48 protein-coding genes (2 of these 48 cut by a window edge) are annotated in these 57,671 nt (G+C 67.7%); 23 read left to right on the top strand and 25 right to left on the bottom strand.

What is annotated here, in order from left to right:
* The 3 genes from murJ to ACKY0X_RS22465 form a co-directional block, all read right to left on the bottom strand.
* Window positions 1-184, bottom strand: the beginning of a protein-coding gene (gene murJ / locus ACKY0X_RS22475) for a murein biosynthesis integral membrane protein MurJ (protein ID WP_409427791.1). 3,197 nt of this gene lie to the left of the window's left edge; only the first 184 of its 3,381 coding nucleotides appear in the window; it begins with the start codon at window positions 182-184; its stop codon lies beyond the left edge, outside the window.
* Complete coding sequence (locus tag ACKY0X_RS22470) at window positions 181-2,457, bottom strand: hypothetical protein (protein WP_409427790.1); 2,277 nt, start codon at window positions 2,455-2,457, stop codon at window positions 181-183. The genes murJ and ACKY0X_RS22470 overlap by 4 nt, the downstream gene beginning before the upstream one ends.
* A 77-nt stretch (window positions 2,458-2,534) precedes the next feature.
* Complete coding sequence (locus ACKY0X_RS22465) at window positions 2,535-3,299, bottom strand: NUDIX hydrolase (RefSeq protein WP_409427789.1); 765 nt, start codon at window positions 3,297-3,299, stop codon at window positions 2,535-2,537.
* A gap of 322 nt (window positions 3,300-3,621) precedes the next feature.
* Between ACKY0X_RS22465 and ACKY0X_RS22460 the strand changes: the two genes are divergently transcribed.
* From ACKY0X_RS22460 to ACKY0X_RS22450, 3 genes are all read left to right on the top strand, one after another.
* Window positions 3,622-5,064, top strand: coding sequence for a CCA tRNA nucleotidyltransferase (locus tag ACKY0X_RS22460; RefSeq protein ID WP_409427788.1), 1,443 nt, complete (start codon window positions 3,622-3,624; stop codon window positions 5,062-5,064).
* Window positions 5,065-5,089: 25 nt separating this feature from the next.
* Window positions 5,090-5,620: a pullulanase gene (locus ACKY0X_RS22455; RefSeq protein ID WP_409427787.1), complete on the top strand. Its 531-nt coding sequence runs from the start codon at window positions 5,090-5,092 to the stop codon at window positions 5,618-5,620.
* Between the two features lie 98 nt (window positions 5,621-5,718).
* Complete coding sequence (locus tag ACKY0X_RS22450) at window positions 5,719-6,591, top strand: PE-PPE domain-containing protein (protein ID WP_409427786.1); 873 nt, start codon at window positions 5,719-5,721, stop codon at window positions 6,589-6,591.
* Between the two features lie 115 nt (window positions 6,592-6,706).
* Here the strand turns inward: ACKY0X_RS22450 and ACKY0X_RS22445 are convergent, their stop codons facing one another.
* Window positions 6,707-7,480 (bottom strand): TIGR03084 family metal-binding protein, encoded by a 774-nt coding sequence (locus ACKY0X_RS22445; protein ID WP_409427785.1) that lies wholly within the window; start codon window positions 7,478-7,480, stop codon window positions 6,707-6,709.
* Window positions 7,467-8,774, bottom strand: coding sequence for an MFS transporter (locus ACKY0X_RS22440; protein WP_409427784.1), 1,308 nt, complete (start codon window positions 8,772-8,774; stop codon window positions 7,467-7,469). Before ACKY0X_RS22440 ends, ACKY0X_RS22445 begins: the two co-directional genes overlap by 14 nt.
* A gap of 125 nt (window positions 8,775-8,899) precedes the next feature.
* Between ACKY0X_RS22440 and ACKY0X_RS22435 the strand changes: the two genes are divergently transcribed.
* Window positions 8,900-9,505 carry a YqgE/AlgH family protein gene (locus tag ACKY0X_RS22435; protein WP_406759500.1) on the top strand — a complete coding sequence of 202 codons (606 nt, stop codon included), beginning with the start codon at window positions 8,900-8,902 and terminating at the stop codon, window positions 9,503-9,505.
* A 27-nt stretch (window positions 9,506-9,532) separates the two neighbouring features.
* Here the strand turns inward: ACKY0X_RS22435 and ACKY0X_RS22430 are convergent, their stop codons facing one another.
* Entirely contained in the window at window positions 9,533-9,982 is a 450-nt protein-coding gene (locus tag ACKY0X_RS22430; RefSeq protein ID WP_409427783.1) for a hypothetical protein, read from the bottom strand.
* A gap of 24 nt (window positions 9,983-10,006) precedes the next feature.
* The gene (locus tag ACKY0X_RS22425; RefSeq protein ID WP_409427782.1) at window positions 10,007-10,945 is read right to left on the bottom strand and encodes an LpqN/LpqT family lipoprotein; all 939 of its coding nucleotides are present in this window, start codon (window positions 10,943-10,945) and stop codon (window positions 10,007-10,009) included.
* 243 nt (window positions 10,946-11,188) lie between these two features.
* On the opposite strand from ACKY0X_RS22425, the gene leuS reads away from it, so the two are divergent.
* Both leuS and ACKY0X_RS22415 read left to right on the top strand, forming a co-directional pair.
* Window positions 11,189-14,071 (top strand): leucine--tRNA ligase, encoded by a 2,883-nt coding sequence (gene leuS / locus ACKY0X_RS22420; protein WP_409429747.1) that lies wholly within the window; start codon window positions 11,189-11,191, stop codon window positions 14,069-14,071.
* Window positions 14,072-14,076: 5 nt separating this feature from the next.
* Complete coding sequence (locus tag ACKY0X_RS22415) at window positions 14,077-15,585, top strand: hypothetical protein (protein ID WP_409429746.1); 1,509 nt, start codon at window positions 14,077-14,079, stop codon at window positions 15,583-15,585.
* A gap of 251 nt (window positions 15,586-15,836) precedes the next feature.
* Here ACKY0X_RS22415 and ACKY0X_RS22410 read toward each other — a convergent pair whose 3' ends face one another.
* The 5 genes from ACKY0X_RS22410 to ACKY0X_RS22390 are packed head-to-tail and all read right to left on the bottom strand — an operon-like array spanning window position 15,837 to window position 19,318.
* Complete coding sequence (locus tag ACKY0X_RS22410) at window positions 15,837-16,430, bottom strand: hypothetical protein (protein ID WP_409427781.1); 594 nt, start codon at window positions 16,428-16,430, stop codon at window positions 15,837-15,839.
* Window positions 16,427-17,044, bottom strand: coding sequence for a hypothetical protein (locus ACKY0X_RS22405; RefSeq protein ID WP_409427780.1), 618 nt, complete (start codon window positions 17,042-17,044; stop codon window positions 16,427-16,429). Before ACKY0X_RS22405 ends, ACKY0X_RS22410 begins: the two co-directional genes overlap by 4 nt.
* 23 nt (window positions 17,045-17,067) lie before the next feature.
* Complete coding sequence (locus ACKY0X_RS22400; protein ID WP_409427779.1) at window positions 17,068-17,757, bottom strand: sensor domain-containing protein; 690 nt, start codon at window positions 17,755-17,757, stop codon at window positions 17,068-17,070.
* Window positions 17,758-17,783: 26 nt separating this feature from the next.
* Window positions 17,784-18,599, bottom strand: a complete 816-nt coding sequence (locus ACKY0X_RS22395) for a sensor domain-containing protein (RefSeq protein WP_409427778.1) — start codon at window positions 18,597-18,599, stop codon at window positions 17,784-17,786.
* Entirely contained in the window at window positions 18,596-19,318 is a 723-nt protein-coding gene (locus ACKY0X_RS22390; RefSeq protein WP_409427777.1) for a sensor domain-containing protein, read from the bottom strand. The genes ACKY0X_RS22395 and ACKY0X_RS22390 overlap by 4 nt, the downstream gene beginning before the upstream one ends.
* 176 nt (window positions 19,319-19,494) lie before the next feature.
* Between ACKY0X_RS22390 and ACKY0X_RS22385 the strand changes: the two genes are divergently transcribed.
* From ACKY0X_RS22385 to ACKY0X_RS22375, 3 genes are all read left to right on the top strand, one after another.
* Window positions 19,495-20,136 carry a sensor domain-containing protein gene (locus ACKY0X_RS22385; RefSeq protein ID WP_409427776.1) on the top strand — a complete coding sequence of 214 codons (642 nt, stop codon included), beginning with the start codon at window positions 19,495-19,497 and terminating at the stop codon, window positions 20,134-20,136.
* Window positions 20,137-20,178: 42 nt separating this feature from the next.
* Entirely contained in the window at window positions 20,179-20,850 is a 672-nt protein-coding gene (locus ACKY0X_RS22380) for a sensor domain-containing protein (RefSeq protein WP_409427775.1), read from the top strand.
* Window positions 20,851-20,962: 112 nt separating this feature from the next.
* Complete coding sequence (locus ACKY0X_RS22375) at window positions 20,963-22,099, top strand: adenylate cyclase regulatory domain-containing protein (RefSeq protein WP_409427774.1); 1,137 nt, start codon at window positions 20,963-20,965, stop codon at window positions 22,097-22,099.
* Between the two features lies 1 nt (window position 22,100).
* On the opposite strand, the gene ACKY0X_RS22370 is transcribed toward ACKY0X_RS22375, so the two are convergent.
* The 9 genes from ACKY0X_RS22370 to ACKY0X_RS22330 form a co-directional block, all read right to left on the bottom strand.
* Window positions 22,101-22,766 carry an SDR family oxidoreductase gene (locus ACKY0X_RS22370; protein ID WP_409427773.1) on the bottom strand — a complete coding sequence of 222 codons (666 nt, stop codon included), beginning with the start codon at window positions 22,764-22,766 and terminating at the stop codon, window positions 22,101-22,103.
* On the bottom strand, window positions 22,766-23,278 hold the full coding sequence (locus ACKY0X_RS22365) for a MarR family winged helix-turn-helix transcriptional regulator (protein ID WP_024442740.1): 513 nt from the start codon (window positions 23,276-23,278) through the stop codon (window positions 22,766-22,768). Before ACKY0X_RS22365 ends, ACKY0X_RS22370 begins: the two co-directional genes overlap by 1 nt.
* A 57-nt stretch (window positions 23,279-23,335) precedes the next feature.
* Window positions 23,336-24,082, bottom strand: a complete 747-nt coding sequence (locus ACKY0X_RS22360) for an amino acid ABC transporter ATP-binding protein (RefSeq protein ID WP_409427772.1) — start codon at window positions 24,080-24,082, stop codon at window positions 23,336-23,338.
* Window positions 24,079-25,860 (bottom strand): ABC transporter substrate-binding protein/permease, encoded by a 1,782-nt coding sequence (locus ACKY0X_RS22355; RefSeq protein WP_409427771.1) that lies wholly within the window; start codon window positions 25,858-25,860, stop codon window positions 24,079-24,081. Before ACKY0X_RS22355 ends, ACKY0X_RS22360 begins: the two co-directional genes overlap by 4 nt.
* Entirely contained in the window at window positions 25,842-26,639 is a 798-nt protein-coding gene (locus ACKY0X_RS22350; protein ID WP_409427770.1) for an LLM class F420-dependent oxidoreductase, read from the bottom strand. Before ACKY0X_RS22350 ends, ACKY0X_RS22355 begins: the two co-directional genes overlap by 19 nt.
* A 64-nt stretch (window positions 26,640-26,703) precedes the next feature.
* Entirely contained in the window at window positions 26,704-27,588 is an 885-nt protein-coding gene (locus ACKY0X_RS22345; RefSeq protein WP_409427769.1) for an alpha/beta fold hydrolase, read from the bottom strand.
* Window positions 27,589-27,608: 20 nt separating this feature from the next.
* Entirely contained in the window at window positions 27,609-28,700 is a 1,092-nt protein-coding gene (locus ACKY0X_RS22340) for an inositol-3-phosphate synthase (RefSeq protein ID WP_064888380.1), read from the bottom strand.
* A gap of 79 nt (window positions 28,701-28,779) precedes the next feature.
* Window positions 28,780-29,319 (bottom strand): PadR family transcriptional regulator, encoded by a 540-nt coding sequence (locus tag ACKY0X_RS22335; protein WP_046286214.1) that lies wholly within the window; start codon window positions 29,317-29,319, stop codon window positions 28,780-28,782.
* A 137-nt stretch (window positions 29,320-29,456) separates the two neighbouring features.
* Window positions 29,457-30,308 carry a DUF1707 domain-containing protein gene (locus ACKY0X_RS22330; RefSeq protein ID WP_409427768.1) on the bottom strand — a complete coding sequence of 284 codons (852 nt, stop codon included), beginning with the start codon at window positions 30,306-30,308 and terminating at the stop codon, window positions 29,457-29,459.
* A 112-nt stretch (window positions 30,309-30,420) separates the two neighbouring features.
* Between ACKY0X_RS22330 and ACKY0X_RS22325 the strand changes: the two genes are divergently transcribed.
* The 8 genes from ACKY0X_RS22325 to ACKY0X_RS22290 all read left to right on the top strand — a co-directional run bounded on the left by ACKY0X_RS22325 (window position 30,421) and on the right by ACKY0X_RS22290 (window position 49,881).
* Complete coding sequence (locus ACKY0X_RS22325) at window positions 30,421-30,846, top strand: DUF5318 family protein (RefSeq protein ID WP_046286212.1); 426 nt, start codon at window positions 30,421-30,423, stop codon at window positions 30,844-30,846.
* Window positions 30,764-33,319: a transglycosylase domain-containing protein gene (locus tag ACKY0X_RS22320; protein ID WP_409427767.1), complete on the top strand. Its 2,556-nt coding sequence runs from the start codon at window positions 30,764-30,766 to the stop codon at window positions 33,317-33,319. Before ACKY0X_RS22325 ends, ACKY0X_RS22320 begins: the two co-directional genes overlap by 83 nt.
* A 191-nt stretch (window positions 33,320-33,510) precedes the next feature.
* Window positions 33,511-35,919, top strand: coding sequence for a transglycosylase domain-containing protein (locus ACKY0X_RS22315; protein WP_409427766.1), 2,409 nt, complete (start codon window positions 33,511-33,513; stop codon window positions 35,917-35,919).
* 23 nt (window positions 35,920-35,942) lie between these two features.
* Window positions 35,943-37,559: a glycosyltransferase family 87 protein gene (locus ACKY0X_RS22310; RefSeq protein ID WP_409429745.1), complete on the top strand. Its 1,617-nt coding sequence runs from the start codon at window positions 35,943-35,945 to the stop codon at window positions 37,557-37,559.
* A 5-nt stretch (window positions 37,560-37,564) separates the two neighbouring features.
* Window positions 37,565-38,869 carry an MFS transporter gene (locus tag ACKY0X_RS22305; RefSeq protein WP_409427765.1) on the top strand — a complete coding sequence of 435 codons (1,305 nt, stop codon included), beginning with the start codon at window positions 37,565-37,567 and terminating at the stop codon, window positions 38,867-38,869.
* Between the two features lie 92 nt (window positions 38,870-38,961).
* Window positions 38,962-45,294 (top strand): sulfolipid-1 biosynthesis phthioceranic/hydroxyphthioceranic acid synthase, encoded by a 6,333-nt coding sequence (gene pks2 / locus ACKY0X_RS22300; protein WP_409427764.1) that lies wholly within the window; start codon window positions 38,962-38,964, stop codon window positions 45,292-45,294.
* A gap of 69 nt (window positions 45,295-45,363) precedes the next feature.
* A complete protein-coding gene (locus tag ACKY0X_RS22295) occupies window positions 45,364-46,779 on the top strand; it encodes a condensation domain-containing protein (RefSeq protein ID WP_409427763.1) in 1,416 nt (471 codons plus the stop codon).
* A gap of 84 nt (window positions 46,780-46,863) precedes the next feature.
* Window positions 46,864-49,881, top strand: coding sequence for an RND family transporter (locus ACKY0X_RS22290; protein ID WP_409427762.1), 3,018 nt, complete (start codon window positions 46,864-46,866; stop codon window positions 49,879-49,881).
* 9 nt (window positions 49,882-49,890) lie between these two features.
* Here the strand turns inward: ACKY0X_RS22290 and ACKY0X_RS22285 are convergent, their stop codons facing one another.
* The 3 genes from ACKY0X_RS22285 to ACKY0X_RS22275 are packed head-to-tail and all read right to left on the bottom strand — an operon-like array spanning window position 49,891 to window position 53,485.
* Window positions 49,891-50,982, bottom strand: coding sequence for a PE-PPE domain-containing protein (locus ACKY0X_RS22285; protein WP_409427761.1), 1,092 nt, complete (start codon window positions 50,980-50,982; stop codon window positions 49,891-49,893).
* 52 nt (window positions 50,983-51,034) lie between these two features.
* Window positions 51,035-51,712 (bottom strand): GAP family protein, encoded by a 678-nt coding sequence (locus ACKY0X_RS22280; protein WP_409427760.1) that lies wholly within the window; start codon window positions 51,710-51,712, stop codon window positions 51,035-51,037.
* A 33-nt stretch (window positions 51,713-51,745) separates the two neighbouring features.
* Window positions 51,746-53,485 (bottom strand): AMP-binding protein, encoded by a 1,740-nt coding sequence (locus tag ACKY0X_RS22275; RefSeq protein ID WP_409427759.1) that lies wholly within the window; start codon window positions 53,483-53,485, stop codon window positions 51,746-51,748.
* A 258-nt stretch (window positions 53,486-53,743) separates the two neighbouring features.
* Between ACKY0X_RS22275 and ACKY0X_RS22270 the strand changes: the two genes are divergently transcribed.
* Window positions 53,744-54,433: a sensor domain-containing protein gene (locus ACKY0X_RS22270; RefSeq protein ID WP_409427758.1), complete on the top strand. Its 690-nt coding sequence runs from the start codon at window positions 53,744-53,746 to the stop codon at window positions 54,431-54,433.
* Window positions 54,434-54,466: 33 nt separating this feature from the next.
* Complete coding sequence (locus ACKY0X_RS22265; RefSeq protein WP_409427757.1) at window positions 54,467-55,264, top strand: sensor domain-containing protein; 798 nt, start codon at window positions 54,467-54,469, stop codon at window positions 55,262-55,264.
* Between the two features lie 14 nt (window positions 55,265-55,278).
* On the opposite strand, the gene ACKY0X_RS22260 is transcribed toward ACKY0X_RS22265, so the two are convergent.
* Window positions 55,279-55,932: a sensor domain-containing protein gene (locus ACKY0X_RS22260; RefSeq protein ID WP_409427756.1), complete on the bottom strand. Its 654-nt coding sequence runs from the start codon at window positions 55,930-55,932 to the stop codon at window positions 55,279-55,281.
* Window positions 55,933-56,112: 180 nt separating this feature from the next.
* Here ACKY0X_RS22260 and rpsF point away from each other — a divergent pair, with 180 nt between their 5' ends.
* The 4 genes from rpsF to rplI all read left to right on the top strand — a co-directional run.
* Entirely contained in the window at window positions 56,113-56,403 is a 291-nt protein-coding gene (gene rpsF / locus ACKY0X_RS22255; protein WP_024442721.1) for a 30S ribosomal protein S6, read from the top strand.
* Between the two features lie 77 nt (window positions 56,404-56,480).
* Complete coding sequence (locus ACKY0X_RS22250; RefSeq protein ID WP_409427755.1) at window positions 56,481-56,990, top strand: single-stranded DNA-binding protein; 510 nt, start codon at window positions 56,481-56,483, stop codon at window positions 56,988-56,990.
* Between the two features lie 32 nt (window positions 56,991-57,022).
* Window positions 57,023-57,277: a 30S ribosomal protein S18 gene (gene rpsR / locus ACKY0X_RS22245; protein WP_046285275.1), complete on the top strand. Its 255-nt coding sequence runs from the start codon at window positions 57,023-57,025 to the stop codon at window positions 57,275-57,277.
* 32 nt (window positions 57,278-57,309) lie between these two features.
* On the top strand, window positions 57,310-57,671 hold the 5' portion of the coding sequence (gene rplI, locus ACKY0X_RS22240) for a 50S ribosomal protein L9 (protein ID WP_064888812.1). Its footprint extends 97 nt past the window's final position; 362 of the gene's 459 nt are visible here — the first part of the coding sequence; its start codon is at window positions 57,310-57,312; the stop codon falls past the right edge of the window.

Below are 57,671 nucleotides of genomic sequence, written 5' to 3'. Positions count from 1 at the left end.
GCAGCTGGTTGGCCACCGAGAAGGCGCTCGACAGCGCGGCCCCCAGGATCGCCGCCAACAGCACCACCCGGACGAACCCGGTGATGCGGCTAACCAGGGTCGCCAAAGCCATCCCCCAGGAGCGCGACACCACGGCAGCGTCGGTCAACTCGGGGCGTGCGGGTTGCTGGGCCGGCGTGCTCACCGGTCTGCACCCGGGTTCGGTGGGGGCGCGGGCAGGTCGGCCCGGTCGGGCTGGCCGCGGAAGCGGTGCCAGAGCCGGCGCCCGGTCAGCACCGTCAGGGCCGCCGCTGCCGTCATGGTGATCAAGAACAGCACCATGCCGTAGGCGTTGGAATGCACCGACAATCGGACGGATTCACCCAGTGGCAGACCGTCGGGGGTTTGTAGCGCGGCGTCGACGACGAAGTGCTGGTTGACGCGTACCTCGACCGGAACCCGCAGCGGCAGATAGCCCGGCGGCAACTCCAACTCCCCGACATCGGTCACCGTCATTCCGGGTGGGGCGTCGACGTGCAGCCGCACCCGGATCGGTACCGCCAGGTCGTTGCGCAGCGCCAGTGGCAGCGGGCTGTGCTCGGTGGCCAGCGTGTAGGAGTCGGCGGGGTTGACGATGGTGACCGCGCCGATCAGGTCGTTGACGGTGTCGCCGATGATCGCCAGGCGCTGCGCAGCCAGGCCGTTGCGGACATCGACCGGCTCGGACTGGGTCAGCGCGCGCAGCATCCCTTCGGCGAGCGGCGCGGTGTACTGGTCACCGGTCAGGCCGGTGCGGGCGTCGGTGGTCAACGCGGAGGTCAAGCCCGACAGCCGGCTGATGTCGTTGGCTACCGCGCCAATGACGTCCGGGCTGAAACCGCCCGCCGGCTGTTGGGTCGGCAGCGGATGCTCGGGGAGGGCTGTCACGTTGCGCGCATCGGCGATCACCGTGGTCAGTGGCCGTGCCACGGCCAGCCCGGAGCGCAGCGCGGTGGCCAAGGTGGTCAGCACGGCCTGGGCGTCGTCGGCGCGGGGTTTCCAGTACGCCGGCGGCATCAGAATCTCGTCGCGTAGCGCGCCGGGGCTCTCCGGGGATTCCAGTCCACGCCACAACATGGAGCCCAGGGCGTCCTGGCGACGGGCCAGCGCCGAGTCGTGACGAAGCCGGACGGCCAACGAGGAGTCCTGGTAGCTGGGCGCGACCGGATCGGTTCCCATCGCCGCCAGCGCGGCGCCGACGGCGGGGTCATAGGGCACGGCCACCAGCTGTGGGGACACCCGCCGCGGGGTGACGTCGGCGGTGGCCGAGGCGCCGGACGCGGAGTCCTGCGCCGCACAGTCGCCGGCGGTGATCACCACCGCGCCGCTCTGGGCACTGATCAGGTCCGCGGCGCCGGCCGTGAGCCGGCCATCGCCGAGCAGGATCACACCGCGGGTGGAGCTCACCTCGAGGATGCGGTCGACGATGTCGGCGGGTTTGTGCAGCGCGATCTCGTCGAGCCGCCCGTCGCCGACCCGCGCGAGTGCGTCCAGGTCGGTCTGCGCGTAGGGGGTCGCCGTGACGCAGGTGTGGTGTGCCAACCGCCGCAGCCGTTCCAGCCAGGTCCGGGCCGCTTCGCGGCCGGTGCCCGGATGCGAGGTAGCACTCTCGGGGGAGTCGGCGACGACGTAGCCGTTGGTCATCGCGTTGACGGTGACCACTAGGTCGGGGTCGACGGCCAGGCACAGAGCTTGGTTGACCACGCCGTTGGCGTCGACAGCGGGGCTGGTGGCGAATTCGGCGGCGGACAGCAGCGCATCGAGGCGCCCGCCGGGGGCCAGCGAGGTCGCCAGGTCGTCGTCGGTGAGCCGAACCGGCAGGGTGCCGCCGGGCGCGCCGGGGGTCAGCCGGGGCCGATCGGCCAGCGGCCAGAACATGGTGAGGCGCACCGGCTGGGAGATGTCGGGGGCGACGGCGCCGGCCGAAAGTTCGGAGTCCGCGTCGGGCTTGGGCAGGCCGGTCACCGGGAGCAGGAAGCGGGCGTCGTCGAGCCGGGTCGGCTCGCCGTAGTCGGGTGTGCCGTTGACGTTGACCAGCACCGGATAGATGCCGGGGTGGTCAACGTTCAAGGCCGGCTGGCTCGCCGAGCGCAGCGGCGCCGACAGCGTGAAGCGGGCTTCCTGACCGCGCTGCAGCTCGGCGGCCACCGTGCTGAACGTGCCTACCGCGCGGTACTGGTCGTTGGCTCCGCTGAGGTTGGTGCGCAGCCCGGCAGAGGAGGCGACCGCGCCGGCCTGTTCGAGGCGCACCATCACATCGCGAACCGGGCGGTCGCCCACATTGCTCACCGTGCCGGCGACCGTGACGACCGGGACGCTGGAGGTGGTGACGACTTCCGGGGTGACGCGGTCGATGCGGACCTGGACGAACGGAGCCACATCGGGTTCACCGGCGGGAACGTGCGGGGCGGCGCCGCCGAGCGCCGTGCCGAGGGTCATCAGGAGGGCGGCTACCACCGCCGGGAGGGCCGCCAACCGCCTCGGCGAGGGACCCCCACCGCTTCGTCGCGTGCGGGTCACGGGTCCAGCCTGCGACCGTTCTTCGGGTCCGGCGAGTTCTCGCCTGCGCGAGTACGGCGGGCGCGCGAATGCGTCTGCTGGCGTCGCCAGGGTGCGGTCACCGGCAGGGGCGGCAGGGCGGCCGGGCCGTCGGCCTGCAACCGGTCGATCAACTCGTCGGCGACCAGTGCCAACCGTCGCTCGTCGGCGTACGCCAAGCGCGACGGCAGCTCCCGGATCGGCACCCACGCCACTTCGGCGACCTCAACATCGTCGTCGCATAGCTCTCCACTGGAGAACCGCATCAGATAGTGGTGCACGGTCTTGTGCACTCGGCGACCGTCGGTGACGAACCAGTAGTCGATGCTGCCCAGCGCAGCCAGCACGCTGCCCTGCACGCCGGTTTCTTCGGCGACCTCGCGGATCGCGGTCTGCTCGGCGGTCTCACCGACTTCGATATGTCCTTTGGGCAGTGACCACAGCATCCTGCCCCGCCGGTCGACCCGGCCGATCAGCGCCGCGACCTGCTCTTCGCGCGGGCCGTCGATGCCGTCGACGACCAGCCCACCCGCGGAGGTCTCGTGCACGGTGCGCAACCGATCCGGCCCGTGCCGCGCGGTGCGGGGCCGCCGCTGGGCCGCCCGAGAAGGAGTCGCGCTCGGGCTGGGGCTGGCCTCGGTGGCCGGGGATTCGGCGTGGTTGATTTTCGGACCAGACGTGCGTCGACCACGACGCCGCCTGCGGCGCCGTCCCGAATTGGCTTCTCCGCCGTCGGCCGACACCCATGCGATAGTAGCTGGCACGCTCGGCCCGACCTGCCTCCCTCGCCGGTGACCCGCGGGGCCCGGTTTCGCCGTGTTGCGTCCGCCGAGAGTGCGGAATAGTCGGCGCGGCCCGCGAAAAACCTACGAAACCGCACACTCGGCCGCGAGACAGCCCGCTTCGCCCGGCTTCGCCGTCCTCGCGACCACCGCGGTGCCGGTGGCGGTGGCGGTGGCCCGCTTCGCCCGGCTTCGCCGTCCTCGCGACCACCGCGGTGCCGGTGGCGGTGGCCCGCTTCGCCCGGCTTCGCCGTCCTCGCGACCACCGCTAAGCTCATCGAACGTGCCTGAAGCCCATCAAGACGCTGACCTGCTGACCACGGCGGCCGTCGCGCTGAATCGGCACGCCGAGTTGCTGCGCAGCCTCGGCGCGATGTTCTCCGAAGCCGGCCAGGAGATCTACCTGGTCGGCGGATCGGTCCGCGACGCGCTGTTGGGCCGGCCGAGCCCGGATCTGGATTTCACCACCGACGCGCGCCCCGAGCAGGTGCAGCGCATTCTGCGGGGCCGCACCGAAGCGATGTGGGACACCGGCATCGAGTTCGGCACGGTGGGTGCAACGCTGGTCGGGCAACGCGTGGAGATCACCACCTTCCGGGCCGACAAGTATGACCAGGTGTCCCGCAATCCCGAAGTGCGCTTCGGGGATTCGCTCGATGAGGATCTGGTGCGCCGCGACTTCACCGCCAACGCGATGGCGGTCCGCATCACCGCGGCCGGGCCGGGGGAGTTCCTCGACCCGCTCGGCGGGCTGGCGGCATTGCGGGCCGGCGTGCTCGACACCCCCACCGCACCGCAGGTTTCCTTCGGCGACGACCCGCTTCGGATGTTGCGCGCCGCCCGGTTCGTTTCGCAGCTCGGCTTCACGGTGGCGCCGCGGGTGCGTGCCGCGATCGAGGACATGGCGCCAGAGCTCGCTCGCATCACCGCGGAGCGCGTGGCCGCCGAATTGGACAAGTTGCTGGTGGGCGCCGACCCGGTAGCCGGCCTGGATCTGATGGTGGCCACCGGGATGGGCGATGTGGTGCTGCCCGAGGTGGGTGGCATGCGGATGGCGATCGACGAGCATCACCAGCACAAGGACGTCTACCAGCATTCGCTGACCGTGCTGCGTCAGGCGATCGACCTGGAGGATGACGGCCCCGATTTGGTCCTGCGCTGGGCGGCGTTGCTGCACGACATCGGCAAGCCCGCCACCCGCCGGCACGAAACCGACGGAGGCGTGAGCTTCCACCACCACGAGGTGGTGGGCGCGAAGATGGCCCGGAAACGGATGCGCGCGCTGCGCTACTCCAAGCAGATGGTCGACGACGTGTCCCAGCTGGTCTACCTGCACCTGCGGTTCCACGGCTACGGCGACGGCAAGTGGACCGACTCGGCGGTGCGGCGCTACGTCACCGACGCGGGACCGCTGCTGGCACGGCTGCACAAGCTGGTGCGGGCCGACTGCACCACCCGCAACAAGCGGCGCGCGGCGCGCCTGCAGGCCAGCTACGACCAGCTCGAAGAGCGGATCGCAGTTCTGGCCGAGCAGGAAGACCTGCAGCGGGTGCGCCCGGACCTCGACGGCAACGAGATCATGGCGCTGCTCGATATCCCGGCGGGTCCGCAGGTGGGCCGCGCATGGAGCCATCTCAAGGAGCTGCGCCTGGAGCGCGGGCCGCTGACGCGCGAGGAGGCGACGGCCGAGCTGCTGTCGTGGTGGCAGAACCAGGGGAACCGCTAGCGGGATCTGCGCGTCTGAGCAGAGTATGGACTACTGCCTGGGCGACGGTGAGGGCGCGGCCACGATGTGGACCGGCGTTGCGGACTTGGATCTTGACGGGGACGGGGTGGCCGACGCCATCAGCCTCGATTTCGACGGCGACGGACTGCGCGACGACGCGCTGGTGGATCTCGACGGGGACGGTGTGGCCGATCACCTCCTGCTGGACCTCGACGACGACGGCACCCCGGAGGCCTCCTTCATCGACGACGGCTCCGGCACCTGGGGACACGGCGCCATGGCGGGCTCGGCAGATCGATCGGGCGGGCTGCGCTGGCTGGGTCTCGACGACATCGAGCACACCGGCGGTCCGCTGGTGGATTTCGACGGCGACGGGCGGGTCAACGACCGGCTGCTGGACTCCGACGGTGACGGGCGGGCTGATCGGGTGCTGATCGGCAGTGCGGCGGGCCGCTATGGCGCGGCCTACGTCGACACCGACGCCGATGGGCGGTGGAACGTCAAGCTCACCGACGCCGATGGTGACGGTGCCGCCGATGGCGCCACCGTGTTGTGAACTGCCGGACAGCTAGGGGTATCGACGAACGGCGAAGCCGGAGATACTGAACCCGGCGACATCTTTGCCTCGGGCAGGACACCCCACGGGGGGCACCAATGATGAAGATGTGGGTGGGCGCCCTCCTGGGGGCACCGCTGGTGGCCGCCCCGACGGTGATCGGAGCGGCCAGTGGCGCGGGCCTCGCCGCGGCTGGTGATCACCGGATCCTCGATTACGGCCTGGCCGCAGAAGCCCTGGTCATGATCCCGGCGATGAACCAGTATTGGCTCGACCTGAGCAAAGACCTGTACCTGGTGCCGAACGGGTTCGACCCCGACGGAACGGCGACGTTTCTACAGGTGCCCGAAACCAACGATCTGAACGCCAGCATCAGCGGGGCCACCCAGATCCTGACTGACGCGATCGCCCAGCGATGGAGCGACGGCGCGTTCAGTTCCGAAGACCCGCTGTACATCTTCGGTTACTCGCAATCCAATGTGGCGGCGGGGCTGGCTGCAGAACAACTCCATCAGCAGTATCCCGATATGCCTTTGGACGCACTGCATTTCGTGATGGTGGGTGACAGTGCCGCGGACGGCGGATTCCTGAGCGGATTCATGGCGACGTTGCTGCAAGGGATACCGGAGTCGTGGCATGGCGACGTGATCAACATGGTCTATCAGTTCGCCGAGATGATGCACATTGACTCGGTCATCGGCCTGGTGACCCCGAGTGATCTGTACACGACAGACGTCTACTCTCTCTCCAGCGACGGCTTCGCGAACTGGGATAACGGCCAGCAGATGGTCGGCATGTTCAGCGACCACCTCGCATACCTGGGCTTGACTCCGGCGGAGATCGCCAGCGCGACCGATGAGGTGATCGGAAACGCGACGTACCACATGATCGACTCCGCCAACGTGAACATGTTCCAGGCCTTGCTGAATTCGCTCGACATGATCATCGGCGGAGTCCTGGCCTGGTTCTGAGGCGCGAGATCTCAGCGCCCCCGGCCGGGCTGATGCGGCCGGGTCTCGCTTCGCGCTGACGCGCTCAGCGCCCCCGGCCGGGCTGATGCGGCTCCGACTCTCTTCGCGCAAGCGCTCATCGACCGGAGCCGGGAGGCCCCGCGAAGGCTTGGGCGATCTCTAACCAACGCTGCGCGTCGTCGCCGTGGGCGGTGACGTCCAGGTCGGCCAGCGCACGCCGCTGCGTCACCAAAAAGCAGAAGTCCTCGGCGGTTCCGGTCACCCGCTGGGCGGCGTTCACCGGGCCCCATGCCCACACCCCGCCCTCGGGAGCGTGAAGTTCCACGTGAAACGGTTCGGCCGGCGGGGTCAGGTTGTGCACGGTGAAGGCGAAGTCCCGGGTCCGCACCCCCAGGTGGGCAATCGACCGCAACCGCGCCGTGGGGCGCCGGCGCACCCCGAGTGCGTCGGCCACGTCCAGGCCGTGCGCCCAGGTCTCCATTAGTCGAGCAGTGGCCATCGAGGCCGCGCTCATCGGCGGACCGAACCAGGGCAACTTGCGACCGTCGGCCACACCGAGCAGCTCCTGGTGCAGCTTCGCGCGGGTGGAGCGCCAGTCGGCCAATAGCTCGGCCGGCGGCAGCTGGGCCAGTTCGTCGGCGGCGGCGTCGACGAATCCGGCCGGATCCTTCATCGCGTCGGCGAGTGCGGCAGCAAAACCCGCCTCGTCGGTAATGGCGGTCAGCGACACCCGATCGGTCCACAGCAGATGCGCGATCTGATGGGCGATCGTCCAGCCCGCCGCCGGCGTGGGCGTGCCCCATTGACTGTCGGCAAGCGGGGCCACCAGGGCGTCGAGCTCGTCGCTTTCGGCGCTCAGATCGGCGACGATCGATTCAGTTTCGGCCATGCTCGTACTTTAGGCTCACCGGTTCGCGCCGCCGCCCGATGAACGCGTGACCGGCCAAACCGACCAGATACAGCAGGGTGCCGGCCACAATCAGCGACGGCGCCTGCCCGTCGGGGGGAATCAGCGCCGCGGCGCCGGCCACAGCGACGATGAATGACACCCAGAACAGCGAATCCTGTACCGCGAAGACGTGTCCGCGCAAGGCGTCGTCGACGTCGATCTGCATGGCTGTGTCGGCGCAGAGCTTGACCATCTGCCCGGCGACTCCGAGCAGGAATCCGCACAACACCAGCACCGGTAGGTACAGCCCGACGGCGGCCAGTTGGATGACCGCAGCCGCGGCCAGGGCGCCATTGGTGGTGGCGTAGCGGCCCCAGCGGTGCACCGCCGGTGGGGTCAGCACCGTGGCCAGAAATGACCCGGCGCCGGCCGAGGCGACGAACAGCGCCGTGGTGCCCAGGCCGGACACCGTGTGCTCGCCGACGTGCCGCACCAGCACCAGCACCACCAGCGTGTTGATGCCGAAGGCCATGCGGTGCGCGGCCAGTCCGGACAGGGTGGCGGCCACGGTAGGCCGGTCGCGCACCGTCCGGATGCCGTGCATCCAGCCCGTCGTCACCGCATAAAGCACCGAGCCGTGGATCGCCCGCTTGGTGTCGTCCGGACCGAGCACGTGGGCTTCGAAGCGCAGCGAGAGCACCAGGGCGATCGCGACCGGGATAGCGACGGCCGCGATGATCGACGCCGCACCGCGGTCGTCGGCGCCGATCAGCCAGCGCGGCAGCAGCATGAAATTGGCGCCCAAGAAGGCGGCCACCGCACCGGTGGCGATCGCCACGGCGTTCATCGTCACGACCTGCTCGCGCGGTACCACGTGCGGCAGCGCCGCCGACAGTCCCGAGGCGATGAACCGGGTGAACCCGTTGGCGATCAGTGCCGCGCACAGCACCGGCAGATCACCGGCACCGACAGCCAGTAGCGCCGCGATCCCGAGCACCAGCACCAGCCGGGCGAGGTTGGCCACCACCATCACCTGGCGACGATCCCAGCGGTCCAGCAGCGCGCCGGCGAACGGCCCCAGCACCGAATACGGCAAGAACAGCACGGCGAAGGCACCCGCGATCGCCCACGGGGAGGCGGCCCGGTCCGGGTTGAACAGCAGCGCTCCGGCCAGCCCGGCTTGGAACAGGCCGTCGCCGAATTGGCTGGCGGCCCGCAGTTCCAGCAGTCTGCGGAACTCCGGCAGGCCGCGCGCCGACCGCCACAGTGTCGCGGGTGCGCGGTTGTCCACCACAGAACCTCTTCCAGACTCGGGCGGCGGCGCGGCACCGGCCCCAAACCAGCCTACAAATATTGCGGGTCGGTCGATGTTCGGCACAGCTCAACACGGATGACGGCGGCGGGTGTCATGATGGAAAAATGGCCCAACCCGAAGATCCCGAGGACTATGTCGCGCCCGCTGCGCATCGGGTACGGGCCGGCACGCTGCTGTTGGCCAACACCGATCTGCTCGAACCCACGTTTCGCCGCACGGTGATCTATGTGGTCGAGCACAACGACGGTGGAACCTTGGGCGTGGTGCTCAACCGCCCCAGTGAAACCGCTGTCTACAACGTGCTGCCGCAGTGGTCCGAGCTGGCCGCCAAACCCAAAACGATGTTCATCGGCGGCCCGGTCAAACGCGACGCCGCCCTGTGCGTCGGGCTGTTGCGGGTCGGCGCCGAGCCCCACGGTGTGCCCGGTCTGCGGCACATCGACGGTCGGCTGGTGATGGTCGATCTCGATGCGGATCCCGAGACCGTCGCGCCGCATGTGGAGGGTGTGCGGATCTTCGCCGGCTACGCCGGTTGGACCATCGGCCAGCTCGAGGGTGAGATCGAGCGTGATGACTGGATCGTGCTCTCGGCGCTGCCGTCGGATGTGATGGTGCCGCCACGAGTCGACCTATGGGGGCGAGCGCTGCGCCGGCAGCCGTGGCCCACCGCGCTGTTGGCCACCCACCCGATCGACATCAGCCGCAACTGAGGCGGCGGCCAGCGCCGCCCGAGCGTCTTACCCGCAGCCGCAGCCGCTGCCGCACCCGGAGGCCGGCTCCGGCGGCGCGGGTTCTCCGCAGCCGCAGCCCGCACCGCAACCCGCCTCCTCGACGGGCGCACTGTCGCCGCAACCGCAGCCCGAGGCGCAACAGCCGGCGGGGGCTGCCGCGCTGGCCTGAGCCGACAGCCGTGCCGCGTAGCGGGCCCCCTGCCAGGCTCCGGCGGCCAGCGTGGCGAGTGCCCCGGTGATCGAGATGATCAGCGCCAGCAGTGCCATCGACGGCGGGCCGGCCAGCACCAGCACGCCACCCGCGCCCAGGATCACCCCGACGGCGATCTGGGCGGGCGCGACAGCCCGCAGCACCAACTGTTCGGGGTCACCGGTGAGCGGGCGCACCAACGTCCGCACACCGAACACCAGCGACACCAACGCCGCAACCAGGCACAAGGCACCCATGATCAGCATGGGTCCACCATACGAGCCGGGCGGTTAGCCCGTGGTGCCCACCTGGTGGCGGATGACGCCGGACTCCACCGGAGGGTGGGGGGCGTCGAGCGGCGGCGGAGCGGTGCCCACCTGGTGGCGCACCGTGCCCGATTGCACCGGACCGCTGGGGGCAGGTGGCGGCGGGTTGGTCCCGGGCCGCTCGACACGGAATCCGTTGATGATCCCGTCGGTCGCCGGAGCCGTGCCGATCGCGCGACCGGCACCGGTGGTAACGGTCAGCGACACCAGATAGGCCGTGTCATCTGTCGGCACGATCACGTGGCGCCGCGACGTGTTCAGCGTCATGTCGGCGTCGCGGTAGGTCCCCTCGATGATCGACGAGGGAAACCCGTTGAAGTCGTTCAGCGAGGCGTTGGTGGTCTGCCAGGCCATCAGTGTCTGGCTGTCGACGAACCCGTGCGTGATCGCTTCCTTCGGGTCGAACTGCCCGTCCAGCCGGTAGACCACGACCTGGGCGTTGGGGGTGTAAAGCGACCCGCTGCGCCGGTCGGCGATCACGGCGAACGCGTCGGGGACGTTGGGGTCGGGCACGTGGGACCAGCCCGCCGGCATCGGCAAGGTGATGTTGAACGCGTTGAACCCGGCGGGCTGTTGCGGTTGCAACTGCACCTTCTTGGCCGCGAAGTAGTCGCGCAGGGTGCCCGAGGTCGCCGGCACGAGACCGCTTGGCGGCGCTACCGCCGCCGGGGCCCCAGGCACGCCCGCCGGCGGCGGGATCGCGGGCACCGGAGCCGCCGGGCGCGGCGCCGACGCGAGCGGCCCGGTTACCGGCGCCGCTGCCGGCTGGGCGGCGGGGCCGTAGGGGTTCGGCTGTGCCGGGACCAGCGGCTCGGCCGCCACGGCGGGGATACCGGCCAAGCCCGCCGCCATGACAGCGGCGCAGCCGAAAAGGAGTCGCCAACGGTGCGCGGTGTTCGTCATCTCCAGGGTCCTTCCGGGGCGGGCCGGGTAGTGATGCCCTGGCCGTGAAATGACGGTAGCCACGCGCCGACAGCGTCGCCAGGGCTGCAACCGACCTGGAACGAACCCCTCACCGGGTCGCAATCCAACTGATACCAAGCTGTGGCGATCAGACCGAGAAGCGCCGCCGTTTACCCTGTTGAGGTGAACGAAGCCCCGACCACCCAGGGACCCGGCGGTTCAGCGAGGCTCGCCGGAGGCGAGGTGAAGCTGGGACCGCCGCATGAGCACAGCGACCCCACCGACCAGGCACCCCGGCACCGCTACAACGCGACGCTGGCCGGGCGTATCGAAGACACCTGGCAGCACCACTGGGAGCAAGCGGGCACCTTCAACGTCGCCAACCCGGTCGGGTCGCTCGCGCCGACCGACGGTTCGGCCGTTCCCGCCGACAAGATGTTCGTCCAGGACATGTTCCCCTACCCGTCCGGGGACGGCCTGCACGTCGGGCACCCGCTGGGTTACATCGCCACCGACGTCTACGCCCGCTACTTCCGGATGACCGGCCACAACGTGCTGCACGCCCTGGGCTTCGACGCGTTCGGCCTGCCCGCCGAGCAGTACGCGGTGCAGACCGGCACCCACCCACGAACGCGTACCGAGGCCAACGTCGAGAACTTCCGCCGGCAACTGCGACGCCTCGGCCTGGGTCACGACAGCCGACGCAGCTTCTCCACCACCGACGTCGACTTCTACAAGTGGACGCAATGGATCTTCCTGCAGATCTACAACGCCTGGTTCGATGCGAGTGCGAACAAGGCGCGTCCCATCTCCGAGCTGATCGCCGAATACGACTCCGGTGCACGCACTCTCGATGACGGCCGAGACTGGGCGCAGTTGTCGGCCGGTGAGCGTGCCGACGTCATCGACGGCCACCGACTGGTCTACCGCACGGACTCGATGGTCAACTGGTGTCCGGGGCTGGGCACCGTGTTGGCCAACGAAGAGGTCACCGCCGATGGGCGAAGCGACCGCGGGAATTTCCCGGTGTTCCGGAAGCGGTTGCGGCAGTGGATGATGCGGATCACCGCATACTCCGACCGGCTGCTCGACGATCTCGAGCTGCTGGACTGGCCGGAGAAGGTCAAGACCATGCAGCGCAACTGGATCGGGCGCTCCACCGGTGCGGCGGCATTGTTCGGCGCGGCCACCACTGACGGTTCAGCGGTGGACATCGAGGTGTTCACCACACGCCCGGACACGCTTTTCGGTGCCACCTATCTGGTGCTGGCTCCCGAGCACGAGCTGGTCGACCGGCTGACTGTCGACGCGTGGCCGGACGGGGTGGACGGGCGCTGGACTTTCGGAGCAGCCACCCCGACAGCTGCCGTCGCCGACTATCGCAAGGCGATCGCGGCGAAGTCGGACCTGGAACGCCAGGAGAACAAGACCAAAACCGGTGTGTTCCTAGGCAGTTACGCCACCAACCCCGCCAACGGGCAGCAGGTGCCGATCTTCATTGCCGATTATGTGCTGGCCGGCTACGGAACCGGCGCCATCATGGCGGTTCCCGGGCACGACCAGCGCGACTGGGAGTTCGCCGCCGAGTTCGGCCTACCGGTAGTCGAAGTCATTGCCGGTGGCGACATTTCAGAATCCGCTTACGCCGGTGACGGCACTCTGGTCAATTCCGGTCCGCTGGACGGAATGGCGGTCGGTGACGCCAAGAAGGCGATGACGCAACAGCTGGAGGAGCAGGGCCGCGGCTGGGCGCGCATCGAATACAAGTTGCGGGACTGGCTATTCGCCCGGCAGCGGTACTGGGGCGAGCCGTTCCCGATCGTCTTCGATGCCGACGGTCGCGCGCACCCGCTGGACGCGGCGGCACTGCCGGTCGAGCTGCCCGACGTCGCCGACTACTCACCGGTGCTGTTCGACCCGGACGACGCGTCCAGCGAACCCTCGCCCCCGCTGGCCAAGGCGACCGACTGGGTGCATGTCGAGCTGGACCTCGGCGACGGACTGCAGCCCTACACCCGTGACACCAATGTCATGCCGCAGTGGGCCGGAAGTTCCTGGTACGAGCTGCGTTACACCGACCCGCACAACGCCGAACGCTTCTGCGCGCCGGAGAACGAGGCCTACTGGATGGGGCCCCGGCCCGCCGAGCACGGACCCGATGACCCGGGCGGCGTGGACCTCTACGTCGGCGGCGCCGAGCACGCGGTGCTGCACCTGCTGTACTGCCGCTTCTGGCACAAGGTGCTCTACGACCTCGGGCACGTCAGCTCGCGTGAGCCCTACCGCCGGTTGGTCAACCAGGGCTACATCCAGGCTGCCGCCTACACCGACGCCCGCGGGTCTTATGTGCCGGCAGCCGAAGTCACCGAACGCGACGGAAAGTTCTACCTTCCGGGCGCCGACGGTGACACCGAAGTGTTCGCCGAATACGGCAAAATGGGTAAGAGCCTGAAGAATTCGGTGTCTCCCGACGAGATCTGCGACAGCTACGGGGCCGACACGCTGCGGGTCTACGAGATGTCGATGGGTCCGCTGGATATGTCGCGGCCGTGGGCCACGAAGGATGTGGTCGGCGCACATCGCTTTCTGCAGCGGGTATGGCGGCTGGTGGTTGACGAGGAGACCGGCGAGACCCGGGTGCTCGACGGCGAACCGGACACCGAGACCCTGCGACTGCTGCACCGCACGATCGTTGGGGTGTCGGAAGATTACGCGGCACTGCGCAACAACACCGCGGCCGCCAAGCTGATCGAGTACACCAACCACCTGACCAAACAGCATCGCGAAGGGGTTCCGCGCTCGGCGGTCGAGCCGCTGGCGCTGCTGCTCGCACCGCTGGCTCCACACCTGGCCGAAGAATTGTGGCGGCGACTCGGTCACGATTCCTCGCTGGCGCACGGACCGTTCCCGGTGGCCGACCCGGCCTACCTGGTGACCGACACCGTCGACTACCCGGTACAGGTGAACGGCAAGAAGCGCGGACTGGTCACGGTGCCCGCCGATGCCGATGGCGACGCGATCAAGGCCGCAGCGCTGGCCGACGAGAAGGTGCAGGCATTCCTGTCCGGTGCCACCCCGAAGAAGGTGATCGTGGTGCCCGGCCGATTGGTGAATCTGGTGGTGTGACAACGATGCCGGTGCTGCGGAACTTACTGACGCCATTCGTCCTGTGGTGGCGGTACTGGCCGCAGCTGGCAGCGTGTTACCTCGCCGGACTGGTGGTCCGCCGGGTGGTTATCGCCGCGGCCGCCTGGGCCGGCCACAGCAATCCGTTGTGGGCGGCACTGATCATGCCCGGCGCCGGCCTGGCACAGCTGGGTTCCTACGTGGCGATGTTCTTGGTGCTGCGCCGCGGTCTCCCCGAGGTGGCCGCGCTGCCGCGCCGGTCGCTGCGCAGCATCGACCTGTTCACCACCGTGATCGTGCCGTTCTTCGCCATCTATCTGGCCTGGCAGATGTTCAAGGAAGACTGGCTGGCCTATCAACGTCTGGCGCTCGATTACCGGGTAGCCGACGCGATGAGCGGGATCAATACCGAGATGCTGCCGATCTCCCGAACCACCTGGGTGGTGGTGGCTGGTGCCCTGGTCGCCCGTTACGTATTAGGGCACTTCAGTAGTCGGCTGCCGACAGCGCTGATCGCGCTGCGCGTCTATATCGATGCGCTGTGGGTGTTCCTGGTGCTGACCTTCTCGCTGGCGGCGGGCATCACCGTGTTGATCAAACCCGGCGATTGGATCAGCCATCGTCGTCTTGTGGTGTGGTTCAACACGGTTCGTGCTGACGCTTTCTCGCACGTCCAGTCGTTGCAGACGGCGTGGCAGGGGTTGATGTGGCTGGTGCGGACGGTGTTCGGGGGTGCGGCCGTACCGCTGATGTGGCTGGCCGCGGCCGGAATCGTCTACGGGGTGTCCGCCCAGATCGATTGGCCGACCGTCCTGCGGCGAGCCGGCGCGCCGGGGGAGACGGCGGTCGGGGTCACCGAGCGCTGGCGACAGACACCCGAACAGCTACGGTCGCGGGCCACGGAGTACGCCAAGTCCAAGACCGGACGGTTCGGCCCGATTGTCGATGCGGCCCGGCTGATTCTGCACGGCGGTGTGGTGGGCCTGTCCGCTTATGTCTTGGCGTATCTGGTGTTGGCGTGGCTGGACATGCGGGGCAGCTTCTACCGCACTCAGCTGACCGAAGGCTACCTGTACCGGGGGATGGCAAAGGTTCTCGGTCCGCACGGCCCGGAGTTCTGGTCGGCGTTCGGCGGCACCATGAGCCTGGCCTCGCAGCTGATCATTCAGCCGTTGCGGATCGCCCTGGTCGCGGCGATGTTCGCCTACTGCGTGCGCCGGGCCAACCTGGCCACCGTCACCGCTGACGCGGGAAGCCCGGGCTCACAAGGCGAATCGCAGCATGATGGCGCCGTCGGTGTTGATCAGGTCGACCGCGGTGGGCACGGCATCCGACGGCAGCAGGAAACTCAGTTGCAGCGGCCCCGGTTTGGTGCACCGGTCGGTGGCGTCGCCGACCAATGGCGCCGCGTTTCCGATGGCGGCGGTCTGCCAGCGACGCCGCCCGTCGGTGATGACCGCGGTGCATTCCCCGGCGAGAGGCGTTCCGGTCCGCTCGACGGTGACCACGGTTAGCGCCGTGTGAGCCGGCAGGGCGGCCGTGGGTGCATGCGGCACCGCGTTGAGGTGGTGGATCGAGCCCAACCGCCAGGTCTGCCCGTAGGCGGTCACGCTGTCGGCCTTCGTGACCAGCACGGCCGGAGTGACGCGGGCGCGATAAGCCGACCAGTCTGGATATAGCTCAGTGATCCCGAGGACGGCCGCGGCGACGGCGGCCACCGCGAGTCCGATCACGTTGCGCTGCCAAAGGCGAAGCGTGCGGTCGCTCATCCCGTCACCTCCGGTGCCACCACCAGGACTGTGCCGGAGGTGGAATCCAGGTGGCCGCGCAGGTTGATCACCAACCGGTCATCCAGGCGGTCGTCGAGGCCGGGCCACACGTGCAGCTCGAACGGGTCGGCCCCGGGCGGGTCGAACAGCTCGGGTGGCACGTCGAAGACCCAGGCGCCGCGCTGGGTAATGCCCGGATCGGCGCGGTAGCCCAGCGTGTAGCTGGGGAATCGATCGGACGGCCGGTAGGTGTTGGGGCCCACCCGAAGTTCCACGCTGGGCATCGCCGTCCGCTCAGTCGCCGACACACTCGCGCGCACCACCACCCACGCCCCAGCGGCGGTCACCGGCGGCGGGTTCGCCCACCGCGCCGACCCTTGTACCTCACGCGTCAGCTGTACGCCGTCGACGGTGACCGTCAGCGAACGCCCACTGGTCTCGACGCCGAACCGGCCGGGGACATCGAACGGTCCGTAGACGCGAGTGCTGTCGGGGAGGTGCTGCCACAGCAGCGCGGCAGCCACCAGGATCGGCGCCGCGACCAGGGCGGCAGTCAGTCCCGGGCGGGATCGCCGGACCGGTGCGCTCATTTGACGGTCACCGGCAGGGTGATCTCGGCGTAGTCGCTCGAGCTGTCCACCCAGTCTCGGCCGTAGGTGACCAGCAATTCGGTAAAGCGTTTCTGGGTGACCCGCAACGTCACGGTGAGGTCCGGATGAATCGCACTGTCGGGAATGCGCCACACGAACACGAGCTGCTCTTCGAGGCCCGGCCCCAACTGGGTGATGGGGGAGCCGTCGATCATCCGAAACACCCCGACTGAGGTGCTTTGCGGCTGGTCGCGCAGCTGCAGTTCGCCGATCAGCCGGCCGGGAATGGTGCCGTCGTTGCGGACCGTGCTCACCACACCCAGATAGCGATGGCCGGGCTGGGCCGGTGCGATGATCCGCCGACCGGCGCGTAGCTCGTTGACCACCGAAGCGCGGGCGATGGTCAGGGTGAACTCACCATCGCTGTGCGCTTCGTCGGCCGCAAAGACGCTGGGGCCGGCATCCACTGTGTCCAGCCCGCCGAACAGGCCGGCTACGGCCAGGATCACGCCGGCGGTGAATGTCCGCAATTGACGCAACTTGCGCCGCTTGAGTTCACCGCGCAGCCAGGGGCCCACCGCTGAGATGCGTTGCGTGACTTTGTTCGGGGCCATGGATTCTTCAGTCGCAGCGCGTATCAGGCGCGTACGCCGGCGACCTGACTGGTGATGCGTTCGGCGATGGTGGCTGCGGCGGGTCCGCCGTTGCCGTACTGACACACCTTGATGCTGTAGAGCACATTGCGGGTCACCCCGGCGACATCCGAGCAGCTGTAGCCGATCGGCTGCTGGTCGGACAGCTGGTCCTCCACCCACCGGGCCGAGGTCGGGGTCACCGTCTGAATCCGGAACCGCCACTGGGCGTCCGTGTTGTCCTTGATGCTGGCGATGACCCCGTTGCACTTGGCCATCGCGGCCTTGCTGAACACCTTCTGGAAGGTCTGCGTCGCCGTGGCGGCGTCGGCGTAGGTCGCCACCCGCTGCTGGACGGTGAACTCCCAGTTCTCGGCGTCGTCCCGGTCGGCGCGGAACCGGTAGCCGGTGTAGTCGCGGCCGAAGGTTTCGACGTCGGGACCGGTCAGCATCGCGCACGCCGAGTGCTCGCCGAGGTCGTCGGATTTGTAGGGCCGCCGGTTGGCCTTTTCCCAGTCGAACGTGACCCCGACGATGTCGCCGACCGCGGCCGGGGACAACAACAGTGACTCGACCTTGCCTGCAGGCACCGTGGCGTCGCCCGAATCGGCCGCGGCGACCGGAAGGAGCCCGGCGACCAGCGTGCCCAGGCACATGACGCCTATTCCGAAAAGCAGTCCCTGCGGTGCCTTCATCGCTGCCGCCTTTCCTCGCATGCCGGTCACGGGTGGGGAATCCAGTCGTTGATCTGATTGCCGATCGCTGTCGCAGCCGGTGCTGCGTTGCCGAATTGGCATACGGTCACCGTGAATTCGACGTTGCTGCGGGTCCGTGCCTCATGCGCACAAGTCCAGTCGTTGGGCTTGCCGTCGGCGTGCTGGTCCAGCGTCCATCGGGCGGTGTCCGCGGTGACGTCGGAAACGTTGAGCCGCCACGTGATGCGGTCGTCGTCACCCTGGCGATGCACCACCGCACCGTCACAGCCGGCCAGGGCCTTCTTGTCGAAGGTTTTGCCGAAGTTCGCGGCCGCAGTGGCGACATCGGCGAAGGCGGCCACTTCCTGGGCGACGAAATGTTGTGAGCTGTCCTCGCCGTCCCGCACGCTCTGGCGCCGGAATGCGGTGTATTCGTTGGCGTAGCTGTCGGTGTTGGAGCCGAACAACACCGCGCAGCCCGCTTTGTCGCCCAGGCCGCCGGCCGGCGCACCGGGCCTGGTGAACACCGTCTCGAATCCCAGCTTCGCGCCGACGACGTTGTTGAGCTCCTCGATCGGAACCAACAGTGCGCCAAGCTTGCCCGGTGTCACCAAGCGGGGCCCGGCGGCCGGGACCGGAATCGGAGTTGCTGCGCGCTGCCCGCTTGGCTCACCGGCCGGGGCGGCGGGTGCCGTCGGATCCGGTTGGACGCTGGGTGGCGCCGCTGCGGCCGCCGGCGCAACCGTGGCGGCGCTGTCCCGGTCGGGGTCGTCACCGGCGCAGCCGGCGAGGGTCAGCGCGGCCAGCCCGACACAGCAGCCGGCGATAAGTCGGCGCGTCACGGCAGCTTGACCAGCATCTTGTTGGCCAGCTGAAGGCTCTGCTTGACCAGACCGATGTTGGATCGGCACGCCGACACCTCGACCACGACGTTGCCCTGCGATGTCATGGCGTGTGAGCAGGCGCCGCCGTCATCGGTGATGTTGTTGACCAGGTAGATGTCGTCGGTGGTGGAGACCACGTTGTTGACGGTCCGGGTCTGCGTGGAGCCGCTGAGATCGCCGGTCACCTTCTTGCGGCCGCAGTCGGTCCAGTTCTGGATGGTGTTGGCCACCATGTTGGCCGCGGCGTGTTCGTCGGTGTAGCTGGAGGCCACCGAGATCACCGAATAGGTGTTCTTGGAACCGAATCCGGTGAGCTCCTGATAGTTCAGGCCGGTGTAGCCACTACCGTCATAGGTCTTGTCCAGGCCGGCATAGACCGCGCTGGCGCATTGCGCATCGGAGGTGCTGGCCGCACCGGCGATCGGCGAGGTCGCGGTCTTGTACACCGTCAACTCGAGGGGCGGATCGGACGGCCACTTGACGATCGGCGACGCCTCCGCCGAGCTCAGCTGGAGTGCGGCCAGGTCAACGTCCGCGGAAGGGGTGGTGTCGTCGATGCCGGGCGCGCCCGGGGTGGCCGAGGCCAGGCCGGGCAGTACGGCCAGCGCCCCGGCGGCGCAGGTCGCGATCGCGAGCGCCAGGTAACCGATTCTCCGGTCGGTGTCGTCCCGTTGCATTGCACGTCCTTAACGTTGGGTCCGTCGGTTCGGTTATCGATGGAACCACATTGCGGACTCCAACGGAGGGGTCTCGGCGGGGAACACCGGATAACATTCGGTCAGCCCCAGCCGCCGGTAGGGGATCTCAACACGGCGAAACGGAATGGATTTCGATGCGAATTCACCTAGCCCCAGTGGTGGCAGTCTCGGCCGCGGCGTTAATCGGGGTGCTCTCCGGCGGCTCGATCGCGCAGGCCGCGCCGGGTGCGGTGGACCTGGCTGACGTGCTGGTTCCCGCCGATGAGGTCAGCGAGCGGATGGACACCACGATGCAGGTGATCAGCTCCGAGTCCGGCACCCAGCCGCTGAGTACGCCGACCACCACGCCGGCGAACTGCACGGCCGTGTACGCGCCCGGCTCGGCGGCGGCCTTCGACGGCTCGGGCTACACTGACTTCGTCGTGCAGACCCTTCGGCAGCCCGGTGGCGAGCTGAACCCCAACGTGGTCCAGGCCGTCGCGGAGTTCCCCGACGCCAAAGCCGCGCAGACCTACCTCAATGACCAGGCCGCCATCTGGAAGAGCTGCAAGGGCACACCGTTGACGGCCGAATACGCCAACGGGATGAGCGCAGATCTCAAGGCCGGTGTGGTCACCGCGGGAGGTCTGGAACTGTTCGCCACGCTGTTCGCGAATCCCATGAAGGGCACGGCGGGCTGTGAGCGGGTGCTGCAGGCCAAGAACAACTACGTCGTCGATGTCCGGCTGTGCACCGACACCAATCCTGGTGGCAAGGGACGCAGCCTGCGTTCGCAGATCGTCCGCAACCTCGCCTAGCTCCAGCCGTCCCGAACTACGTCGACGAAAGGTCAGCTCTCCATGCGCAATTCGCACACTCTGGGCATGTTCACCGCCGGCATTGCTGCGGTCGGGTTGGTGCTGGCGGCGCCGGCCGTCGCCGCCCCGGTCGAGGCCGGTGACCTCGCGGCCCTGCAGCCCGACCCCGCCTCGCTCAACAGCATCTTCGCCGGTCCGGGACTGCGGAATCCCTCGCTGACCGTCACCGACCACTCCAACGGGCTGCGGAACTACAAGTCCATTGAGAAGGGCTGTGTCGGGGCGGTCTATCCGGCAACCGAATCGACATATGGCGGCAGTTCATTCCGCGGGATCGATCTGCAGACCCTCACCAGCGATGTGACCGGTCCGGTTCGGGTGCGGGTGACGACGGTGATCGCCGCGTTCCCCACCGAAGAGGCCGCGTCGGATTTCGTGAGCGAGACCGCGCAGTCCTGGCAGAACTGCGCCGGTGACCAGGTCAACCTGACGCTGCCCGGACAAGACGACGAGCAGTGGTACGTGCAGACCCCGTCGGAGGCCGGCGACGGCTTCGCGGTGCGCACCAACCGGGTCTCGGACCACTCGACGTGCTCGCACGTGATCACCGGAAAGTCCAACGCGGCCATCGAGGTTCTGGTGTGCAGCAGCGGGATCGTGTCCGATCAGGCGCTCAAGGTCGCCGACCAGGTCCGGGCGGGCATCATCGGCTGACCCCGAATCAACCCGGCGGGTCAGGGCGGCCGGACCACCACTTCCTGCGGGTGTCCCCGGGGTCCGGAGGACTGGTCAATCTGGCGGTGCGGCAACGATTTGAGGCGACAGGATGTGGGCCGAGAGCGGAGCATTCCACGAGACGCTGGCGGAGCTGGGGCTGTTCGACGGCCTGGACGCCAGTGCCCGCGAGGAGCGTGCCGAGCTGGTGGTCTGGTTGCTGGAGGAGGGCTTCGGGCTGGATCAGATTCGGGCCGAGGTGGCGCCGATGCTGATGCCGGCGCATCGTGCGTTGGGCGACGACGGCAAGTACGTGTCAGAACGTGCGGTCAGCGCCGACCACGGCATTGATCTGGCCCTGTTGCAGGGCATCGAACGTGCGCTGGGGCTGCCGCGGTTGGATGATCCCGACGCCGCCCTGCTGTTGCGCGCCGACGGCGAGGCCGCCGTGCGGCTGCAGCGTCTTATCGGGGCCGGACTGGACCCGGGCCAGGTGTTGCTGATGATCCGCCGGCTTTCCGAGGGTATCTCCCGGGCGGTTCCGGCGTTCCGGTACAGCACCATATCGGCGATCATGCGGCCGGGCCTCACCGAGCTTGAGGTCGCCAAAGCCCACGAAGAGATCGTGCGAACCGTTATCCCCTTGCTGGGGGACATGATTCGCGACATTCTGTTTGTCCAGCTGCGGCGGGTGCTGGAGGGTGAGGAAGTCAACGCCACCGAGCGGGCTGCCGGGGTGGCGCTGCCCGGGGCGCGGCAGCTCGCGGTGGCCTTCGCCGACATGGTCGGGTTCACCCGGCTGGGCGAGGCGATACCGCCCGAGGAACTGGTGGGACTCGTTGAGCGCCTTGCCGATCTGGCGCATGAGGTGGTCAACCCTCCGGTGCGGCTGGTCAAGACGATCGGCGATGCGGTGATGCTGGTGTCGTCCGACGCCGCGAAGCTGCTCGGCGCCACGCTGCAGCTGCTGGACCGCGCCGCCGACGACCCCGACCTGCCGCAGCTGCGGGCCGGAATCGCGTCGGGATGGGCGGTGAGCCGGGCCCGGGATTGGTTCGGCAGCCCGGTGAACGTCGCGAGCCGGGTCACCAGCGTCGCCGAGCCCGGCGAGGTCATGACGGAGGGCGCGGCCCGCGAGGCCATCGGGGAGGCTCCGGGCTACGCCTGGTCGTTTGTCGGAACCCGTGCGCTCAAGGGTGTGGAGGGTGAGACCAAATTGTTCCGGGTGCGGCGGCAGGAAAGCCGATAGCTCAGCGCGGCCGGACCACCACTTCCTGCAGCTGCGCCTCGGCGGGGGTGCGTATCGCGGCGGCCACCACTTCGGCGACGGTGTCGGGACGCAGGAAGCGGGCCGGGTCGTACTCGCCGCCCTCGTAGGCGACCAGATCTTGCTGCATGTCGGTGTCGACGCGGCCCGGGTAGACCGTGGTGACCCTTAGCGCCGGCTCGTCACTGCGCAGCGAATCCGCGAACGCCCGCAGCGCGAACTTGCTTGCCGAATACGACGCCATGCCCGGGGAAACCTTTTGCCCGGCACCGGAGTTGATGAAGACCACCTGCCCGCGGGCCGCCCGCAACGCGGGCAACAGGGCCAGCGTCAGGGCCACCGCACCGAATACGTTCACCTCGAAGGTGGCCCGCCACTCCTCGATATAGGACTCGCCGGCCGCACCGGGCAGCATCACCCCGGCGTTATGCACCAAGACGTCGAGTTCGTCGACGATCTCGGTGGCCGCGTCGATCCCGTCGATGTCGGCCAAGTCGAGCGGCCAGGTGGTGGCGCCCAGCCGTTCGGCCACCGCATCCAGACGCGCTGACGGCCGACCGGCGAGCAACAGGGTGTGGGTGGGCGCCAAGGCCGCCGCTATCGCCGAACCGATACCGCCGCCGGCTCCGGTGATCAGAGCAGTCGGCATTAACCGCAATCCATGGGGCAGCCTGCATCGCCGGCGGCTGCCGGTTCGACACCATCACAGGTGGCGAGGCGCTCCAGGGGCTCGAGCGCGCGGGTCAGGGTGTCGAGTTCTTCCTGGCTGAGCTTGTTCAGCATCGCCGCCAGCGCCGCGTGCCGGTTTGCCAGCGACTCGCGGTGGCTCGCCAGACCTTCGGGGGTGATGTCGACCAGCACGGCCCGCAGATCCGAGGGGTCGCGGCTGCGCTTGACCAGCCCGATCTTCTCCAGGCGACGGATCGCCACCGTGGTGGTGGGGGTGCGGACCCGCTCGTGGGCGGCCAGCTCGGTCATCCGGATGGGACCCCGGTCCAGCAGCGTGATCAGGATCGACAGCTGGGCCAGCGTGAGTTCGCCAGTCGGGGTGCCTCTGCTGATGTCGCCGCGCCGCAGGATCGAGAACAGTTTGGACAGCGAACGGTGCAAGCCCTCTGCGATCGCCGTCACCTGCGGCGTATCGGCCTTGCTCTCCGTCATAGTTCGCCAGTCTAACCGGTGACCGTAAAGAGGGTTGACAACTCGTAGAGGTTGCTGTCACAACACCTGGGACAGGAACTTCTGCAGTCGCTGCGTCTCGGCGTTGTCGAAGATCTGATCGGGTGGACCGGACTCCACGACCTTGCCCCGGTCCATGAAGACCACCGTGTCCGAGGCCGAGCGAGCGAAGCCCATCTCGTGGGTGACCACGACCATCGTCATGCCGTCGGCCCCGAGTTCGGCGATCAGCGCCAGGATCCCCTTGACCAACTCCGGGTCCAGCGCCGAGGTGGCTTCGTCGAAGAGCATCACCTGCGGATGCATCGCCAGGGCGCGGGCGATCGCCACCCGTTGCTGCTGGCCGCCGGAGAGCGCCGACGGCCGGGACGTGGCCTTGTTTTTCAGCCCGACCCGGTCGAGCAGGCTCAGCGCGAGCTCGCGGGCGGCGTCGTCGGACATCCCGCGCAGCTTGCGCGGCGCCAGGGTGATGTTGTCCAGCACGCTGCGGTGCGGGAACAGATTGAAGTGCTGGAACACCATCCCGATCCGCTGGCGCAGCTCGTCGGGGTCGTCGGCCAACACCGATCGGCCACCCAGCAGGATGTCGCCGCCGTCGGGTTCGTGGAGTCGGTTCAAGGTGCGCAGCATCGTCGACTTACCTGACCCGGAGGGGCCGATCACCGCGGCGGTAGCGCCCGCCGGCACGTCGAGGTCGACTCCGCGCAGCACCTGATGTTTGCCGAAGGACAACTGAATGCCTTTGGCCGCCAGCGACACCGGCTCGCGCGCCGCGGGCGCCGTCACGTCATCTCCTGACTGGAGATCGCCGGGCTCAGCTCGACCGAATCATCGGCCTCGGGCGGCCTGCCGCGCCGCAGCCGGTGATCGACGACGTTCACCAGGTGCGTCAGCGGGATGGTCAGGGCCAGGTAGAGGAGGCCGGCGGCCACCAACGGGGAGAGGCTGCCGGTCTGGGCGTTGTAGTCGCGGCCCACCTGGAACAACTCCCGCTGACCGGCGACCAGGCCGAGGAAGTACAGCAGCGCCGACGCTTTGAGCAGCGCGATGAACTGGTTGACCAGCGCCGGCAGCACCCGCCGAATGCCCTGCGGTATCACCACCAGTCGCATCGCCGCCGGGTAGCCGAAACCCAGTGCGCGCGAGGCCTCCAGCTGGCCGGACTCCACACTTTGGATGCCCGAGCGCAAGATCTCCCCGATGTAGGCCGCGGCGGTCAGCCCCAGGGCCGCGATCCCCAGCGGGTAGGGATTGTTGTGCGTCAGGCCGCCCACCAGTGGCCCGACTGCCAGCCCGATGAGCAGGATGATCAGCACCTCGGGCAGTCCTCGGAAGATGTCGGTGTAGATCCGCGCCGGCCAGCGCAGCCATCGAGTGCGTGAGATCCCGGCCACAGCCAGCCCTAACCCGGCCACCAATCCGATGGCGCCGCCGCTCACGGTGAGCAGCAGCGTGTTGGGCAGGCCGGTCTTGAGCAGGTCCGGCAGGGCGCGCCGGTACAACTGCCAGTCGAAGAAAGAGTCGCGCAGCTGTGCCAGAGTCGATTTGGGCGTGTACGGCTCCGACTCGGGCCGGTGATGCCGGGCCGCTATCGCAGCGAAGTCCGGTAGATGCGGGGTGGCTGCCGACTTGGAACCCGGCTGCCAGTCCGGCGGCAACGGCCGCGGCACCCAGTCGGTGAACAGCTGCGGCCAGGTGCCGTCTTCGATGACAGCGTCCAGGCCGGAGTTCAGCGCCGAGATCAGCGCCTGGTTCCCTTTGGCCACCGCGTATGCCTCGAAGCCGGCCGGGCTGAAGGTGTAGCCGACGATCTGTGCCGGATCGCCAGGCTTCAACAGGTTCAGCGCGGTGAGCGACGGCGCCACCCACGCGTCGACCTGGCGGCTTTTCAGGCTGGCGTACAGCGTGACCGAGTCGGGGAACCGCACCGGTTCGACTTCCAGGGCGTCGACGGCGTAGGCGTCTTCGACAGTGCCCTGAACCACCCCGATGCGCTGGCCGCTGTCCAGGGAGTCGAATCCGGTGATCCCGGATCCGGCCGGGACCACCAACGCCATGTAACCGAAGTCGTAGCCGTTGGTGAAGCCGACGGTGCGGCGGCGCTCGTCGGTGGCGTTGATCGACGCCGACCCGACGTCGAAACGTCCCGACTCCACCTGGGCCAGCAGGCCGAAGAAGTCGGTGCCGACGAAGTGCACCCGCAGGCCCAATTTCTTGGCGATGGCCCGCAGCAGTTCATTGTCGAACCCGCTGTAGCGGCCCTGGGCGTTGATGCAGTTCGTCGGGGGGCTTTCGGTCAGCGTGCCGACCGTCAGCACGCCGGGGGTGCTCAACCCCAGCTTGGTCACGTCAATCGAACTCAGCGCTTCGACGCCGGCCGTGGTGTATTTGTCCTCGCGTGGCCGCTTGGCGTTGGCCAGTTTGACCGGCAACGCGACGGCGGCCTGTTCCCCGGGTGGGGTGCACAGGTCCGGGGCGGCCCCGGCCCGCGGCACCGCCGCCAGACCGCCCACGATCATGCACGTGGCGATGAGCGCCGCGAGCTTTATTGCTGGTCGCGCCATCGGCACAGCGCCTCGGCGGCGGACAGGTCGTAGTCGGGTCCGCTGCTGCCGATGGTCAGCAGGCTCACCCCCAGTCGCGTCAACGCGTCGGCCTCGGCCAGTAACTCGGCCACGGTGCCGTGTGTCTGGTCGCCGCCCAGCGCCGCGGAGTGTTCGATCGTGGCGGGGTCTCGCCCGACGGCGGCGCAGTGCTGCGCCAGCACGGCTGCCTTGTGTGGGTAGCTGTCGGCGTCGGCGAAGCTGTGCCACATGTCGGCGTGTTCGGCGACCAGGCGCAGGGTCTTGCGCTCCCCGCCGCCCCCGATCAACAGCGGAATCGTGCGGGTGGGCGGCGGATTCAGCTGGGCCAGACGGCTTTTGATGCGCGGCAGTGCACCGGCCAGGGCGTCGAGGCGGCTGCCCGCGGTGCCGAACTCGTAGCCGTATTCCCGGTAGTCCCGGTGCTTCCAGCCCGCGCCGATGCCCAGGATCAGTCGGCCGTCACCGATGTGGTCGACGGTGCGGGCCATGTCGGCGAGCAGCTCCGGGTTGCGATAGGAGTTGCACGACACCAGCGCCCCGATCTGGATGCGCGAGGTCTGCTCGGCCCAGGCGGCCAACATGGTCCAGCACTCGAAGTGCGGTCCGTCGCGGTCGCCGTAGAGCGGGAAGAAATGGTCCCAGTTGAAGGCGATGTCGACACCGGAGTCTTCGCAACGCCGGACCGCGTCCCGGATGGCGCCGTAGTGCGCCGCGTGTTGCGGCTGCAGTTGGACGGCGATGCGGATGGGCCGGGCCATCTCGCCACCTTATCCCCGGAATTGCCGGATTGCGGCGGCGAAGTAACCGGTTCGGTGCGGCGGTTCAGGCGAGGGTCATGCGAAGCAGCTCGACCAGCACGCGAGGCCGGTCACTTTGCACGGAGTGTCCGGCGCCGTCCACCACGTGGGTGGTCAGCCCCGGCGAGCGTTGCGTGTACTCGGCGACGTCGTCGGCGGTCACGAAGAACGAATCGCCGCCGCGGATCAATGTGGTGGGTGCGGTGATCGCCGCGACATCGGTCCACAGGTCGGTGAAGTCGCCGACGGAGCGGATGGTGTCGTAGCGCCACGTCCAACTGCCGTCCGGCAACCGACGGGTGTTGTGGAATACCCCGCGCCGCAGCGACTCCAGATCCCGGTGCGGCGCCGCGGCCGTGGTGACGGCCAGCAGCGATTCGAAATCGGGGAACGTCCGGTCGCCTTGGGCCAATGCCACGGTCCCGCGGTCGGCGGTACTCATCTCGGCATGGCGCTGCAACGCCGACGGCGTCACATCCACAATCGCCAACCGGCGCACCAGCTCGCCGGCGGTGGCCGCCAGGCGGATCGCGGTCAGTCCGCCCAGGGACATGCCGACCACCAACTCGGCATCCGGTGCCAGCTCCTGCAGCACGGGCGCCAGGGTGGCGGCGTTGCGTTGCGGTGAGTAGTCGCCGTCCTCGCGCCACGCCGAACGGCCATGGCCGGGCAGGTCCACCGCCAGCGCGGGCTCGCCGAGCCCGAGGATGACGGTGTCCCAGGTGTGAGCGTTCTGCGCGCCGCCATGCAGGAACACCACCCGCGGCGGCGCCGAACCCCAGCGCAGCGCACTGACTTCACCGGTTTCGATCCGCTCCACATCGGGCAACGGACCGGCCAGACCGGCCTGCTCGGCGTTGCCCGCCAATAGGGCGAACTCCGAGAGGCCGGCCAGCTCGTCGTCAGTCATGTTCGGCGCAGAGTCGGCGTCTAGCCGACGATGAATTCCTCGAGTTGGGCGCGCGCGACGTCGTCGGCCAGCTGCTTGGGCGGGCTCTTCATCAGGTACGCCGACGCCGGCAGGATCGGTCCGCCGATGCCGCGGTCCTTGGCGATCTTGGCGGCACGCACCGCGTCGATGATGATGCCGGCCGAGTTCGGCGAGTCCCAAACCTCGAGCTTGTACTCCAGGTTCAGCGGTGCGTCACCAAAGGCGCGGCCCTCCAGTCGCACGTAGGCCCACTTGCGGTCATCGAGCCAGGCGACGTGGTCGCTTGGTCCGATGTGGACGTTCTTGTCCTCGACCTTGCCTGCCAGCGAACCGGTCAGGTTAGAGGTCACAGCCTGGGTCTTGGAGACCTTCTTGGACTCCAGGCGCTCACGCTCGAGCATGTTCTTGAAGTCCATGTTGCCGCCGACGTTGAGCTGGTAGGTGCGGTCGAGCGTGACCCCGCGGTCCTCGAACAGCTTGGCCATCACGCGGTGGGTGATGGTGGCGCCCACCTGGCTCTTGATGTCGTCGCCGACGATCGGCACGCCGGCGTCGGCGAACTTCTTGGCCCACACCGGGTCGGAGGCGATGAACACCGGCAGCGCGTTGACGAATGCGACGCCTGCATCGATGGCGCACTGCGCGTAGAACTTGTCGGCCTCTTCCGAACCCACCGGCAGGTAGGAGACCAGCACGTCGACCTTGGCCTCGCGCAGGGCGGCGACTACGTCGACGGCCTCGGCGTCGGAAACCTCGATGGTCTCGGCGTAGTACTTGCCGATCCCGTCCAGGGTCGGCCCGCGCTGCACGATGACGTTGGTCGGCGGCACGTCAGCGATCTTGATGGTGTTGTTCTCCGAGGCGAAGATGGCCTCGGACAGGTCGAAGCCGACCTTCTTGGCGTCCACGTCGAACGCGGCGACGAACTTGACGTCGCGGACGTGGTACGGGCCGAAGCGCACGTGCATCAGGCCGGGGACGGTGGAGGTGTCATCGGCGTTCTGGTAGTACTGGACGCCTTGGACCAGCGAGGACGCGCAGTTGCCGACGCCGACAATGGCGACCCGCACATCCGTCGTTTGCTCAGTCATTTTCGACGCTCTCCTTTTTCTGCTTTCACTGCTGACGTGCGTTGTTGTGTTTCCCCGATGCCCGCGTCCGTATGCAGGATCAGGGTTGTTCGGCCCGGTTCGATGCGCGTTCGGCCGCGATCAGCTCGTTGAGCCAATTGACCTCCCGCTCGCTGGACTCCAGCCCGAGTTGGTGCAGCTGGCGGGTATAGCGGTCCAACGAGTTGCTGGCCCGTGCCACCGCGTTGCGCAGGCCTTCCCGGCGTTCCTCCACCTGCCGGCGGCGGCCTTCGAGGATCCGCATCCGAGCCTCGGCCGGGGTGCGGTTGAAGAACGCCAGGTGGACTCCGAAGCCGTCGTCTGTGTAGTTCTGCGGGCCGGTGTCGGACACCAGCTCGTTGAATCGCTGACGGCCGGCGTCGGTCAGCCGGTACACCCGACGGGCCCGGCGCACCGGGGTCCCCGTCGGCGCGGCGTCCTCGGCGATCACGCCGGCCAGCTGCATGCGCCGCAGTGCGGGATACAGCGAGCCGTAGGAGAACGCCCGGAACGCACCCAGCAGACCGGTCAACCGCTTCCGGAGTTCGTAGCCGTGCATCGGAGACTCGAGCAACAAGCCCAAAATGGCGAGCTCAAGCACTCCAGTCACCTCCTGCAGATGGTGTAGCTACGACCGGTCGACGGTTCGCGCCATAGTATCGCGCCGATATAACTGTGCCCAAGTGGCTAGTGTTCGCTCAGCGTTCAGTCGCATTAAACTCGCGCTAAACCCGCAGTTCAGGACGGGTAATTGATGCGTTTGACGGTGCCGTCGCCCGCGAAGGCGATGTAGCCGCTGCCGTAGTCGCTGGAAACATACACCGACAGCGATAGAGCCCCGGGCGTCGTGGGGTCCCGCGCCGGGTCGACGATCAGATAGGTGCTTTTCACGTCGGCGGGTTTGATCCCGAGCGTCTCGGGAGCTCCACGCAGGATCCCGACCGCAGCCTTCACGTCGAACGCGCTCAGATCGACCAGCACGTCGTCACTGCTCTTGGACGAGGTCGAGGGGTCATCCCAGCCGCCGCGGTAGGAGTAGTCCAGTTTGCGGCGCTCTTCGCCTGGGTCGGGCCGATCCAGAGATGCGTAGTCGGGGTAGACCACCAGTCGGTAGCCCATCGTGTCGCCGAACTTCTGGCGGGCCTGCTCCAGCAGGCCGGTGAGTCCGCCCAGGGACTGCAGCTGTCGTGGCGGGGTGAGCACTACCGGCGCGACTCCGTCCGGCTTGGCCCCGGGATCAGAGGTGAAACTCAGCGGGGAGCTGGTGTTTCCGTACAGCGCCCAGCCGAGCAGCATGCCCGCCACCAACACGGTGCCGAGTGCGCCCAGTGCCTTGAGGGCGACACTGCGCACGCCGAACTTCGTGGGACTGCCCAACGTCGGCAGCTTGACCGGCGCGGTCTCGGTCTGCAGGTCGCCGACCAGGGAATGCAGGTCGCCCAGGGTTACGGCTCGGGTGGCCGCGCTGATTCGTTCCTGGTGCTCGGCGCTGGACACCTGCCCCTCGCCCAGTGCACTGTCCAGGATCCGGCAGACGTCGTCCCGGTCGCTGTCCTTGGCCCGCGTGCCTGCGGTCTGCCGTGTCGCCACGGCGACGATCGTAAAAGAAGGCTGCCCGGTGGTGACGGCGAATCCGCCGGTTGGCGCCGGCTGGGGGCGTTGATCGCGAGCGCCGGTGAGGACCCGACGTACTCTGGTCACCGTGCGATTGCAGCGACAGGTAGTGGACTACGCGCTCCGGCGCCGTTCCCTGCTGGCCGAGGTCTACTCCGGGCGTACCGGGGTCACCGAGGTGTGCGACGCCAACCCGTATCTGCTGCGTGCCGCGAAGTTCCACGGCAAGGCCAGTGCGGTGGTCTGCCCCATCTGCCGCAAGGAGCCGCTCACCCTGGTGTCGTGGGTATACGGCGACCAGCTGGGTGCGGTCTCGGGCTCGGCGCGTTCCGCCGAGGAACTGGTCCTGTTGGCCACCCGCTTCTCGGAGTTCTCGGTGTATGTCGTCGAGGTGTGCCGGACCTGTAGCTGGAATCACCTTGTGAAGTCATATGTGTTGGGCCTCGCGAGCCCGCCCAAGGGATCCCGCGGTCGACGGCCGGCACGCAGCGGAGCCCGTACCGCCAGTGAGTAAACATCACGACGACGGGTCCGACGCTGGCTCGGCCCGGCCCTCCGACGCTGCCGGCCGCCGGCCACCGGCGGGGCCCGACGACCGACAGACCACGATCATTCCGGCTATTGACGACGCCGTGACTGCCGATCTGCGGGACCCGATCGATGCGGTGCGGGCTGCCCTCGACGGGACGCCTCCACAACGCGAGCAGACGTTGAGTGGCCGGATCCCGCGACGCGAGCCACCGCCGGAGAAGCCGACCGCGCCGCCAACGCGACGGGCGGAGCGCTCCGCTCCCACCGACGCACCGGGTGCGCCGAATCCGCTGGAATGGCTGCGCGCGCATCCGCCGAATTGGCGGTGGATCCGGCGCGGGCTCTACACCGCCGTGGTGGTGATGTTGCTGTTGCCGGTCATCACCTTCGCGATGGCCTACTCCATCACCGATGTGCCCTCGCCCGGCGACATCCGGACCAACCAGGTGTCCACGATCCTGGCCAATGACGGTTCCGAGCTGGCCAAAATCATTCCGCCGGAAGGCAACCGCGTCGACATCGACATCAACCAGGTGCCGGTCTACGTGCGTAACGCGGTGTTGGCGGCCGAGGACCGCGACTTCTACTCCAACCCGGGCTTCTCGGTGTCGGGCTTCGCCCGCGCGATCAAGAACAACCTGTTCGGTGGTGACACCCAGGGCGGTTCGACGATCACCCAGCAATACGTCAAGAACGCCCTGGTCGGTTCCGAGCGGGCGGGCATGGGCGGATTGGTCCGCAAGGCCAAAGAGCTGGTGATCGCCACGAAGATGTCGAGTGCGTGGCGCAAAGACGATGTGCTGCAGGCCTATCTGAACATCATCTACTTCGGCCGCGGCGCCTATGGGATCGCCGCGGCGTCACGGGCCTACTTCGACAAGCCCGTCGAGGAGCTCGACATCGCCGAGGGCGCGCTGCTGGCCGCCCTGATCCAGCGGCCGTCCACGTTGGACCCCGCGGTCGATCCCGAAGGCGCCCTCGACCGGTGGAGCTGGGTGCTCGACGGCATGGTGGAGACCGGAGCGCTTTCCGCCGGTGAGCGCGCCGCCCAAGAGTTTCCGTCCACGGTCTCGCCTGAACTGGCCCGCAGCCAGAACATCACCACCGGGCCCAACGGGTTGATCCAGCGGCAGGTCACCAGTGAGCTGCTCGAGCTGTTCAACATCGACGAACAGACGCTCAACACCCAGGGACTGCAGATCACCACCACTATCGACCCGGCGGCGCAGGATGCCGCCGAAGAGGCGGTGGCCACCTACCTCAAAGACCAGATCCCCAACATGCGGACCGCGGTGGTGTCCATCGACCCGCGCGACGGCGCGGTGCGCGCCTACTACGGCGGATCGGATGCCAACGGCTTCGACTTCGCCCAGGCCGGCCTGCAGACCGGGTCGTCGTTCAAGGTGTTCGCCCTGGTGGCCGCGTTGGAGCAGGGCATCGGCTTGGGCTATCAGATCGATAGCTCACCGCTGACCCTCGACAACGGCCGGACCAAGATCACCAATGCTGAGGGCGAGGGCTGTGGGGTCTGCAACATCGCCGAGGCGCTCAAGCGGTCGCTGAACACCGCGTACTACCGGCTGATGCTCAAGCTCAAGAACGGGGCGCAGGACGTCGCCGACGCCGCGCATCAGGCGGGGGTCGCCAAGAGCTTCCCCGGCGTGCCGCACACCCTGTCGCAGGACGGCGGTCCGCCCGAAGGCGGAGTGGTGCTGGGTCAGTACCAGACCCGGGTGATCGACATGGCCTCGGCGTACGCGACGCTGGCGGACTCCGGCATCTACCACCCGCCGCACTTCGTGGAGAAGGTGGTCAGTGCCGACGGCCGCGTGCTGTTCGATGCTCAGACCTCCGAGGACACCGGCGAGCAGCGCATCCCCAAGGCGGTTGCCGACAACGTCACCGCCGCCATGCAGCCCATCGCCGGCTGGTCGCGCGGGCACAACCTGGCCGGTGGACGGGCGTCGGCGGCCAAGACCGGCACCACCCAGCTGGGTGACACCGGGGCCAACCGGGACGGCTGGATGGTCGGCTACACGCCGTCGCTGTCGACCGCCGTCTGGGTGGGCACCACCGGGGGAGACGAGCCGCTGGTGAACCAGTGGGGTGGTCCGGTCTACGGTGCGGGTATTCCGGCCGACATCTGGAAGGCCACCATGGACGGCGCCTTAAAGGGCACCCCCAACGAAACCTTCCCCACGCCCACCGAGATCGGCGGTTATGCCGGCGTCCCGGCCGCGCCGCCACCGCCTCCGCCGATGGACGCCGGCCCGCCGGTACCGCCGGAGGAGACCGTCATCCAGCCGACGATCGAGATCGCGCCGGGCATCACCATCCCGATCGGGCCGCCCACCACGATCACGGCTGCCCCGCCGGTACCGCCGGCGCCGCCGGTGCAGCAGGCTCCCGAGCCGGGCGGCCCGCCTGCGGCCGAGCCGCTGCCCCCCGCGCCGTAGTGCGTTTGTGACCTCGTTTCAACCCGATGGTGAGTCCACGGAAGTAATCTGTTGGCCATGCGACTGCAGCGACGCGTGGGGGACGACAGGCTGCTGAGCACTTCGCCGATCGCTGAAAAGGGTTGCGGCCGAATCGGGATGGTGAAGGGCCGGAAGCCCGACTCCTACCTGCAAGGACGCCCTGGGCGGACATGAAAACGCGGGGCCCGACAGCGCCGGATGCCGACAGCGCTGAGGAAGAGCATTTCTTGACGACCACCAACGTCGAGCCCACCGACGAAGCGGGCGCAACGGACGCCGACACGGCCGCCGACTGCACCGATGACGAGTCGGACCGCCAGGAGCGCCTTGAAGCGGTTAAGGCCGCCATGGAGCGTCCGCGTCCGGACAGCGAAAGACCCCGTGTCCCAGACGAATCGCCGGCAGCTCTCCCGGAAGATCTGGCAGCCGAGCTCGACCAGCACGAATCGCGGCGACGGAAGTGGCTCTGGGCCAGACGCGGCCTGTACGCCGCCGCCGCGACGCTGCTGGCGGTGCCTGTCGTCACCTTCGGGATGGCCTACCGCACCGTGGAAGTCCCCGAACCCGGTGACATCCACACCACGCAGGTGTCGACAATCCTCGCCGCCGACGGCACCGAGCTGGCGAAAATCGTTCCGCCGGACGGCAATCGGATTGACATCAAGCTGGATCGGGTACCGGTTCACGTACGTGACGCGGTGTTGGCCGCCGAGGACCGAGACTTCTACACCAACTCGGGCTTCTCGGTTTCGGGGCTGTTTCGGGCGGTCAAGAACAACCTGACCGGCGGTGACACCCAGGGTGGTTCGACCATCACCCAGCAGTACGTCAAGAACGCGCTGGTCGGGTCCGAGCGGGCCGGCATGGGCGGACTGGTCCGCAAGGGCAAAGAGCTCGTCATCGCCACCAAGATGTCCGAGGCGTGGACCAAGGACGAAGTGCTGGAGGCCTACCTCAACATCATCTACTTCGGCCGCACCACCTACGGGATCAACGCGGCCGCCCGGGCGTACTTCGACAAGAAGGTCGAGGACCTCACCGTCTCCGAGGGCGCCTTGCTGGCGGCGGTGATTCAGCGGCCGTCCGCGTTGGATCCGGCGATCAACCGGGACCGCGCCGTCGACCGGTGGAATTGGGTACTCGACGGCATGGTGCAGACGGGCGCCCTGACGCTCAGCGAGCGGGCCAAGCAGTTCTTCCCGACGACGATCCCGCCTGACCAGGCGCGCAACGCCGACCAAGCTTCGGGGCCCGCCGGGCTGATTCAGCGCCAGGTCACCGAAGAGTTGCTCGACATGTTCCACATCGACGAGCAGACCCTGAACATGGAAGGCCTGCGCATCACCACCACGATCGACATGAAGGCGCAGCGGGCGGTGGAGAAAGCCGTCAGAGCGACCATGGCTGGGCAAAAACCGAGTATGCGTACCGCTGTGGTCTCCATCGATCCACGCAACGGCGCGGTGCGGGCCTACTACGGTGGCGACGAGGTGGGCGGCTTCGACTTCGCCCAGGCCGGCTTGCAGACCGGTTCCTCGTTCAAGGTGTTCGCCTTGGTGGCGGCGCTGAAGCAGGGCATCGGCCTGGGCGAGCAGATCGACAGCGGCCCGCTGACGGTCGGCAAGACCAAGATCAGCAATGTGGGTGGCGCCAGCTGCGGAGTCTGCAACATCGCCGAGGCACTCAAACGATCGCTCAACACGGCCTACTACCGGCTGATGCTCAAGCTCAAGCATGGACCGCAGGACGTCGCCGACGCCGCACACGAGCTCGGGGTCGCCAAGAGTTTCCCGGGAGTCGCACACACGCTGTCCCAGGACGGCCTTGGCGGGCCCCCGGAGAACGGCATCGTGCTCGGCCAGTACCAGACTCGGGTGATCGACATGGCGTCGGCATACGCGACCCTGGCCGACTCCGGGATGTACCACCGGCCGCACTTCATTCAGAAGGTCGTGGGCCCCGACGACCGGGTCCTCTTCGACGTAGCGGCCGCCAAGGATTCCGGGGAGCAGCGGGTCCCGAAAGCAGTCGCGGACAACGTCACCGACGCCATGAAGGCGATTCCGAGCTGGTCGGGCGGGCACGACCTGGCTGGTGGGCGCCCGGCCGCGGCCAAGACCGGCACCACCCAGCTCGGCACCACCGGGGCTAACCGGGACGCCTGGATGGTCGGCTACACGCCGACCTTGTCGACCGCGGTCTGGGTGGGCACCACCGGCGGCGACGAACCGTTGACGAACAAGTGGGGCGGGCCGGTCTACGGCGCGGGCCTGCCGGCCGAAATCTGGAAAGCCAGCATGGATGGCGCGCTGTGGGGCGACCCGATCGTGCAGTTCCCCAAGCCCACCGAGATCGGCGGTTCCGCGGGCGTGCCGACCAGCGCGCCTATCCCGGTGCAGTACGACTGGTATTCGCCGCCGCCGCCTCCACAGGACTTTGACGAGCCGCCGCCTCCGCCGCCGGGTTTCCCGATGCCGGAGCCTTTCCCGCCGCCTCCGCCCCCGCCTCCGCCCCCGCCTCCACCACCCCCGCCGCCGGAGCCGCCCCCGCCGCCCCCGGCGCCGGAGGCTCTCCCGTGAGCCAGGAGACGACCGAACGATCGATGCGCTCACCGCGCCGGCTGGCGGCGGACCTGCGCAGTGCCGATGACCGCGACCTGCCCAGCCGTACCGATGTCGTCGGCCGGGCCCTGTCGAACACCATCGGCGGGCCGGTCGGCCGCCATGCGCTGATCGGGCGGACCAGGTTCATGACGCCGCTGCGGGTGATGTTCCTGATCGCCGTGCTGTTCTTGGCCCTGGGCTGGACCACCAAGTCGGCGTGCCTGCAGAGCACCGGCAGCGGTAGCCCCGACCAGCGGGTAGCCAACTGGGACAACGAGCGCGCGTACTTTCAGCTGTGCTACTCCGACGTGGTGCCGCTCTACACCGCGGAGCTATTGGATCAGGGCAAGTTCCCGTACAAGTCGAGCTGGGTCGAGAAGGACTCGTCGGGCAAGGAACAGACCCGCTACGACGGACTTCCCGCCGTGCGCTACATGGAATATCCGGTGCTGACCGGGCTGTACCAGTACGCGGCGATGGCCCTGGCGAAGACGTACACGGCGATCACCAAGGTGCTGAAGATCCCGGCGTTGAGCGGGGTCGCCGAGGTGGTGGTGTTCTTCGACATCGTCGCGTTCGGTCTGGCACTGGCCTGGCTGGCGACGGTGTGGTCCACCGCCGGACTGGCCGGTCGGCGCGTCTGGGACGCCGCGTTGGTGGCGGCTTCGCCGCTGGTGATCTTCCAGATCTTCACCAACTTCGACGCGTTGGCCACCGCGTTCGCCGGGGCAGGCCTGTTGGCCTGGGCGCGCCGGCGCCCGACCGCGGCCGGGGTGCTGCTCGGGTTGGGCACCGCCGCCAAGCTGTACCCGGTGTTGCTGCTGTTCCCGCTGCTGGTCCTGGGGCTGCGTACCGGCCGGCTGCGGGAGGTCAAACGCACCGTGGTGGCCACCGCGGTCAGCTGGCTGGTGGTGAACCTGCCGGTCCTGGTGTATGCCCCGCGGGGCTGGAGCGAATTCTTCCGGCTCAACTCCCGCCGCGGCGACGACATGGATTCGCTCTACAACGTGGTGAGATCGTTGACCGGCTGGCAGGGGTTCGACGGCGACCTGGGGATGTGGCAGCCCCCGACGGTGCTCAACGGTGTCGTCGCCGCACTGTTCGCGCTGTGCTGCATCGGAATCGGCTACATCGCCCTGACCGCGCCTCGGCGCCCGCGGGTGGCGCAGTTGGCGTTTCTGGTGGTCGCGGCGTTCCTGTTGACCAACAAAGTCTGGAGTCCGCAGTTCTCGCTGTGGCTGGTGCCGCTGGCGGTGCTGGCCCTGCCGCACCGCCGGCTGCTGCTGGTCTGGATGACCGTCGATGCGCTGGTCTGGGTACCGCGGATGTACTACCTCTACAGCGTTGCGGATCGCAGCCTGCCCGAGCAGTGGTTCACCACCACGGTGTTGCTGCGCGACCTGGCGGTAATGGTGCTGTGCGCACTGGTGATTCGGCAGATCTACCGCCCGGAATCGGACCTGGTGCGTGCCCACGGATGGGCCGACGACCCGGCCGGCGGGGTGTTCGACTCCGCACCCGACGCCCCTCCGGCCTGGCTGCCGGCCCGCATGAACCCCCGGTTGCGGCCCAAGCAACGGGGAACCGGGGCGCAGGTGGATGCGCACCGGCTATAGGGTTTGTGCCCGTGCGGAAACCCCCGTGGTTGGCGTGGGCGCTCTGGGACTGCGGAGCCACCGGCCTCAATGCCATCACCATCACGTTCGTCTTCTCGGTGTACCTGACCGCTTCGGTCGGTGTGGGAGCCAGCGCCTCGCCGGCCAGCTGGCTGGGCCGGGCGATGGCCATTGCCGGGATCGTGGTGGCCCTGATGGCTCCACTGACCGGCAACTCGATCACCGAACCACGGCGGCGGCGCCTGGCGCTGATCGTGTTGAGCGGCACGGTTGCCGCGTTGACCGCGTCGATGAGCCTGATCCGCAATGACCCGCGCTACCTATTGCCGGGCTTGGTGCTGTTGGCGGTGACGGCCGCCTGCAGTGATTTGGCGACCGTGCCTTACAACGCGATGTTGAGGTCGGTCACCACCCCGGAGAATTCCGGCCGGGTTTCCGGCTTCGGTCTGGCCGCCGGTTACCTCGGCAGTGTGGCGCTGCTGCTGGTGGTCTACGTGGGATTCGTCGCCGGGGAAGGACCCACCGTTGGTCTGCTGCACCTGCCGACCGCCGACGGGGTGAACGTGCGAGCGGCGATGCTGCTGACCGCGGCCTGGTTTGTGGTCTTCGCCTTTCCGTTGTTGGGCAGAGCGCCGAAATCGTGCACCGAAAGCTCCGCGGCCGCGGTCACACCGGCCGCCGCCACCAAGGGCTTCCGCCAGCTGCGGGCCGATCTGGTCGCCGAATGGCGCCGCGACCGCAACATCGTCTATTACCTGTTGGCCAGCGCGGTGTTCCGGGACGGGCTTACCGGCGTGGTTGCGTTCGGGGCCGTGTTGGGGGTCAACGTCTACGGCATCTCCACGGCCGATGTGCTGCTGTTCGGCATCACGGCCAGCACCGTGGCGGCGGTCGGGGCGGCGCTCGGGGGACTGCTCGACGAGCGCATCGGTTCCAAGGCCGTGATCCTCGGTGCGTTGGCGTCGATGATCGTGGTCGGGCTGGTGTTGCTGACGCTGTCGGGACCACTGACGTTCTGGATCTGCGGCCTGTTGCTGGTCCTGTTCATCGGTCCGGCCCAGTCGTCGGCGCGTACCTTGCTCCTGCGGATGAGCGCCGCCGGAAAGGAAGGCCTGGCCTTCGGGCTCTACACCACCACCGGGCGGGCGGCGACGTTCCTGGCACCGACGCTGTTCTTCACCTTCGTAGATCTGTTCGGTTCCGACCGGGCCGGGCTCGGCGGCCTGCTGGTAGTGTTGGCCGCCGGATTGATGGCGATGCTGCCCATTCGGTCACCGTCGCGGCAAAGTGAACTACTGGACCGCCGTTGAGGACTCAAATAGTGGTTTAGTGGCCCCTTATTGGAACCGTGGTTTACTCAGGCGCAAATCAGCCGTGACCTTGCTGTAACCTCGCCAGCGCGATGAGTACCGCTCCCACACCCCCCTCCAGCCCGTCCGCTTCACCGGTCGCCGTTATCGGGATGGCTTGCCGGCTTCCCGGCGGCATCGATTCGCCGCAACAGTTCTGGGACGCATTGCTGCGCGGCGCGGATTTCATCGACGAAGTACCCGCCGAACGGTGGGATGTCGACAGCTACTACGGCTCTGAACCGGGCACGCCGGGACGATCGGTCTCCCGCTGGGGCGGCTTCCTGGACACCATCGGCGCGTTCGATGCCGACTTCTTCGGCATGACCGAGCCGGAGGCCATCGCGGTCGATCCGCAGCACCGCCTCTTGCTGGAGACCTCGTGGGAGGCCGTTGAGCACGCCGGAATCGACCCGGCGGCCTTGGCTCGATCGCAGACCGGTGTCTTCGTCGGCCTGACGCATAGCGACTACGAATTGCTGTCCGCAGAGCACGGCGCCGCTGAGGGACCCTACGGATTCACCGCCACGAACACCAGCTTCGCTTCCGCCCGCGTGTCGCAGGCCCTGGGACTGCACGGGCCGGCAGTCACGGTGGACACGGCGTGTTCCTCGGGCCTGATGGCGGTCCACCAGGCGTGCCGCAGCTTGCAGGTCGGCGAAAGCGAGCTCGCCCTGGCCGGCGGTGTGTCGGTGATGCTCGAACCCCGCAGATCGGTCGCCGGCTCGCAGCAGGGCATGCTGTCCCCGACCGGCCGGTGCCGGGCCTTCGATGCCGCCGCAGACGGATTCGTCGCGGGTGAAGGCTGCGTGGTGTTGCTTCTCAAGCGGTTGCCCGATGCCGTACGCGACCACGACCGCATCCTGGCGGTGCTGCGCGGCAGCGCCGCCAATCAGGACGGCGACACCGGAACGGCCGAGGCGCCGTCCACGCCGGCGCAAGTCGCGCTGTATCAGGCCGCGTTGGCCGCTGCCGGCGTCGAAGCCGCGACGGTGGAGCTGGTTGAAGCACATGGTCTGGGATCCCCGGCCGCGGATCTGACCGAGTACGCCGGACTGGCCGCGGTCTACGGCACCGACGACCGCTGCTTCTTGGGGTCGGTCAAGACCAACTTCGGGCACTGCCAGTCGGCATCCGGACCGCTGGGTCTGATGAAGGCGATACTGGCCCTGCAGGACGGCACGGTACCACAGCATTTGAATTTCACCCGGCTGCCGGACCAGCTTGCCGGGATAGAGACCAATCTGGTTGTGCCGCTGGATAACACCACCTGGCCGACCAGGGCGGGCCATCCGCGTCGGGCCGCGGTCTCGTCGCATGGCCTGTCTGGCACCAACGTGCACATCATCGTCGAGCAACCACCTGTGTCGGCGGTACCGGACGCGGTCACCGAATCGGCGACAGACGGCGGCCGGCTTTTCCCGATATCGGCGACCTCCGCCGACCAGCTGCGGGTGACGTCCGCCCGGTTGGCGGACTGGGTCGACGAACGCGGTCCCGCGATGACTGACACCGATCTCGTCGATCTCGGCTACACCCTGGCGCGGCGGCGGTCACACCGGCCGATACGAACGGCCGTGGTGGCGAGCAACTTCGGTGAACTCGGTGCGGCGCTGCGCGAAATCGCCGGCAATGACTTGGCCTATCAACCGGTCATCGGATCCGACGGCCGCGGGCCGGTGTGGGTGTTCTCCGAAGAGACTCCCCAGTGGACGCATATGGCGGCGTTGCTCGCCGAGGAACCGGCGTTCGCGGCCGCGATCGCGAAGATGGAGCCGGTCGTCGCCGAAGAGTCCGGCTTTTCACTCGCCGAAGCCATCGCTGCCGAGCTGCCGCCGACCGAGGTCGAAAAACTGCAGCCGACGAACTTTGCGATCCAGGTCGCACTGGCCGAAGCGATGAAGGCCCATGGGGTTCGGCCGGGTGCCGTCATCGGGCATTCGCTCGGGGAGGCGGCGGCGGCCGTCGTGGCCGGGGGGCTCACCCTGGAGGACGGGGTACGCGTCGCCTGTCGCCGGTCACGGTTGATATCGCGAATCGCCGGCAGCGGCGCCATGGCCACCGTGGAACTGCCTGCGCAGCAAGTGCTTTCGGAGCTCTCCATTCGTGACGTATCCGACGCGGTGCTCGCCGTGGTCGAGTCGCCGGTGTCGACAACTATTGGCGGCGACCAAGACGCCGTTCGCGACTTGGTGGCCAACTGGCAGCAACAGGGAGTGCCCGCCCGCGAGCTGGCGGTCGCGGTTGCCGCGCACTCGCCACAAGTCGAACCGGTCGTCAATGAACTGGCTCATGTTCTCGCCGACCTGAAGCCGACTGAGCTCGAGATCCCGTACTACTCCGCGACGCTGTGGTCCCCACGTGACCGGCCGTCATTCGACGGCCAGTACTGGGCGGACAACCTGCGTTACATGGCGCGGTTCGCAGCGGCTGTGCAGGCGGCGATCAAGGACGGCTACCGGGTGTTCGGCGACCTGGCGTCGGACTCCCGGTTGTCTGCGGTTCTCGAGCAGAATGCCAGCAGTCTCGACATCGGGATCGCTGCGCTAGCCGCCATCTCCCGAGAGCGCCAGTCCTGGAAAGGATTGCGCGGGTTCGTCGCTGACCTGCACAGCGCCGGAACGGCGGTGGATTTCGCTGCGCAATACCCGTCGGGGAATTTGGTAGAGGCGCCGCTGCCGAGCTGGAACCACCGCGAGCTGATATTCAGCAGGGAGGACGTAGACGCCACTCCGCGCGGGGCGGCGGTGCGGGCCGTGCACCCGTTGTTGGGAGCGCACGTACACCTACTGGAGGAGCCCGAACGCCACGTCTGGCAAGGCGAAGTCGGAATTGTGGCGCACCCGTGGCTCGATGATCACCGGGTCCACAACATGGCCGTCCTGCCCGGGGCCGCCTACTGCGAGATGGCTTTGGCCGCCGCTCGTGCCAGTCTGGGCGAATCAACCGAGATTCGTGACATCCGATTCGAACAGATGCTGCCCCTCGACGACTGGACATCGGTGTCCTCAGGGGCCGTGGTGGTGGCACCCGGCGTCCTGGACTTCGCGGTGCACACCCATCAGGGGCGCGACCGCGTTGATTGCGCAACCGCGGTGTTGCAGGCTCGGCCGGATGTACGCCAACCAGCGGTCCGCGATATCGCCGCGTTGCTGGCAGCTCACCAGGACCGCGTGGACGGTTCCGAACTGCGAAAAACCGCCGAACGTAACGGAATTCAATACGGGCCGGCCTTCGCGGGTTTGGTAGCGGTGCGTGTCGGCGACGGCCGGCACACCATCGGTGCCACGGCGTTGGCCGAAGTCGCGCTGCCAGGGCCGGTCCGCCCTGAGCAGGGGCTCTATGAAATCCATCCGGCCCTCCTCGAAGCGTGCATCATGTCTGCTGTCATGCGGCCCGACGTTCCGCGCGCCGGCGACGGGGGACTGCTGCGGCCGGTTGGCGTGCGCAGTCTGCGCCGCCACCATTTGGTCCGAGAAGTGCGGTACTGCCTGAGCACAGTGACGGCGGCGCGAGCCGACGCCTGCGAGGCCGATCTGGAATTGATGGACGACTCGGGCAATGTATTGCTCACCGTCGAAGGTCTGCACTTCACGGCCGGCCGGTCTGAGATCGACTCCGATGTACGCACTCTTGATGAGCGCCTGCTGACCATCGAGTGGGAGCGCCGCGATCAACCGGCCGCAGCGTCGACCGATGCCGGAAGCTGGCTGTTGTTGAGCATGGCCGACGCCACAGACACCCTGACCGGCCGCCTCGGTGGGGCGCTCAATGGTGAAGGGACGCAATCTGACACGGTTTCGGTGCCGATCGGGCGCGGCGATGTGGCCGCGGGCCTGAACGGAGCGCTCGATGGCCGCGCCGGGATTGTTGTGGTCACCCCGCCGATGCTCAAGACCGCCAACCCTGCTCAGCGCGGCCGCGACTTCGTGGCTTATCTGTTGGACGTCGTGAGGCAGATGGTGGCGCTACCCGGGGAGTCACCGCGGTTGTACGTGGTGACCAGAGACGCCGCCACCGTGCGACCGGGGGACCGGCCCAACCTGGAACAGGCCGGCCTGCGGGGACTGATACGGGTCATCGACTCGGAGTATCCGCACTTGAAGGTCACCCAGATCGATGTAGACGGCGGCGCCGCCGAACACGACGAGGCATTGGTCGCCCACCTTGCGGCGCAACTGCAGAGCGGGTCTGACGAGGACGAGACCGCTTGGCGTGACGGTGATTGGTACACCGCACGGCTGCGCCCCGGCCCGCTGGGCCCAGCCGATCGGCGGACCACCGTGGTCGAGCACGGGCAAGACTGTCTGCGCCTGCAGCGCAACGACCCGACCGAGCCCGAATCGTGGGAAGCAGTCGCCCACCCCCGAATTGCGCCGGGCAGCGGTCAGATCGAAGTTGCGGTGACGGTCGCCGGCGTCAATTGGGCCGCGGCGTCTCCCGTCGAGTACTCCGCCGGAGAGCCACACCTGCAGCAGCTGGGCGCCGATTTCGCGGGCGTGGTGACGGCCGTGGGCCCCGATGTCACCGGACACCGAGTGGGCGACCGCGTCGGCGGGATCTCTCCCGACGGCTGTTGGAGCACGTTCATCACCTGCGATGCGCGGCTGGTGGCCACCCTGCCGGCGGAACTGCCGTTGACCGAAGCCGCCGCGTGGCCGACCGCATACGTCACCGCCTGGTACGGGCTGCATGACCTAGCGCGTATCACGTCCGACGACAAGGTGCTGATCCATTGCGCAACCGGCGGCGTCGGTCAGGCCGCGATCGCAATCGCCCGGGCGACCGGTTGCCAGATCTTCGCCACGGCAGACAGCCCACGGCGGCGGCAACTGTTGCACGACATGGGTATTGAGCACGTCTATGACTCCAACAATCTGGAGTTCGCCGATCGGATACGCCACGACACAGACGGCTACGGAGTCGACGTGGTGCTCAACTCGCTGTCCGGGGTGGCGCAGCGCGTCGGAATCGAACTGTTGAGCTTCGGCGGGCGGTTCATCGAGCTGGGCAAGCAGGACGTCTACGGTGACAGCCGGCTGGGGCTGTTCCCCTTCCGTCGCAATCTGTCGCTGCACGTCGTCGACTTGGCGCTGCTGGCGCACAGCCATCCAGAAACGGTCCAGCGATTGCTGTGCACCGTTTACCGAGATGCGGCTGACGGCAGACTTCCGCAGCCGCCGACCACGCATTACCCCTTGCTGGACGCTTCCATCGCCCTAGGACGCGCTGACGGCGATGACTGCGCAGCAACGGTTTTGCTGGATCTGCCGCAGACCGGCAGCACAGTAGCGGTGGTGCCACCGGCCCAGGCCCAGCTTTTCCGGGCCGATGGCGCCTACATCGTCACCGGTGGAGCCGGTGGAGCCGGGTTGTACCTGGCTGCTGAGATGGCCGCAGCGGGTTGCGGTCGCATTGTGCTGAGCGGTGATTCGGCACCGGACGGCCAGGCGCAACGGGCTATCGAGCGGTTGCGTGCGCTGGGCACCGATATTCAGGTGGAATGCGGCGATATCGCGGAGCCGGAGACGGCCGGTCGGCTGGTGGCAGCGGCGACGGCGTCCGGCTTGCCGGTGCGCGGTGTACTGCATGCGGTTGCCGTGGCGGGAGAAGCACCGTTGACCGAGATCACCGGACACCTGGTCGACCGTTGCTGGGCGCCGAAGGTCCAAGGCGCGTGGAATCTGCACCAAGCGTTGCAGGAAGAGGTCGCCGCACAATCGTTGGACTGGTTCTGCGCGTTCTCCTCGACGGCGGCGCTGATCGGGTCGCCGGGCCAGGGCGCCGCTGCGGCAGCCGACAGTTGGTTGGACGCGTTCGGACGCTGGCGCCAGGCCCAGGGCTTGCCGGCCACCGTGATCGGTTGGGGGCCATGGGCCGACACCGGCAGCTCCGCTGTCCCCGCCGACGGAGTACACGCTGCGATCACTTCCGCCGAGGCCGCCCGCGCCTTCCGCGCGTTGCTGAGCTATGGACGCGCCTGGGCCGGATACGCGCCAATCACCCGTGCACCGTGGTTGACGGCGTTGGCGCACCGTAGCCCGTTTGCCGAAGCGTTCCGGCCGGTGCGCCGAAGTAGTCCCGACGCGCAGAGGTTCCTTGCCGAGCTCAAGGAACTCCCGCGCGACGAGTGGTTGGGCTCGATACTGCGCTTGGTCTCCGACCAGATCAGCCTGCTGTTGCGGCGTACCGTTGACGCGGACCGGCCGCTGCCCGAATACGGCCTGGATTCGTTGGCTAGCTTGGAGTTTCGTACCCGGATCGAAACGGAGACCGGGGTCCGGGTCGGCCCTGCCCAGCTCACCACGGTGCGCGGACTGTCCCAGCATGTGTGCGACCAGCTGGCCGCTCGTGTAGAACATGCGGACTCTCCCGGTGGTAGGTAGTTTGAGTCGGCCGGCCGCTGTCCCGAGCCGCCAGCCGAAGTGTTTTTCGCCCGAGAAGAGGAGCAGACGTTGCGTGTAGGGCCATTGGCGTTGGGGACGTTGACGGACTGGGAACCCGAAGCCGGTCCCACTGTGGTGTGGCAGCCGTCGGATGCTGCGCTGGCCGCAGCGCGACAGGCGCCGGTTAACGCCGTGCCGGCCAGCTACATGCAGGAACAACACATTCGTGGCTACATCGACCAGACTGCCGTCGGACTCGACTACTCGCGCCTGATGGTGCTCAGTTGCGACATGGCGGGCCGCTGCGACCGCCGTGCCATCGACTACATCATCAATGCGCATGTACGGCGGCACGAGACCTACCGCAGCTGGTTCGAGCACGCCGACGACGGAGGACTCATTCGCCACGTCATTGATGACGCGGCCGATATCGCGTTCGTCCCGGTCGATCACGGCGAATTGACGCTGCCCCAGGTGCGCGAACTGTTGACGCAGACGCCCGATCCGTTGCAGTGGGACTGCTTCCGATTCGGGATCATTCAGGGCAAGAGCCACTTCACGTTCTTCGCCAGCATCGATCACGTGCATGTTGACGCGGCGGTCGCCGGGGTGACGTTGATGGAGCTCTATTTCATGTACAACGCGCTGGTGGCCGGCGGGGCGCCGCTGGAGTTGCCCCCGGCCGGAAATTACAGCGAGTTCTGTGTCCGGCAGCACGAGTTCACCTCAGCACTCACCCAAGAGTCACCCGAGATTCAGGCATGGCGAAGCTTCGCCGAAAGCAACGACGACAGCCTGCCGGGTTTCCCGCTGCCGCTCGGCGACCCGACGCAGCCGTGCCCGGCGGCCATGGTCACCGCCACCATGCTGGATGAAAAGCAGACCGTCGATTTCGAGTCGGCCTGCACCGACGCGAGCGCCCGTTTCATCGGTGGCGTCTTGGCGTGCTGCGGCTTGGCGCAGCAGGAGTTGACCGGCGATGCGACCTACTACGGACTCACCCCGCGGGACACCCGCCGATCCCCGGACGATGACCTCACCCTGGGCTGGTTCACCGGCCTGATTCCGATCACCGTTCCCATCGGTGAGTCTTCGTTTGCGGAAGCCGCCAAGGCCGCGCAGGTTTCTTTCGATTCAGGTAGAAGCTTGGCGGACGTGCCCTACCAGCGGGTGAGGGAACTGGTCCCCAGCCTGGGCAAGCCGCCGCCAAACTTTCCCGTCGTCAACTTCCTGGACGCCGGGGCCGCGCCGCTGTCGGCGTTGATCGCGGCAGGTCTGGACGACCTGAACATCGGTGTGTACAGCGACGGCCGGTACTCGTATCAGATGTCGCTCTATGTGATTCGGGTGCAGGAGGAGACCGCGGTCACCGCGGTGTTCCCGGACAACCCGGAGGCCCACGAATCGGTCGCGCGCTACCTGGCGTTGTTGAAGTCCGTCTTTGAGCGGATTGCCGAGCAGGGCCGCGGGGAAAAGGTCGCATGAGCCCAGCTTCATTCGCTGCGACATGCGCGCACAGCAACTGCCGCCGGAGGTGAACCCATCTTCAGCCGGCTAGGCGACTTCGTCGTGCGGCGCCCGTGGCCGGTGATCGGCTTCTGGGCGCTACTAGTCGTGCTGCTGCCGCTGTTCGCGCCGTCGCTGACGGATATGGCGCAGCGACATCCTGTCGCGGTGCTGCCCGCCGACGCCCCGTCGGTCGAGGCCGCCGCCAAGGTGTCCGCCGCGTTTGACGAGGACGGCTCGGAGAACGTGCTGACCGTTCTGCTCACCGATGAGGCGGGCTTGGATCGAGCCGATGAGAAGGTCTACCGCGCGTTGGTGGACCGGCTGCGTCTTGATACCGAAGACGTGGTGATGCTGCAGGACTTTCACACCACCCCGGCGCTGCGTGAGGTGCTCGTCAGCAGCGACGGCAAAGCGTGGATCCTGCCGGTCGGGCTGGCGGGGGACTTGGGAACCCCGGAGGCCTACGCGGCATACGTCCGGGTCGCCGAGATCGTCAAGGAGGCCGTTGCCGGGTCGACGCTGACCGCAGACGTCACCGGCCCAGCGGCCACGGTCGCCGACCTGACCGATGCCGGAGCGCGGGACCGGTTCGCGATCGAGCTGGCGATCGGTGTCCTGCTGCTGTTCATTCTGGGCGTCATCTACCGCAACCCGCTCACCATGTTGTTACCCCTGATCACCATCGGCGTATCGATGGTGGCCGCGCAGGCGGCAGTCGCGACCGCATCACTGGTGACCGGAATGGCCGTCTCCAACCAGGCCATCGTGATGCTCAGCGCATTGATCGCCGGCGTGGGAACCGATTACGTCGTCTTCCTGGTCAGCCGCTATCACGACTACATCCGGATGGGAGCCGGTACTGCTGAGGACTGCCGGCGCGCCGTGCAGCGGGCCCTGGCATCGATCGGCAAGGTGATTGCCGCATCTGCGGCCACCGTTGCCATCACCCTGCTGGGGATGGGCTTTGCCAAACTGGGGGTGTTCGCCACGGTCGGCCCGGTGCTGGCGATCGGGATCGCGGTAGCGTTCTTGGCGGCGGTGACGTTGCTTCCGGCCATTCTGACGCTGGCCGGGCCGCGCGGATGGGTGGCACCACGCCCCGAACGCGCTGCGCGGTTCTGGCGCCGGACCGGAGTGCGAATCGTGCGGCGCCCCAGGACGTATCTGGTCGGGAGCCTGGCGCTGTTGCTGGCGTTGGGCAGTGCCGCCGGGCTGATCCGGTTCAACTACGACGACCGCAAACAGCTGCCGGATTCCGTGGACAGCTCCGTGGGGTATGCGGCGCTGGACCGGCACTTCCCGGTGAACCAGACGATCCCCGAGTACCTGCTGGTTCAGTCGCCCAACGATCTGCGTACGCCGCGGGCTCTTGCCGACATGGAGCAGATGGCGCAACGGATCAGCCAGATCCCGGGTGTGGCCGCCGTCCGCGGTGTTACCCGACCAAGTGGTCAGTCCCTCGAGGAAGCCAGGGCCACTTATCAAGCCGGTGAGGTCGGGGGCCAGCTGGGTGAGGCCGCGGGCTTGATCGCTGAGCGCGATAGTGACCTCAACCGGCTGACCACGGGTTCTAGGAAGTTGGCAAACGGCCTCGGAGATCTGAACACCCAGGTCAGCCAGTCGCTCGGCAGCGTGCGCAGCCTGGTCGATGCGTTGGCGTATCTGCAGACGCAGTTCGGGGGCACCAAGACATTCGGTGAAATCGACCAGGCTACAAAGCTGGTCAACAGTATCCGCGCGCTCGGCGATGCCCTCCAGGTGACCTTCGCAGGACTCGCGTCCAGCTTCGACTGGGTCGATCCGGTCACCGAGTCCCTCGATGCCAGCCCGACATGCGACGCCAATCCGATTTGCGGGACGGCGCGCGCCGAGTTCCACAAGCTACAAAACGCCCGTGCCGCAGGCACTCTCGATGAAATTTCCAGCCTGTTTCGTCAGCTGCAGTCGGCGCAGCCCTCGCAGACGCTGTCGTCGGCGGTCAACGGGCTCAGCCGCTCTTTACAGTCAGCCTCGCAGTCCCTGCATGCGCTGGGATTCGACAATCCTCGTCGGGTGCAGCGGAAGATCATCGAGATGCAGAACGGCACCAACGAGCTCGCCAGCGCCGGCCGTCAGGTGGCCGACGGGGTGCAGCTCCTGGTTGACCAGACCAAGGAGTTGGGACTGGGCCTGGATACCGCGTCGGCCTTTCTCATGACGATGGGCCACGACGCTTCCGAACCGTCGATGGCGGGATTCAATGTGCCCCGACAGGTGCTGGCCACTGAGGAATTCAAGGAGCTGGCTCACACCTTCGTCTCGCCCGACGGGCATTCGGTGCGGTATTTCATCCAAACCGATGAAGATCCGTTCAGCACCAAAGCCATGGACCAGGTCAACACGATCCTCGCGACCGCCCAAGCGGCGCAACCCAATACCGTATTGGCGGATGCCTCGATCTCGATCTCCGGTTACCCGGTCACACTGCGCGATATCCGCGATTACTACGACCGGGACATCCGGCTGATCGTCGTCCTGACGACGCTGGTGGTGCTGCTGATTTTGACCGCCCTGCTGCGCTCGGTCATCGCCCCGATCTATCTGGTGGGCTCGGTGATCATCTCCTACCTGTCGGCGATCGGGCTGGGTGCCTTGGTCTTCCAGGTCATATTGGGGCAGCAACTGCATTGGAGCGTGCCAGGTTTGGCGTTTGTGGTGCTGGTGGCGGTGGGAGCCGACTACAACATGCTGCTCGCTTCCCGGTTGCGCGACGAGTCACCGCTGGGCGTGCGCACCAGCGTTATTCGCACGGTGGGGTCAACCGGTGCGGTGATCACCGCTGCGGGCCTTATCTTCGCCTCCGCCATGTTCGGACTGCTGTTCGCCAGTGTGGGGGCCGTCGTGCAGGGCGGTTTTGTGATTGGCGCCGGCATCCTTGTCGACACCTTTGTGGTGCGCAGTATCACCGTGCCCGCCGCGGCCGCGCTGCTGGGACGGGCCAATTGGTGGCCCGCGCGTCCGTGGCTACAGCCCCGGTCAGACGATCCGAAACGGGGCACTGCCAAGGGCGACGTGATCGAGACGGTGGCCGACGCCTGACGCCGTGCGTCAGCCGGTGAAATTGAAGAAGCTGCGAAGCTTGCCGACGGTGTCATCGACGGCGCTGCTGGTCTCCGGTCCCAGAACCTCCACCACGTTCATGCCGGCCGGGTGGACTGAGATCGGCCGGGTGGCCGGGTCGTCGTTGCGGGAGTAGCCGGCGTCGACCTGCGGCTGGAGGAAGCCGTCGAGCTGATCCACCACGTCGTCTGGCATACCCAGGAAGCGCAGCGGCATGGTCAACGGCAGGTGGTTGATGGGAATCAGGTATGTCGTGGTGGTGGCATTGCGGGAATTAATGGTGGATCGGATGTTCTGCGGGGGCACGTCGGCAGGAGTGGTGAATGCGGACGGCGTATGCACGATCGCGGCACCGAGCAGGGCGTTGGCGACGGACCACAGATTGTCGGGCCGGTCGGGGAAGTCGGCCATGCCGTCATAGGCGGCGACAATCCGATTGGTGTCGTATTGGCTCTCCACCTCGGGGGGCATGTCGTAGTCCTCGAGAGGCAGCCGGCTGCCCGGCGCAAAGAGTCCGGAAAGAAAGCTCTTCCCGAAAGCGTGCTTGCCCATGGGTGAGCCGATTGTCGTGAACTGCAACATGTGTGGCGGCGGCGCGGCGGGGTCGTTGGCGAGCCGGACCTGTTCCTTGTCCAGCGCCATGGTGCCCTGCGACAAACCGATGACGCTGGCTGGCTGGGTGCCGCGGCGAATCACCGCATCGAGGTTGTCGGCGGCCGCGTCGACCGCTGCGGACACGGTTACGTTGTCGCGCTTGGCGTCGGGAGCGAACATGGTGGGCACCCAACGGAACATGGCACCCGCCGGGTAGTCGATGATTTCCCGCTTCTTGTTCGGGAAATAGCCGGAACCGGCACGCCGGGTGTAGTCCGCCCACGGGATGCCGGGCGGTCGGGCACCGCCCACTGCATAGATGACATCGACATTCGACGCATCGCCCACCGGCGGCGGTGTCGGTACGGGCGCGATCCCGGGGGTATCGAGGGGATGTGCTGGGGCCGCCGTAGCGGTACTTGCACTCAACCCACCAGCCGACCCGGCCAGCAACACCGCGAGAGCTCCGGCGACCAGTCGTTTCATCGCTAACCCCTTCAGCCGTGCAGGCCCGCTGTCGGACCCGACGTCCACCTTCTCATAGACCTAGAACACCGGCAGTGCATAAGACACCGCCGACGGCGGCCAGCAGCGCGGCGACCTGGCCCGGACGACGCCGTCGACCCCACTGGTGCAACGCTGCCATGAACCCGCGGGTGGCGCCCGGAGCCACCAGGTAGGCCAGCAGCGGAATCTCGACCAATGCAAACGCCAACGCATTGAATGTCAGCAGCGCGGCGATCTTCGTGCTGGTGGCGGCGCCGGATGCGACGATGATCGCTAACGCGGCCAGATAGTCCACCGACGGCAGCGCGATACCCAAACCGGCTGTTCCCGCCACCCAAAGCGATCGACCCTTGAGCAGTCGCTGTGCCCGAGCAGAGAATCTGACCGGGACAGAATCGGCGCGAGGCGGTCGCATTGCGCCCGGCCGCGCCGTGACGAGTCTTACCGCAAGAACGGTGGCGGTCAGCAGCGCCAGCGCGCCGATGACGATCTGGACCCTCGGCAATGTCAGTCCAGAAGACTCGGTCAGGGTGGACGGAAGTACGAACAACACCACCAGACCGCCGGTTGTCCCCATGACGAAACCGCCGCAGAGGAACGCCATCAGTTGCAGCACCGGCTTAGGCCGGTTCAGCATCAGCAGCGTCAAACCGATGCGAACCGGCTCAACGCTGGTGGCAGCAGCCATCACGAGCAGGGCGATCCACATGCGGCGACTTCGTGGCGCGGGGCGCGGCCCGGCTCAGCGGTCCATACGGGTGAACTGCTGGCTCTGGTACTGCTCGACGCAGGCCGCCCGGCGCACCTTGCCGCTGGTGGTGATGGGAATCGATCCCGGACCAACCAGCACCACATCGGCCACGGTCACCCCGTGGGCCTGAGAGATCGCCGCCTGCACATCGTTCTTCAGGACGGCAAGCCGCTCTGCGGCGTCCTCGGCGGATTCGCCACGATCCCGAACCTCGATGATGGTGACCAGCGTTTCGTCCTCGTTGACCGGAACCGATATGGCCGCGACGCGACCCCCGCTGATCTCTTGAAGGGTGGCTTCGATGTCCTCGGGGTAGTGGTTGCGCCCGCGGATGATCAGCAGATCCTTCATGCGGCCCACGATGAACAACTCACCCTCGGAGATGAATCCGAGGTCGCCGGTCCGCAGCCAAGGGCCGCTCGGGGTGCCCTCCGACGCCCTGACAAGGGTCGCCTCGAACACTTCCCGGGTCTGTTCCGGCTTGTTCCAATAGCCGGCGGCTACATTGGCGCCCGCGGTCCAGATCTCGCCGACGGTTCCCACCGAGCACTCGGCGCACGTTTCGGGGTCCACGATCCGCACCGCCGGCGACTTCGGCACACCGTAGGTGAGCAGGGGCGTGCCGTCCGGAGCCTCGCACCGTTGCGCGCTGCCGCGCGTCAGCTTCTCCGATTCGAAGTAGACGGTCTGGGGTGCGCATTCCACATCCAGGGTGGCGACGTACAGCGTCGCCTCGGCCAACCCATAGGCCGGGTGCAGGGCCCGCGCCCGGAAGTTATGGGGGGCGAATCGGTTGAGAAACCGCTCCAAAGTCGCGGGATGGACGCGTTCACTGCCGCTGACGATGCCCAGCACGTCGCCTAGATCAAGTCCGGCCATGTCTTCTTCGGTGGTCTTCCGCACCGCCAGTTCGAAGGCGAAATTCGGCGCCGCCGAGAACGATCGGGTGTGGCTGGCCATTGCTTGGACCCAGCGCGCCGGACGCTGCAAAAACGCCACCGGACTCGTCAGCTCGCAACGGTAGCCGCCCAGGATGGGTGCGATGATGCCCAGGATCAAGCCCAGATCATGGTAGAAGGGCAGCCACGACACGATCGTCGTGTCGGGCGGTGCCACCCCGTTGAACTCCGGGAAGTAACCCGCCATGAACTGCCGGAAGTTCACCTGAAGGTTGCGGTGCGAAACCATCACGCCGGCCGGAAGCCGAGTCGAGCCCGAGGTGTACTGCAGATAAGCCACACCACCGGAGTCGACAGGTTGCTCGCCCATGGCGACGCTGGCGTCCAAGTCCAAAGCGTCGACTTCGACGACGGTTGCCGTGGCGTCGGCCCCGGATTCCCGGACATACTCAGCAACAAGATCTGCCGCCCCGGTCGTGGTCAAGACGACGGTGGGAGCGGTGTCGGTGAGAACGGCGCTGACCCGTTCGTCGTGCGCGCCGGGATGCGGAACCGGCAGCGGCACGGCGATGAATCCCGCCTGGATGGCGCCCAGGAAACCTGCGATGTAACCGAGGCCTTGCGGGGCCAGGATCACCGCGCGGTCCCCGGCAGACCCGTGCCGCTGGAGTTCCTTGGCGACATTGAGCGCGCGCCGATACATCTGTGACCACGACAGGGTCTCGGCGACACCGTCCCAGTTCTGGTCGTAATCGGTGTAGGTGAACGCCGCCTCGTCGGGCGCGAGGGAGGCGCGTTCGCGCAACAAAGTTAACAAGGAAACATCAGACATTCCGGTGAGGCTACCGTCACAGCGCGAGATGTGCCGCACAACGTTGTGCGGGGAGGACCTTGTACCTCAATTTCGCCGCCGCGGCCTCCACCCGCGCGGGGTCCGTCCTCGCCCCCGGCAGCGCCGGCCGGCATGCCTGTTACCGCCGGACAGCGGCCCGGCCAGCGGCTACGATCGTGACGATCTGGGCTCGAGCTGCCACCGAGAGATGCGGGACATCCGATGAACCGTTCAGTTCACGCCGCGGCGTGCTGCTCGTTGGCGCTGCTGGCGACCGTTGGCTGCAGTGCGACCACGGGTGATATTCCCGTCGACGCGATGATGGCCAACGTGTCTTCGGCTCCCAAGACCCCCGGTCTGGCGTCCACGGATGGGTTGCCGCCCGGACGGGTCGGCGCGCTGCTGCTGTCCGACGACGATGTCAGCGCCATCGTTGGGTTGCCAATGCACGGAAAGGGCAGTTGGCAGGTACCCAGCGCCGAGGTCACGTTGCGCGATCGCAACGAGTGCAAGGCGCTTACGCTTTCCGGCAAAGATTTCTGGACCACGGAATACACCGCGTATCGCCAGGTCTCACAGCAGGACAGTGACGACATGAACTTCTTTACCTGGCAGGGCGCGGCCGCCTATCCGAACGGACGAACCGCGTCGCGGGTATTCCGCCGGACGATCAACGCCGATCTGCAGGCGCGCTGCCGGACGGCGATGATTCCCGCCGAGAACGACGAGCATGCGGCCTGGCACGTCGATTCCCTCGCAGTCACGGACTCGAAGTTGTCCGTCATCTTGTCGGAACAGCGTGACCAGCAGAGCACCGGATGGCGCTGCGCAACACAGATTCGCCTGCAGCGCAATGTGATACACCGTGACGGGGCATGCCAGACCGGCAACCCCTCGACAACCACGCAGCAGATAGCGGATATAACGGCGAACCGGATCGGGGGCTGACGCATGGACGACGGACCGGCGAGGAGCGACGTGATGAAACGGGTATCGGCTGCAGTGGGCGTCGCGGGCCTCGTCGCGATGGCGATGCTGGGGTGTTCGCGCGGCGATGATCAGGATGGCGGATCCGCCCAGGCTGTCAGGCTGCCATCGCCCGGTGACACCACCAAGGCCGAGACCTCGGAGGCGGTGGCTCCCGCCGGGGAACCCGCTCGCCGGTCCTCGATGTCACCGGTTCCGCCGCCGCTGGTGCTGCCGGATCGGTTGCGCACCCTGCCACTGCCCGCGGACGTGTCCGGTCCCATCGTCGGCTCGCCATTGGGTTTCGAGAAGCGCTTCGACCAGCCGGCGCCGCCGGTGACGCTGGACGAGCACGCCGAGTGCACGGTGCTGCTCGGCCCGGCCATGCCCGCTTTCGGCTTCGAGTGGACGGCCTACAAGGGCGCCCAGCAGAAGGACCGGGAAGAGAATGCCGACGTCGTGGTCGGCCAGGGTGTGGCTTCTTACCCCGACACCGACAAGGCACGCGCCGCGTTCAGCGCGGCGTTCCCCGCCGAGCTGCGCAAGTGTGAGGGGGTCGCGGTGCACAACCCGCGTGACACCGATGCGAACGTCACCTGGCAGTTCCACGTCCCCGCCGTCGACGGGACCCGAGCGCAGTGGAGCCGGGTGCAACTGGCCGACGGCAAGCCGCTCGACTGGACCTGCGCCTACGAGGCCGACGTCAAGAGCAACGTCGTGCTGTACACCTCGGTGTGCCGGCGCGGCGCCGGCGGGGCTGAGGCGGCGGCGAAGCTCGCCGAGCGGCTGATGGTCTGGATTCCGGCAACCTGACCTCGGGACCGGGGTCAGTGCACCCGGTCCAAGACATGCTGGCTGAGCCGGTCCATGGTCACGGCGGCGTTGCCCCACTGGCTGGAGAGCACCTCGACCATGAAGTTGGCGCCGACAGCGACGAGGAACGCCGAGGTGAACCCCATGTTCGCGCCGTTGAAGCGAGCCGAGAGCAGCCAGGAGGCCACGGTCGCGTCCGGGCTTAATTCGACGTGCACCAGGTCCATGGTGACGCCCGCATCGACGTCGGTCCCAGCCAACCGCGCGTTGAGGCAGCGGTCGACCGCCGGCCGGTTGTAGGTGTTGGTGAACGCCGCGCTCGCTTCGGCGACCGAAGGAAAGGTCGTTACAGCCACGATCGCGGCCGCTTCGTGTGCGCGGTTCTCCCACCGCTGCGCTCGGTGAGACGCGTAGTTGTTCCCGACCACCTCAGTAGTGCCCACCTCGTAGAACGCCCGGCAGTCATCGCGCTGTCGCAGACGTTCCGGCGGCGACGGCACCATGCCCACTGGACCCGTGCTGGACATCGGCATCCCGGCGAATGTACTGACCTCGTCGTCGGAGGGGATCAACATCGCGACCTGGCCCGGTTGCACCCAGTTGTCATCGGCGACCGCCGGCGCCGGCCTCGACAGCCCGCCCAGTGCGGCAAGGACGATTGCCGACATCACGAACCACCTGCCGTGACTCACCATGGCGGTGAGCCTAATCGGACTCGGTGAGCAACCCGCCGATTTCGCTCCGGCCGTCCGCCTCCGGTAACCTAGCCCGGTTGCCGACGCAGGCGACCCTCCTGCCGTGGATACCTCCACGGCCGCACTACGACCATAGGAGGTGATGAGGTTCCCATGCGTCCATACGAAATCATGGTCATCCTTGACCCCACTCTCGACGAGCGCACCGTTGCCCCGTCCCTGGAGACGTTCCTGAACGTCATCCGCAAAGACGGCGGTTCGGTCGACAAGGTCGACATCTGGGGCAAGCGCCGCCTGGCTTACGAGATCGCCAAGCATGCCGAGGGCATCTACGCGGTCATCGACGTCAAGGCCGAGCCGGCCACCGTGTCCGAGCTCGACCGTCAGCTCAGCCTGAACGAGTCGGTGCTCCGCACCAAGGTGATGCGCACCGACAAGTCGTAGCCCGCTGTCGCAGCCGTTGCGTAGGCTCATGCTGCGAATGCTGCATCAAGCGCTGACACCGATCCTAGGAGGGCCCCGTGGCTGTAGGTGACACCACGATCACCGTCGTTGGAAACCTGACCGCGGACCCCGATCTGCGGTTTACCCCCTCGGGGGCGGCGGTCGCCAACTTCACGGTGGCGTCCACTCCGCGGGTCTTTGACCGGCAGAGCGGTGAGTGGAAGGACGGCGACGCGCTGTTCCTTCGGTGCAACATCTGGCGCGAGGCCGCCGAGAATGTGGCCGAGAGCCTCACCCGCGGATCGCGGGTGATCGTCACCGGGCGGCTGCGGCAGCGGTCCTTCGAGACCCGCGAGGGCGAGAAGCGCACCGTCTACGAGGTGGAGGTCGACGAGGTCGGCCCCTCGTTGCGGTATGCCACCGCCAAGATCAACAAGGTCAGCCGCGGCGGCGGCGGAGGCGGCTTCGGCGGGGGCGGCGGCATGCCGGCCTCGGCCGGTCCGTCCGGCCCGCCCGCGGAGGACCCGTGGGGCAGTGCTCCGGCGTCCGGCTCCTTCGGTGGCGCCGACGACGAGCCGCCCTTCTAGACAAACGAACCACAGCACGAAAGAGATAGGTAATGGCCAAATCCAACAAGCGGCGTCCGGCTCCTGAGAAGCCGATCAAGACTCGCAAGTGCGCATTCTGCTCGAACAAGAAGCAGGTGATCGACTACAAGGACACCTCGCTGCTGCGCACCTACATCAGTGAGCGGGGCAAGATCCGCGCCCGTCGCGTGACCGGTAACTGCGTTCAGCACCAGCGCGATGTCGCGCTTGCGGTGAAGAACGCTCGCGAGGTCGCGTTGCTGCCCTTCACCTCGTCGGCGCGCTAGCCGACCCCTCAAGTCAGAGAAAGTTCGAAACGATGAAGCTCATTTTGACCGCTGAGGTGGACCACCTCGGAGCGGCCGGAGACACCGTCGAGGTCAAGGACGGATACGGCCGCAACTTCCTGCTCCCGCGGGGGCTGGCCATCGTCGCCACGCGTGGCGCGCAGAAGCAGGCCGACGACATCCGTCGTGCCCGCGAGACCAAGCAGGTGCGCGACCTGGACCACGCCAAGGAGCTCAAGGAAGCTCTGCAGGCGCTGGGCACGGTCACGCTGCCGGTGAAGACCTCGGGCGACTCGGGCAAGCTGTTCGGCTCAGTGACCGCCGCTGACGTGGTCGCCGCCATCAAGAAGGCCGGCGGGCCGAACCTGGACCGGCGCATCGTCCGGTTGCCCAA

Origin of the sequence: Mycobacterium sp. SMC-11, from assembly GCF_046250095.1 — a bacterium.
GTDB classification, from domain to species: domain Bacteria; phylum Actinomycetota; class Actinomycetes; order Mycobacteriales; family Mycobacteriaceae; genus Mycobacterium; species Mycobacterium heraklionense_A.
Note: the sequence above shows the minus strand (reverse complement) of the source record. Positions and strands in the feature narration are given on the sequence as shown.

Bases quoted from the DNA above. Each gene is read 5' to 3' on its own strand.
- ACKY0X_RS22470 (WP_409427790.1), bottom strand. From the start codon at position 2,457: ATGACCCTCGGCACGGCGCTCGGCGGCGCCGCCCCGCACGTTCCCGCC.
- ACKY0X_RS22455 (WP_409427787.1), top strand. From the start codon at position 5,090: ATGGACTACTGCCTGGGCGACGGTGAGGGCGCGGCCACGATGTGGACC.
- ACKY0X_RS22450 (WP_409427786.1), top strand. From the start codon at position 5,719: ATGATGAAGATGTGGGTGGGCGCCCTCCTGGGGGCACCGCTGGTGGCC.
- ACKY0X_RS22445 (WP_409427785.1), bottom strand. From the start codon at position 7,480: ATGGCCGAAACTGAATCGATCGTCGCCGATCTGAGCGCCGAAAGCGAC.
- ACKY0X_RS22435 (WP_406759500.1), top strand. From the start codon at position 8,900: ATGGCCCAACCCGAAGATCCCGAGGACTATGTCGCGCCCGCTGCGCAT.
- ACKY0X_RS22430 (WP_409427783.1), bottom strand. From the start codon at position 9,982: ATGCTGATCATGGGTGCCTTGTGCCTGGTTGCGGCGTTGGTGTCGCTG.
- ACKY0X_RS22425 (WP_409427782.1), bottom strand. From the start codon at position 10,945: ATGACGAACACCGCGCACCGTTGGCGACTCCTTTTCGGCTGCGCCGCT.
- ACKY0X_RS22415 (WP_409429746.1), top strand. From the start codon at position 14,077: ATGCCGGTGCTGCGGAACTTACTGACGCCATTCGTCCTGTGGTGGCGG.
- ACKY0X_RS22410 (WP_409427781.1), bottom strand. From the start codon at position 16,430: ATGAGCGCACCGGTCCGGCGATCCCGCCCGGGACTGACTGCCGCCCTG.
- ACKY0X_RS22405 (WP_409427780.1), bottom strand. From the start codon at position 17,044: ATGGCCCCGAACAAAGTCACGCAACGCATCTCAGCGGTGGGCCCCTGG.
- ACKY0X_RS22400 (WP_409427779.1), bottom strand. From the start codon at position 17,757: ATGAAGGCACCGCAGGGACTGCTTTTCGGAATAGGCGTCATGTGCCTG.
- ACKY0X_RS22390 (WP_409427777.1), bottom strand. From the start codon at position 19,318: ATGCAACGGGACGACACCGACCGGAGAATCGGTTACCTGGCGCTCGCG.
- ACKY0X_RS22380 (WP_409427775.1), top strand. From the start codon at position 20,179: ATGCGCAATTCGCACACTCTGGGCATGTTCACCGCCGGCATTGCTGCG.
- ACKY0X_RS22375 (WP_409427774.1), top strand. From the start codon at position 20,963: ATGTGGGCCGAGAGCGGAGCATTCCACGAGACGCTGGCGGAGCTGGGG.
- ACKY0X_RS22370 (WP_409427773.1), bottom strand. From the start codon at position 22,766: ATGCCGACTGCTCTGATCACCGGAGCCGGCGGCGGTATCGGTTCGGCG.
- ACKY0X_RS22365 (WP_024442740.1), bottom strand. From the start codon at position 23,278: ATGACGGAGAGCAAGGCCGATACGCCGCAGGTGACGGCGATCGCAGAG.
- ACKY0X_RS22355 (WP_409427771.1), bottom strand. From the start codon at position 25,860: ATGGCGCGACCAGCAATAAAGCTCGCGGCGCTCATCGCCACGTGCATG.
- ACKY0X_RS22350 (WP_409427770.1), bottom strand. From the start codon at position 26,639: ATGGCCCGGCCCATCCGCATCGCCGTCCAACTGCAGCCGCAACACGCG.
- ACKY0X_RS22345 (WP_409427769.1), bottom strand. From the start codon at position 27,588: ATGACTGACGACGAGCTGGCCGGCCTCTCGGAGTTCGCCCTATTGGCG.
- ACKY0X_RS22340 (WP_064888380.1), bottom strand. From the start codon at position 28,700: ATGACTGAGCAAACGACGGATGTGCGGGTCGCCATTGTCGGCGTCGGC.
- ACKY0X_RS22320 (WP_409427767.1), top strand. From the start codon at position 30,764: ATGTGTTGGGCCTCGCGAGCCCGCCCAAGGGATCCCGCGGTCGACGGC.
- ACKY0X_RS22315 (WP_409427766.1), top strand. From the start codon at position 33,511: ATGAAAACGCGGGGCCCGACAGCGCCGGATGCCGACAGCGCTGAGGAA.
- ACKY0X_RS22310 (WP_409429745.1), top strand. From the start codon at position 35,943: ATGCGCTCACCGCGCCGGCTGGCGGCGGACCTGCGCAGTGCCGATGAC.
- pks2 (WP_409427764.1), top strand. From the start codon at position 38,962: ATGAGTACCGCTCCCACACCCCCCTCCAGCCCGTCCGCTTCACCGGTC.
- ACKY0X_RS22285 (WP_409427761.1), bottom strand. From the start codon at position 50,982: ATGAAACGACTGGTCGCCGGAGCTCTCGCGGTGTTGCTGGCCGGGTCG.
- ACKY0X_RS22280 (WP_409427760.1), bottom strand. From the start codon at position 51,712: ATGTGGATCGCCCTGCTCGTGATGGCTGCTGCCACCAGCGTTGAGCCG.
- ACKY0X_RS22275 (WP_409427759.1), bottom strand. From the start codon at position 53,485: ATGTCTGATGTTTCCTTGTTAACTTTGTTGCGCGAACGCGCCTCCCTC.
- ACKY0X_RS22265 (WP_409427757.1), top strand. From the start codon at position 54,467: ATGAAACGGGTATCGGCTGCAGTGGGCGTCGCGGGCCTCGTCGCGATG.
- ACKY0X_RS22260 (WP_409427756.1), bottom strand. From the start codon at position 55,932: ATGTCGGCAATCGTCCTTGCCGCACTGGGCGGGCTGTCGAGGCCGGCG.
- rpsF (WP_024442721.1), top strand. From the start codon at position 56,113: ATGCGTCCATACGAAATCATGGTCATCCTTGACCCCACTCTCGACGAG.
- rpsR (WP_046285275.1), top strand. From the start codon at position 57,023: ATGGCCAAATCCAACAAGCGGCGTCCGGCTCCTGAGAAGCCGATCAAG.